We start from the raw sequence: 57671 nt of genomic DNA, 5'->3' as shown, positions 1-57671 counted from the left end.
GTACGCCCGGAACGCGTCCTTGGGGCCACCGCCCCGGCGCAGCGCGGCGAGCACCTTCGCGAACGCCTCGGCGACGAGGTCCTCGGCGTCGGCGGTGTCCCGGACGAGTACCCGGGCGAGCCTGCGGGCGGCTCCCACGTGGCGGCTGTAGAGGTTGCTGTAGGCGGCGGCGTCACCCTTGCGGGCCGCGACGATGAGTTCCGCGTCGCTGACCGGAGTATCGACAGTCATGGTTAACTTTCGGCTCGGGGTCCGACCACACAACGCGACACTGGGACTACGGGATATGCCTCTGTCTAATTAGTCCCAAATGTCGACACGGCCGTCCGGGTGCCCCACCGAACGTCCCCCGAACGGCCACCGCCTACGCTGAGCAGCGATGGACGCGCGAACAGGACTCCCCGTGGTCGGCATGGTGGGCGGTGGCCAGTTGGCCCGCATGACCCACCAGGCGGCGATCGCCCTTGGTCAGTCACTCAAGGTGCTGGCGGCCGCACCCGACGACGGGGCCGCGCTCGTCGCCCCCGACACGGAGATCGGCCAGCACACCGACCTCGACGCCCTGCGCCGGTTCGCCAAGGGCTGCGACGTGGTGACGTTCGACCACGAGCACGTGCCCACGGAGTACATCCGGACGCTGGCCGCCGAGGGCGTGAAGGTCTTCCCCGGGGCCGACGCGCTGATCGCCGCCCAGGACAAGCAGGTGATGCGCGAGCAGCTCACCGCCCTGGGCGCGCCGATCCCGCTGTGGGCACCCGTGGCCACGCTGTCCGACCTGACCGATTTCGCCCAGGGCGAGACCGTGATCGTGAAAACCGCACGAGGGGGGTACGACGGCCGCGGCGTCTTCGTCGTCTCCGACCCCGCCGAGGTCGCCCCCATGATCGAGGCGGGTACCCGGCTGATCGTCGAGGAGAAGGTCGACCTCGTCCGCGAGCTGTCCGCGCTGGTCGCGCGCTCGCCGTTCGGCCAGGTCGCCGCGTACCCCGTCGTGGAGACCGTGCAACGCGACGGCATCTGCGTGGAGGTCATCGCCCCCGCCCCGGACCTGTCCGCCGAACGGGCCCTGGAGGCCCAGCAGCTCGCGATCCGGATCGCCACCGAACTGGGCGTCGTCGGCCTGCTCGCCGTCGAACTCTTCGAGACCCCCACCGGCATCGTCGTCAACGAACTCGCCATGCGACCGCACAACTCCGGGCACTGGACCATCGAGGGCGCCCGGACCTCCCAGTTCGAGCAGCACCTGCGCGCCGTCCTCGACTACCCGATGGGCGACACCACGCTCACCGCGCCGTGGGTCGTGATGGCCAACGTGCTCGGCGGCCCCGACGGCGGGATCTCCGTCGACGAGCGCATCCACCACCTGTTCGCCGAGGACCCGGCCGTCAAGATCCACCTGTACGGCAAGAAGGTCCGGCCCGGCCGCAAGATCGGACACGTGACCGCCCTCGGCTCCGACCTCGCCGACGTACGGGCCAGGGCCCGGCGCGCGGCACAGTGGCTGGAAGAGGGCAGATGAGCCCGGCGACGGCGCGTGGACCACAGGCCTGCCGGGCATCCCGGCCCCTGTCGGCCGCAGCCGTCGCACACCAGAGCGCCCCACGTCTCGCCCCGATGCCGCCCCGCGCGACCGGGACGCGATTCGGCGAGCTCCGGGCCGCGGGCGACGCCGACATGGCCGGCCCGGATCGTGCCGTGGCCGTGCGTGGGGTGCGCGATCGCCGGGCTGACCTGGGCTACGCCTACCCGACCGTCCGGGTCGCAACCGGGTCGGAGTGCTGTGTGGCGGTGCGTGGGGCGCGCGAGCGCTGGCCTGACCTGGGCTACGCCTACCCGACCGCTCGCGTCGCGACCGGGTCGGACCGCGGCGTGGCCGTGCGCTGGGCGCGCGAGCGCCGGGCCGCGCTGGGCGACGCCTACCTGACCGTCCGCATCGCGACCGGGTCGGACCGGGTCGTGGTCCGGGGCGAGACGCACGAGCACCAGGGGGCAGGTGGATCCGCAACGGCGCGGGGTCCGCTGGCTCCCGCGAAACACCACGGCCCTGTCGGGGCATAGGGGGACACAGTGACTTCTGTTGGCGTGATCATGGGCAGCGACTCCGACTGGCCCACGATGAAGGCGGCCGGTGAGGCCCTCGACGAGTTCGGCGTCGGCTACGAGGTCTCCGTAGTGTCCGCGCACCGCACCCCCGACAAGATGCTCAGCTACGCCCGCGAGGCCGCCGACCGGGGCATCCGGGTCATCATCGCCGGGGCGGGCGGCGCGGCCCACCTGCCGGGCATGGTCGCTTCGCTGACCCCGCTGCCGGTGATCGGCGTACCCGTCCCGCTCCGGCACCTCGACGGCATGGACTCCCTGCTCTCGATCGTGCAGATGCCGGCCGGCATCCCGGTGGCCACCGTGTCGATCGGCAACGCGCGCAACGCCGGCCTGCTCGCGGTCCGGATCCTGGCCGTCGCGGATCCGACCCTGCTGAAGAAGATGCAGGACTTCCAGGTCGAGCTGCGCGAACTCGTGGAGCGCAAGGACGCGGCCCTCCGCCAGTCCCTGCTCTAGCGGGTCGGGCGGTCGAGCCCAGCCCGCCGAGGAGGGCTTCCACGCCCAGGCCGGGCGGTCTCGTAGTGGTCGGGGCCGCACGGTGCGGGCTGGATCGCGCATTGCCGTCCGCCGGTGCGGCACCCTCCGAAGAGAGCGCCGCACCCGGGCTCACCGGAACGACGTGTACGTCTCCCGCAGTCTGCGCAGGTCCCGCCGCCGCTTCTCGTACGTCGCCCCGAACGCGATCAGCAGCACCCCGCCCAGCGCGAGCGGGATCCACTTCGGAGCCCAGCCCCAGATCAGGGTCAGCTCGTGCAGCGCGAGGACCAGCAGCGTTCCCGCGCCGATCACCAGCGGCGCGCGCAACCGGGCCCGGGCGCCGAACACGACGACGACCACGGCGGCGGCCCCCAGCGCGACCCGGCGGACCACCGAGGCGTCCGGCGGCAGCGACCAGGCCAGCGAGGGTAGCAGCGCGCCGAGCAGTCCGGGGCCGTACCCGATCCAGCTGCGCAGTTCCGGGCGCTTGCGGGCGGTCCAGACCCCGAGGCCGAGGACGGCCAGCGCGGGCGGCAGCGTGTACGCCTCCGGCGTCCCCACCCGGGCCGCCCCCAGCAGCAGCCACCAGGCGAGGGTCTCGCTGATCACGGCGGCCAGCGCGTACGCCCGGCCCCGGTCCCGGCGGAGCGCCGCCATGCCGAGCGCGGCCCCCCAGACGGCGCACCCGATCGCGGCGGACCGCAGCGTGGGCATGCCGGCCACGGCGATCACCGCCCCGGCCCAGCCGAACGCCTCGGGCAGCACGGCCAGTTCGGGGACCACCGGCCCGGACCGGACGGCACCGACCGACCCCGGGCCGCCGGCCACGCCGATCGGGCTGCCGGCGCTCGCGCCCGGACGGCTCGGCTGTCCACCGGCCACCGCGCCGTGCTCTCCGAACGGCCCCCCGGCCCCCGCACCGGCCAGATCCGCGACCGGCGTGACCACTCCGGTCGCCGACGACAGCCGCGCCGCCAACGCCGCCACCCCGAACAGCACCACAGCGGCCCCGAGCAGCGCATACCCCTGCCACAGCCGCCCGGCGTCGGCGGCCGCGCACGCCACCGGCAGCAGGGCCAGGAACGCCACCGACCCGATCACCCAGCCGGCCGCCCGACCCGCCACGGACCGCCCGCCGAGCACCGCCACGGCGCCGGCCACCAGCAGCGCCCCGAGCGCCGCCAACGTCCCGGCCCGGGTCGCCAGCAGGCTCGCCGCCCCGGCCCCGGTCGCGAGTGCCGCGACGACGACCAGGACCGCCGCCACGCCGTCGAACCTGTCGACCCGCAGCGCGGCGTACAACGCGCACCCGAGGCCCAGCGCGAGGGCGACCACCGCCGCGACCGGCCATGGAGTTTCGAGCGCCACCGGGGCCGTCAGGACCACCAGAGCGCCCAACGGCAGCCCAAGGGCGGTGAGCGCGCGCCTGCCGAGCAGTCCGTACCCGGCCAGGGTCGTCGCCACGGCCACCGCGCCGAGCACGTACAGGTCGCGGGGGCCGACGCCGTTGCCCGGTGACACCGGTCCCTGCCACACCTCGCGCAGCTGGGCCCACGGTCCGAACAGGGTCAGGACCAGCGCGGGCAGGGTGCCGCCCGCCGCCCAGAGCAGCGGGACGGCCGGCCGGAGGAGCAGCCACGGGTTGCGGACCGGCGGGAGCAGGCTCGCGGCGACGCTGAGGACGGCGGCGTAGGCGGCGTACAACGTGGTGGGTTCGTCGGTGAACACCGTGGCGAAGGTGACCGCCGTGCTGCCGACCGCGATGGCGATGGCGGCGGCCCGCACGTAGGAGGTGCCGCGCAGCGCGAACGCCCCGCCGAGTGCCAGGGTCGCGGCGGCCAGGCCCGCGAGGCCCGCCCACCGGTCGGAGCCGCCGGCCGCGTGGGCGGTGACGGCGGCGAACCCGGGCAGGGTGCTCAGGGCGACGCCGCAGGCCAGGGGGCCGACGAGCGGGGTCCTGAAGCCCAGGGCGGCGACGACCGCGGTGGTCACGACGACCCCGGCGAGCCCGGCGGCGGTCGCGGTCGGCGTGCCCAGGCAGACGGCCACGGCGTGCAGGCCCAGCGGTACCGCGCCGAGCAGCCACAGCGGCTGGCGGAGCGCGCGCAGGCCGAGGGCGCCCGCCGCGAGTCCGGTCACGGCCGGCACCGTCCAGTAGGGAGCGCCGAGGACGGCCGGGGCGCACAGGGCCACCAGCGCGCCGCCGACGAGCAGCGTGTCGCGCCATCTGCTGACGACCAGCACGGCCGCCGTGGTCACCGCGAGCGCGGCCGGCAGCTGCCAGTCGAGAGTACCCAGATCAAGGACTCTTGCCTGGTACGAGCCTGGAGCGCCCCGCCACACCGGCCACACCCCGACGATGGCGGCGGCACCGGCGTACAGCGCTGAGGCGACCGTGGCGGCCCCCGCCGCGCCGGCGCCGACCCCGGTCGCGACCAGGGCTCCGGTGCGCGCCGGCCGGGGCAGCCGACTGGCCGCGAGCAGCAGGAGCGCGGCGACGGTGACGACGCCGATCAGCCGGTGGTCGGGCAGCCCGACCCAGACCAGGCGCGCGGCCACGACCACGACGGGCGCGGTGGCCAGCCCGGCGAACACGCCCCGCGCGACCCCCCGCCCGGCGACGGCGGCGGCGGCGAGCACGGCGGCCACGGCGAGCCCGGCACCCGCGCCCCGCAGCGTGCTGGTGGTGTCCCCGAACAGCAGCGGCGGCAGCGCGAACAGGCCGCCCAGGGTGAGCGCGAGCCCACCGAGCCCGGCCGCGAACCAGCGCACCAACACCGGGAACCCACCGGCCCCGGCTCGGGTGCCGACTCCGGCCCCCGTGCCAGCTCCGGCATGCGTGCCGATTCCCGTTCCCGAGGCGGCCTCTGCTCCTGCGCCAACGCGGGCTCCCGCGCCGGTGTCGGCACCGGACTCTCCGCCGGCCCCGGCCCAGGTCCCCGTGCCGACTCCGGTTCCCCTGCCGACTCCGACTCCCGAGCCGGCCCCGGCTCCCGTGCCGGATCTTCGTGCCCCGGTAGAGCCGAACAGTGGCCAGGCCACGGCCAGGTTGATGGCGGCGGTGATCGTGAACGCGAGGGACCAGCCGGCGGCCGGTGCGTGCAGCTGACCGGCGAGGAGCGGCGCGATCGGCTGGACGGCGAGCAGCGTGGCGATGGCGGGCGCGCGGAGCCGGGTGGCCGCCGCGTACGCCCCGGCGGCGCAGGCGGTCAGGGCGAACACCCCGGCCGCGTACCCGGCGGGGGGCCAGGGGGTGAAGCCGGCGATCCGGGCCGCGTACCCGTCGAGGGGTATCAAGAGGAGCCCCACCGAGGCCAGGGTCTCGGCGGTGGCGGTGAGCTGGCGGCGGGCCAGCGGGACCGGCGCGATCAGGAACAGGGCCGTGACCCCGGCGAGCAGCAGCGCCCGCCCGGCCAGCCCGAACGTGCTCCACGCGACGACGACGAACACGATCGCCGCGATGCCGAGCAGGACACCGCCGAGGATGAGCAGCACGTTCTGCGCGGAGACGGCCTTGACGGCACCGGGCGCGACGGGCTGCGCACCGGGCGCGCCGGGCCAACCGGGCTGGCCGAGGTGTCCGGGCTGGCCGGGCCGGCCCGGGTAGGCGGACTGGCCGGGGCCGGCGGGCAGCCCACGCTGGCCGGTCGGCCCGAAGCCGCCGGGCTGGCCGGCGACCGGCCCCTGCCCGGGACCGCCGACGCCGGAGCCGGCATAGCCGCCGGTGCCGAACGCGGGAGCCGTGCCCGGCCCGGTGACCGGAACCTCGCCGAAACCGGTGCCGGCCGCCGTGCCGAGACCTGCGCCGCCGGAAGCGGAATCCGCAGCGGGAACGCTGTCGGGCGCCGTGAACGGACCCTTCCCGGAGCCGGAGCCGGAGCCGGAGCCGGAGCCCGGAACCGAACCCGGAACCAAACCCGGAACCAAACCCTGTCCCGGGACCGGCAGCGCCCCCGGCTGACCGCCCGGCCCAGGAACCGGATACGCCCCGGGCGCCCAGGCCTGCGCCCCCCGCTGCTCCGCCAACTGTCGGATCTTGAGCTGATGCAACAGCCGGGTATGCCGCTCCACCGCCGCGTTCCGCTCGGCCACCGCCCCGCCCAGCCGCCCCTGGAGATCGGCGATGGTCGCCGCGAGCGCCCGGATCCGGCCCGTCAGCTCGGTCAACTCCACGGCGAGCGGGTCGGCGGGTCGGCCGCAACCGGGGCAGCCGGCCACACTGTCGGCCTCGGTGCCGCAACCTGGGCAGGGATAGGTACTCACCGGTTCATCGTCGTCTATCGGCGCAACCATTACGTCCACCATTCGGGCGTGGTGGAGACAACGGGGCCCTTGTTAATTTGAGGCGGTGACTTTGGCCCTCGAACTGCCGTCCGGCGACGTGCTCACCCTTCTGGGGCTTTTGGTCACCATCATCGCCGCCTTCATCGCGTACGTGCAGCTCCGGCGCACGCCCGCCGCGCCGAAATCCGCCGAGCAGGCCGACCTGGTGCACGCGTGGTGGGAGTCCTCCGACGGGGAGGTCGGCGCGCGGGTGTTCGTCGGCAACACGTCCGAGCTGCCGATCTACCTGCCGAACGTCACCGTCAGCCACCGCCTGCACGGCTGGACGGAGAAGCACTCCTGGCCGAGTGTCGCCGGCGGGGCCCGGGTCAGCGCGCCGGTCCGGTCCTCGCTGAACCGGCTGGTGCCCGGCGAGCCCCGGCCCAGGTCCGACGACTACCGGGTCCGGGTGCTGTTCAAGGACGACCGCGACCGGTTCTGGCTGCGGGAGCAGGGCCGGCTGGAGCGGCTGAAGCCGGAGCTGGCGGTGTGGGCGGAGCGGCGCCGGGTGGAGGTGCTCCGGGCGCGGATCGAGCTGGACTTCAGCGGGATGTACGGCATCGAGGTCCGGTTCGGGAGCGGCTCGCCGGGCGGCAGGTTCGACGAGAACGTGGAGCAGTTGGCCGCGCAGTTCGAGGCGGCGGCGAAGGCCGGGAGTACGCCGGACGTGCTGGTCGGGCCGCACGACTGGCTGGGCCGGCTCGCCGGTCGGGGCCTGGTCGAGCCGATCGTGCTGACCGGCGAGCAGCGGAGCAGGTTCTCGACCACGGCGCTGGCGGCGATGACCCACAACGGCGTGCTGTACGGGGTGCCGACCGACTTCGACACCGCCGTCCTGCTCCGCAACACCGACCTCGCCCCGGACGCGCCGGCCACTGTGGAGGAACTCCTCGCGCACGCCCGGAGCATCAACTCGGAGGTGCCCCTGGCGTTGCAGGTCGGCCCGGACGGCGACCCGTACCACGTGTGGCCGTTGGTCTCCAGCGCCGGCGCGGCCCTGTTCGGCCACCACCCGGACGGCTCCTGGGATCCGGCGAAGGTGATGCCGGGCGACTGGCGGGGCGCGCTGTCCCGGCTGCGGGCGCTCGGCGACAAGGGCGAGCAGGTGCTGCGCAACACCGTGGACCGGGACCGGGCGATGCGGATGTTCGTGGAGCGGCGGACGCCGTACCTGGTCTGCGCGTCCCGCAGCCTCAACGACGTGGACGAGGTCAACCGGGAGCTGCCCTCCGACCGGCAGCTCCGGATCGGCGCGTCCCCGGTGCCCGGGTTCGCCAACGGCGCGCCGGCCCGCCCGTTCACCTCGGTGTACGGGGTGTACGTGCCGAAGGCCGCGCCCAACAAGGCACTGGCGGCCGACCTGGTGGGGGAGTACCTGGCCCGGGAGGATGTCGGGCTCACCCTGGCGGCCCTGGAACGCCGCCCACCGGTGCTGCGCTCCGCCCTGGACACCTTCCGGGCGGACGACCCGGTCCGGGTGTACATCGAGGAGTGCCACCGGGGGCTGGTGATGCCGGCGTTCCCGTTCATGAAGGACGTCTGGCTGGCCGTCGGGGAGGCGGAGCGGAAGGCCATCGCCGGGGCCGACCCGGTGAAGCTGGCCGACATCCTCCGGCGCGACGTGACCCGGCTGGCCCGACAGGTCCGGCACACCGGCACCAAGTAGTACCCGTCAAAAAAGGGGTGTCCCCGCGACGGGAACACCCCTTTCCGGGTGAAGACTACGGGCGGCCCATGCCCCGGTAGTCCCAGCCCGCGGCGCGCCACTGGGCGGCGTCGAGGCAGTTCTTCCCGTCGATCACCTTGCGGCTCGCGGCGAGCGCGCCCAGGCTCTCCGGGTCGGCGTTGCGGAACTCGGCCCACTCGGTGAGCACGCACACCAGGTCGGCGTCGGTGACGGCCGCGTGCAGGTTCTCCGCGTACTCCACGTCCGGGAGGGCCTTGCGCGCGTTGTCCATGCCCTGCGGGTCGAACACGACGACCCGCGCGCCGGTCTTGTTCAGCATCGCGGCCACGGCCAGCGACGGCGCGTCGCGGATGTCGTCGGTGTTGGCCTTGAACGTGGCGCCGAGCACCGCGACCTTGAGGCCGGTCAGGTTCGGGCCGGCGGGACCGGCGGGCCGGCCGAGCAGGTCGGCGGCCAGGGCGACGACCCGGGTCCGGCGGCGCAGGTTGATCAGGTCGACCTCGTGCAGGAAGCGCAGCGCCTCGCCGGCCCCCAGCTCCTGGGCCCGGGCCTGGAACGCCCGGATGTCCTTGGGCAGGCAGCCGCCGCCGAAGCCGAGACCGGCCTGGAGGAACTTGTTGCCGATCCGCGGGTCGTGGCCGATCGCGCGGGCCAGGTGGGTCACGTCGGCCCCGGACACCTCGCAGACCTCGGCCATCGCGTTGATGAACGAGATCTTGGTGGCGAGGAACGCGTTGGCGGCGACCTTGACCAGCTCGGCGGTCGCGAAGTCGGTGGTGACCACCGGCACCTCGCGGTCCTCGGTGGCGGCCAGGTCGAAGACGCCCTTGTGCGCCGCGTACAGCATCGCGTCGGCCCACTCGGTCTTCACGCCGACGACGATCCGGTTCGGCCGGAGCACGTCCTCGACGGCGAAGCCCTCCTGGAGGAACTCCGGGCTCCAGGCGACCTCGACCTCGGAGGTCTCCGGCGCGGACCGCGCGACCAGCTCCTCGACCCAGGTGGCCGTGCCGACCGGGACTGTCGACTTACCGACGATCAGTGCCTTGCGGTTCAGGAACGGGGCGATTCCGGTCACGGCCGACTCGATGTACGACAGGTCCGCGCCCAGGCCGCCCGCACGCTGCGGGGTGCCGACGCAGATGAAGTGCACGTCACCGAACTCGGCGGTCTCCTCGTAGCTGGTGGAGAAGCGCAGCCGGCCCGAGGCCAGGTTCTTCCGGAGCAGCTCGTCCAGACCGGGCTCGTGGAACGGCACCTTGCCGTCGCTGAGCTTGGCGATCTTGTCCTCGTCGACGTCGAAGCCGATCACCTCGTAGCCGAGTTCGGCGTAGCAGACGGCGTAGGTCGCGCCGAGGTAACCCGTACCGAGGAAGGTCAGGCGGGGGCGCAGGGCGCCCGAAGGGGGTGTTACCTGGGCCTGCGGCGGAACGCTCGGGCTGCTGAGGTAAGGGACAGTCACGCCTTTTCTCCATTTCGCAGGCTGGCTATCCCGGTGAGAATAGTCGGTGAGGATGGGGAGTCGCCTAGCACTGATGGTTACCCGTCAGTATCCTCACATACGACGGGCCCGATCTGAACGGGCGTTCAGGAGGAGGAGCCGCGGTGGCGGACTTTGACGTGTACCAACTTCCCGAGGAGCACCGGGCGATCCGGGACGCCGTGCGCGAGGTCTGCGCCGCGCGGGTCGCCCCGCACGCCGCCTCGGCCGACGCGAACAGCGAGTTCCCCAAGGCCTCCTACGACGCGCTGCGCGCCAGCGACTTCCACGCCCCGCACATTCCCGTCGAGTTCGGCGGCGCGGGCGCGGACGCCCTGGCCACGGCCATCGTGATCGAGGAGGTCGCCCGGGTCTGCGCGTCCTCCTCGCTGATCCCGGCCGTCAACAAGCTCGGCACCCTGCCGCTGTTGCTGGCGGGTTCGAAGGAGCTCCAGGCGAAGTACCTGACGCCGGTCGCCGCCGGGGACGCCATGTTCTCCTACTGCCTGTCCGAGCCCGAGGCCGGCAGCGACGCCGTCTCCATGAAGACCCGCGCCGTGCGCGACGGGGACCACTGGGTGCTCAACGGGGCGAAGCGGTGGATCACGAACGCCGGCGTGTCGGAGTACTACACCGTGTTCGCCGTGACCGACCCTACCGCCCGTTCGAAGGGCATCTCCGCCTTCGTGGTCGAAAAGGGCGACGAGGGGGTCAGTTTCGGCGCGCCGGAGAAGAAACTCGGCATCAAGGGCTCCCCGACCCGCGAGGTCTACTTCGACAACGTCCGGATCCCGCTCGACCGGATGATCGGCGAGGAGGGCACCGGCTTCGGCACCGCGATGCGCACCCTCGACCACACCCGGGTCACCATCGCGGCCCAGGCCGTGGGGATCGCCCAGGGCGCGCTGGACCACGCGGCGGCGTACGTCAAGGAGCGCAAGCAGTTCGGCAAGGCCATCGCGGAGTTCCAGGGCATCCAGTTCATGCTCGCGGACATGGCGATGAAGCTGACCGCCGCGCGCGAGATGACCTACGTGGCGGCGGCCAAGTCCGAGCGGGGGGACGCGGACCTGACCTTCTTCGGCGCGGCGGCCAAGTGCTTCGCCTCGGACGCGGCCATGGAGATCACGACGGACGCGGTGCAGCTGCTGGGGGGCTACGGCTACACCGTCGACTTCCCGCTCGAGCGGATGATGCGCGACGCCAAGATCACGCAGATCTACGAGGGCACCAACCAGGTCCAGCGGATCGTGATGGCCCGCCAGCTCCTCAAGGACTAGCGGATATCCCGAGCTCCGGGTTGTTCGGCGCCCGGGTCGGCAGGTGGCGAGTCGCCGCCCGCCGGCCCGGGCGTTCGGCGTTCCCCGGAGGTAGCGGCCGCCCCGGCGCCACCAGTATGTGACTTGGGTCACGTAGTCTTCAACGCGGTCGAGCGGTGTGGTTAAGCTCGCACCTCGCCATGGGATTTCTGGCGGGTACACACGGGGGCTCTTTTCGAAGAGCAAAGGTTGGTTGCGCGGGCTCCGTCAGGGGGCCGTCCGGCCAATTTGGCTATGGGGAGAGTTGTATGACAAGTAAATCCATTCCAGATTCATGGGCGCATCCGCCGGGTCCCGGCGCTGTGGTCCCGCTGTCGGCGAATCCTGAATTCGCCGTGCATCTCCCGTCAGGCCGGAGCGCGCTCGCCTGACCTTCCGCCCGCACGGTCACGGTCCGCGCCCGCCGATGAGGCGAGGCTGCGGAACCCGCTGACCCGATAGCGGCTTCTCGCTGGTCCCGACCGCCGTCGACGCCTGCCCGGTGCGCGGTGTCCATGATGGACATCCGTGCCCGGGAACGTCGTGGTGGCCGGATTCCAGCGCCACCCTTGTCGCGTGGCCACCCTGTTCCGGGTTCCGCGCCGCCGTCCCTGGATGCTCGACGTCCGCGGCACCCGACAAGGGACCTCTCTGCCCAAAAGATTGAAGATCATCAATTTAGATGGGTACTGCGCCGCAGTGGGAATCGAGCGAACAACGAAAAGGGGTACGTGACGTGAACTGGTTGGTCCGCAAGGTGTCCACCATGGTGCGCGACATCAGATTCAAACGGAAGATCAGGCGCCTGCGTGGCCGCGACCCGCATCTCTACAAGTGAGGAATCCATGCTGACCTGGGGTATTTCCGCATTGTCCCATGACGCGTCGTTGGCGGTGGTGGACAATGGTGAACTGTTGTTCGCCGCCCATTCGGAGCGCTACTCGCGGACGAAGAACGACATGTTCCTGCACCGCGACCTGATCGCGGAAGCACTCGCCTACGGGGTGCCCGACAACGTCGCGTGGTACGAGCGGCCCTACCTGAAGAAGTTGCGGCACCTCCGCGCCGGGCAGTGGGGGGACGCGGTCGCGACGGACGACATCCCGCGCCGGTACATCAGGTCGCTCGGGCTGCCGGTGCGGCTGGCGGACGTGACGTACGTCGGCCACCACGAGTCGCACGCCATGGCGGGTGTCGCCACCAGCGGGTTCTCCGACGCCGTCGTGCTGGTCGCGGACGCCATCGGCGAGTTCGCCACCTTCACGATCGCCCGGTACGACGCCGCGCGCGGGCTGGAGACGATCTTCGAGCTCCGCTATCCGAACAGCCTCGGCCTGCTCTACAGCGCGTTCACGAAGCGGTGCGGCTTCAAGCCCAACGAGGACGAGTACATCACGATGGGGATGGCGGCCTTCGGCGAGCCGCGGTACGTGGACCAGATCCGCGAGGAGCTCATCGACATCGGCGAGCCCGGCTTCCGGCTGCGGACGAACGTGCACCGGGGGATCGGCGACTGGCTGCCGGGGGCCGAACCGGTGGACCTGGCCGCGAGCGTGCAGGCCGTGACCGAACAGGTGCTGCTCAACGCGGTGCGCTGGGCCCGGGCGAGATCCACCAGCCCCAACCTCGTCTTCATGGGCGGCGTGGCGCTGAACTGCGTGGCCAACGCGAAGATCGCGGAGACCGGCCTGTTCGAGAACATCTGGACCTTCCCGAACCCCGGGGACGGCGGGTCGAGCGTCGGCGCGGCGGCCGCCCTGCAGGGCCGGGCCGTCTCCTGGCCCGGGCCGTACCTGGGAACGGACATCAGCCGGCCCATCGATCCCGACGAGGTGGTCGACACCCTGTGCAGGGACGGCGTGGTGGCGGTCGCCAACGGCCGGGCGGAGTTCGGCCCGAGGGCGCTGGGCAACCGGTCGATCCTGGCCGACCCGCGCACCCTGCGGATGAAGGACCGGGTCAACGAGATCAAGGGGCGGGAGCGGTTCCGGCCCTTCGCTCCGGTGATCACCCAGGAACGGGCGTCCGCCTTCTTCGAGATGCCCGTGGCGGCGACGCCGTACATGCAGTTCGTGGCGAGGTGCCGGCGGCCCGAGGACTTCCAGGCGATCGCGCACGTCGACGGTACGAGCAGGGTACAGACCGTCACACCCGGGCAGCATGCGGTACTCCACGAGATCCTCACGCGGTGGGAGGAGAAGACGGGATGCCCGATGGTGCTCAACACGAGTCTGAACTCGAGGAGCGAACCGTTGGTGAACACGTGGGAACACGCGCTCGCCTTCGGTACCCGGGAGAAAGTGAAGGTGGTGTGACGCGATGACCCCACGACTCATCGTCACCAACGGCTGCAGCCACACCCGCGGCGCGGAACTGGAGCACCCGGAACGGGAGGCCTGGCCGCACGTCCTCGCGGCGGGCATGGGCGTGCCCCTGGTCAACCTCGCGTGTGACGGCGGCTCGAACCGGCGGATCGTCCGGACCACGGTCGGTCACCTGGCGGACGCCGTCAGAGCCCGGGGGGTCGCCCCGGAGGAGACGCTCTTCCTCTGCCAGTGGACCGCGCTCACCCGCGCCGAGCACTTCGTCGAGCGCCGTACGGACCCGCCCAACCGCCCGGACCTGCCCTACGAGGCGAACTGGCACCGGCTCGGCCACTGGCGGGTACCGGAGAAGCACGCCGCCTCGGTGTCGTACTTCCGCGACCTGTGGAGTGACGAGGGTGCGACGGTCGACTTCTTCACGGACTGGCTCACCCTCGACGCCTACCTGTGGCGGGGCGGTTTCCCGCGCGGGTACATCTACGGGTGGGACATCCTGCCCGCCGACATCCCGGCGCAGGCCCGGCCGTTGATGGCGCGGCTGGATCCCGGCCTCGTGTTCGGCGGTTCCCTGGACAGCTCCCACCGGTCGTTCCGCGCGTGCACCGAGGACGACTTCGAGTTCACGGCCTACTACCACCCGAAGGCACCCGCACACGCCCATCTGGCGAAGCTCTGCGCGGAGTGGCTGGCGGGCGGGGCACTGCTGGACGCGGCCCCCGGGGGCGTCCGGCCGCGGTGATCGAGATCATCGGGCGGGGGTGGGGCGGAGGATGCGAGACTCCGGACATGACAGGTGTACCGACGTCCTACTCCCGCGTGACGCTCAGCCGGATCATGGTTCAGACGGACGTGAACCTCTACGGCACGGTGCACGGCGGCGCGATCATGAAGTTCATCGACGACGCCGCCGGGGCGGCCGCGGCCCGGCACGCCGGGGGCAACGCCGTCACCGCCTCGATCGACGAGATCGTGCTGTCCACCCCGGTCCGGGTCGGCGACCTCGTCCACGCCCAGGCGCAGGTCAACTGGGTGGGCCGGACGAGCATGGAAATCGGCGTCCGGGTACTCGCGGAGCGCTGGAACGAGGCGGGCACCGAGCCGCTGACGGTCGCGACGGCATACCTGGTGTTCGTGCACGTGGACACCGACGGCAAGCCCCAGCCGATCCGCCCCGTGCTCCCCGAGACCGCGACGGACAAGCAGCGGCTGCACGAGGCGGAGATCCGCCGGGAGCACCGCCTGGCCCGCCGCCAGGCGATCCTCGCCTCCCGGGACCGCACCTGAACAACGAGTACCGAGGTCCGTGGCGGGTTCGGTTGAGGAGAGTCGAAGGCCCTTCTCTCGTCAACCGGACCCGCCACGGACGCCCCGCCGGGACCACCGCTCAGTAAGCCCCTACAAGGTGCGCGTCACCTTCTCCGACGAGGCCCGCGACTCCAACTTCGCCTCGTCCGCGTCCTTGCACAGCACGATCGACGCCCCCGCCGCCAACGGCGCCAGCAACCAGTCCAACGGCCGGCTCGGCGCCGCGATCAGCACCCGGTCGTCCCCGGTCAACCCCAGCTCCGCGGCCCGCCCCCGGGCCCGTTCGACCAGCCCCGCGTGCGTCACCTCCGCGCCCCCCGGCAGGTGCACCAGCCCCGGCGCGTCGGGATCGGCCGCCGGCCCGCCGTAGAAGTCGCCGAAGTTGCGGACCTCCAGGACGTAGTCGAGGACGCCCTCGGGCGGGTTGCGGAGCGGCATGGCCATCGGGGCCAGCGAGAGCCCGTACACCTCGGGGCTGTTCTGTTCGGAGAACCTGTCCGCCGCGCTGAACGCGATGTCGACCTGCTCGCCCACGTGGTGGCTGACCGACAGGCCGGCCCGCCAGCAGCCGAGCAGCACCGCCGCCGTCTGCCAGTGCGGGGGCAGCGCGACGGCCGCCGTGTCGCCGTGGCCCAGGCCGTGCCCGTCCACCAGCAGGTTCGCCGTCTTGGACACCCAGTTGTCGAGGGTGACCGCCGACAGTTCGGTCCGCTCGCCGGTCGAGTCGTCGTAGAACGTGAGCAGCGGCCGGGCGGGGTCGGCGGCGAGTGCGGCGGCGAGCAGCCCCGCCGGGGTGCGGATCGTCATGCCGCCCAGCCTACGACCAGCCCCGCGGGCCCCCGCCGGCCCGCGCACCGGCCCCGGCTTCCGGGCAACTCCGGCATGTCGGCCGGTGCGCCGGCCCCGGCGGGGGCGGGTTCGGCCGGCCCGACGAGCCCGGCGGGAAGGTGTGGGTCTGACGCACCCCGACACGGGCCGCCGGCTTCTGTAACGTGTGCCCTCGATGCTGCCGTCTCACTGAGGAGAACGCACACCATGGACAAGACTGTCGCCACCGCGGCGGAGGCCGTGGCCGACATCCCGGACGGCGCGTCGATCGCCGTCGGTGGATTCGGCCTGTGTGGCATTCCGAGCGGCCTGATCCGCGCTCTGCTGGACACCGGGGTCTCCGGCCTGCGGACCGTGTCCAACAACTGCGGTGTCGACGACTGGGGCCTCGGGCAGCTGCTCGCCGAGCGCCGGATCGCCCGCACCACCGGTTCGTACGTGGGGGAGAACAAGGAGTTCGCCCGGCAGTACCTGTCCGGGGAGCTGGAGGTCGAGCTGGTTCCGCAGGGCACCCTCGCGGAGCGGCTGCGCGCCGGTGGGGCCGGCATCCCCGGGTTCTACACCCCGGCCGGGGTCGGTACCCAGGTGGCGGACGGCGGGCTGCCGTGGCGGTACAACACCGACGGCTCGGTGGCCGTGGCTTCCCCGCCGAAGGAGGTCCGCGAGTTCGGCGGGCGCGACTACGTCCTGGAAGAGGGCATCGTCACCGACTTCGCGCTGGTCCGGGCCACGAAGGGCGACAAGCACGGGAACCTGGTGTTCCGCTCCAGCACCCGCAACTTCAACCCGCTGTGCGCGATGGCCGGCAAGATCACGATCGCCGAGGTCGAGGAGCTGGTCGAGCCGGGTGAGCTGGACCCGGACGAGGTGCACCTCCCCGGCATCTTCGTCCAGCGCGTCGTCGCCGTCGGCGTCGGCGAGAAGCGCATCGAGCGCGTCACGACCCGGAAGAAGGGCTGATCACCATGGCACTCACCCGTGATGAGATGGCCGCCCGCGCGGCGCGGGAACTGACCGACGGCCAGTACGTCAACCTCGGCATCGGCCTGCCGACCCTGATCCCGAACTACCTTCCCGAGGGTATCCACGTCGTCCTGCACTCGGAGAACGGCATCCTCGGCACCGGCCCCTACCCGTACGAGGGCGAGGAGGACCCGGACCTGATCAACGCCGGCAAGGAGACGGTCACGGTGAACCCCGGGGCCGCGTACTTCGACTCGGCGCTGTCCTTCGGCATGATCCGCGGCGGGCACATCGACGTCGCCGTCCTGGGCGCGATGCAGGTCTCGGCGGCCGGCGACCTGGCCAACTGGACCGTGCCCGGCAAGATGGTCAAGGGCATGGGCGGCGCGATGGACCTCGTGCACGGCGCGCGCAAGGTCATCGTCCTGATGGAGCACGTCGCCAAGGACGGCTCGCACAAGATCGTGGACGAGTGCACCCTGCCGTACACCGGGCTGAAGGTCGTCGACCGGATCATCACCGACCTCGCTGTGGTCGACGTCACTCCGGAGGGCCTGCGGCTCGTGGAGACGGCTCCCGGCGTGTCGGTGGACGACGTGCGGGCCGCGACCGGCCCGGAGCTGCTCGTCTCCTAGGTACCGGAGCTGCGGTTCCGCAGCTGCCCGATGGGGTCGGCGCGCCGACCCCATCGGGCAACCACCGGGCCATAGAGTCGCCAGTCGGTGTCTGATGGGTGTCGACTTGGCGACGGCTGGACCGGCGGTGCCGACACGGGCAATGACGGGCGTAGGCTTCGTGACGAAAGCCACACGCGAAGGAGGGTGTTGCTGTGCCCCGGGTCCTCGTCGACGCGACCAGTGTTCCGGCTGACAGAGGTGGGGTCGGTCGTTACCTTGACGGCCTGCTCGGTGCTCTGTCCAGCCTTCCGGTCGATCTCATGGTGGTGTCACAACGCAGTGACGCCGAGCGGTACGCCCGGCTCCTGCCGCGCGCCGAGGTGATCGCGGCCCCTGGGGCGGTGAACCACCGGCCGACCCGGCTGGCCTGGGAGCAGACCGGCCTGCCGCTGCTCGCCCAGCAGGTCAAGGCGAACGTGCTGCACGCCCCGTTCTACACCTGTCCGCTGCGCGCACCCTGTCCGGTCACCGTGACGGTGCACGACGCGACGTTCTTCACCGAGCCGGAGCACTACGACAAGTCCCGGCGCACCTTCTTCCGCAGCGCGATCAAGACGTCGATGCGGCGCGCCAGCCGGGTGATCGTGCCCAGCAAGGCCACCCGCGACGAGCTGATCCGGCTGCTGGACGCCGACCCGACGAAGATCGACGTGGCGTACCACGGGGTGGACACCCTCGCGTTCTACCCGCCTTCGGAGGACGAGAAGGCCCGGGTGCGGGCGCGGCTCGGGCTCGGCGACACGCCGTACATCGCGTTCCTCGGGGCCAAGGAGCCCCGCAAGAACGTGCCGAACCTGATCCGGGGCTGGGTCGCGGCCGTCTCCGACCGGACCGACCCGCCGGTGCTGGTCATCGCGGGCGGCTCCGGCCACGACGACGACATCGACAAGGCCGCCTCCGAGGTCCCGGGACACCTGCGCCTGCTGCGCCCCGGCTACCTGAGGTACGCGGACCTGCCCGGCTACCTGGGCGGCGCCGTCATCGCGGCGTACCCGTCGCATGGTGAGGGTTTCGGTCTGCCGATCCTGGAGGCCATGGCCTGCGGGGCACCCGTGCTGACCACGCCCCGGCTGTCGCTGCCGGAGGTCGGGGGCGACGCGGTGGCCTACACGGGCGAGGAGTCCGACGTGATCGGGGACGACCTGTCCTCGCTGCTCGACGACGCGCCCCGCCGGGCCCGGCTGTCGGTGGCGGGCCAGACCCGGGCCAAGGAGTTCACCTGGGCGTCCAGCGCCGAGGTGCACGTGGCCGCGTGGAACCGGGCGGCGGGCCTGTGAGCCGCCGGTTGGGGCCAGCACCCTTCTCCCGGGCATAATGCACCAATGCTGTACTCGGTCATTCCCGCTGGCGGCAGCGGCACCCGGCTCTGGCCGCTGTCCCGCGCCGGTCACCCGAAGTTCCTGCACCCGCTGACCGGCTCCGACCGGTCGCTCCTGCAGGCCACGGTCGAACGCCTGGCGCCGCTGTCCCCTGGCGACCGGGTCTACGTGGTGACGGGCGTCTCGCACGCCGTCGCCGTGTCCCGGCAGCTCCCCGACATCCCCGAGGCGAACATCCTCGTGGAGCCCTCGCCGCGCGACTCGTGCGCGGCGATCGGCCTCGCGGCGGCCGTGATCGCCGGGCGCGACCCGGGCGCGATCATGGGCGTGTTCTCCGCCGACCACCTGATCGGCGACGAGCCCCGCTTCGTCGAGGTGATCCGCGAGGCGATGGCCGCGGCCTCCGCCGGGTACCTGGCGACGCTCGGCATCACCCCCACCCGGCCCGAGACCGGCTTCGGCTACCTCAAACTCGGCGCGCCGGTGCACGGCGCCGCGCGGCAGGTCGAGGAGTTCAAGGAGAAGCCGGCCCACGAGCTGGCGGTGCAGTACACGGACTCCGGCGAGTACCTGTGGAACGCCGGCATGTTCGTCTTCCAGGTCGAGACGTTCCTCGCCGAGCTCGCCCGGCAGAAGCCCGAGCTGCACGCGGGCGTCGTGGCCATCGCCGCGGCCTGGGACACCGACGACCGGGACACCGTCCTCGCGGACCGGTGGCCCGGCCTGGAGAAGATCTCCATCGACTACGCGGTGATGGAGGGCGCGGCCGCCGCCGGCCGGGTCGTCACCGTCCCGGGCGACTTCCCGTGGAGCGACGTCGGCGACTTCCACGCCCTCGGCGAGTCGCTGCCCGCCGACGAGGCCGGCAACCTGATCCTCGGCGGGGAGAACGCCACCGTCCTCACCCGCGACGTCAAGGACTCGGTGATCGTCTCCGGCTCCGGGCGGGTCGTGGCGGCGATCGGGGTGGACAACCTGGTCATCGTCGACACCCCCGACGCCCTGATGGTGGTACCGCGCGGGCGGGCGCAGGAGGTCAAGCAGATCGTGGACGAGCTGAAGGCGCGGGGCGAGGACCGGTACGTCTGACGGGTGCCCTGGGCTGACCCGGGCCGGGCTGTCGCTCGGCCGGGTGGCTCGTTCGGCTCGCGCTGCCGGGCGGTCGGCCCGGAGCTGGTGGGCCGCGCAGGGCGGGTGCGCGGCCGGGGGGCTCAGCTCAGGCGCCAGATCCGCCAGTCGCCGGACTCGTCGACCTGGAGCTGGTAGCCGTACGCCGGGTCCAGCGGGAGCGGGCCGTCGCGGGTCGGCAGGGCCGCCAGCGGCCGGTCGTCGTCCACCAGGCGGTAGGTGTGGCCGAACTCCGTCCACACCCCGCCCGAGACGGTCCAGGTGTCGCCGTCGTGGATGACGCCGTACGCGTCGCCGGGGGTCATCCAGTAGCAGTACATGCCGTCGCCGTCGTCGGCTCCGTCGTCGTGCAGCTGGTACCCGACGACCCGGGCCAGGCCCTCGGCCGAACTCGTGTCGAGGGTGCCGAGGATCGTCGCGGTGTGCGGGGTCATGCTGCGCCTCCCAGGAAAGCTCCAGTGGTCCGGATTCGCGTCCAGCCCGACGGGGGATGGGCCCCCGCCGGGTGGATGCGTTCTCTCCTGGTGAGACTTCGGGCGTGTCCGGGCGTGACGCGACTTTTCGCCGCGCTGTGCCCACACGTTCCGCGCGCGGCCGGCACCGGCTCCTCATGGCTCCGCCGTGAGCATCGGGCCGTCACGGGTTGCACTGATCCGGTCGCGGGGCGCAACTGTGGCCGTCGTGTGCGGGCGGCGTCGTGTAGTGCTCAGGCGCGGCGGACGGCCGCCAGGGCCGGGGCGATCAGGCACTCCGTCGCGTCGGCCAGCGGGGACGGCAGCGCGTCCACCGGGAACCAGCCCAGCTCGTCGGACTCCTCGCTCACCGTGAACACCGCGCCCTCGGGGGCCACCGCCACGTAGCGCACGTCGTGGTGCGCCGAGCCGCCGCCGCACGCCACCGGGTGCACGTCGAAGTGGATCGGCTCCGGGTGCAGTACCAGGTCGGCGATGCCGCTCTCCTCGACGGCCTCCCGCAGGGCCGCGTCCGCGAGGGAGGCGTCGCCCGGTTCGAGGTGCCCGCCGAGCTGTACCCATCTGCTGAATTTGGGGTGCAGGGTGAGGAGCACCTCGGCGTGGTCGTGCGAGAGGACCAGGGTCGAGGCGGTGACGTGGCCGGGGAGGTGCGCGCGGGTGAGCGCGACGGGGCCGGCGACGAGGAGGTCGGCGGTGCGGGGGACGTCGCGGAAGACGCGGACGGCGTCGTCGTACAGCGGGTTCATCGGGCCTGTCCGTGGATCGGAGGAGCGGTGGGCGGGTGACGACAGGGTCGGCGGGAACCCGGGGCGGGCGGCGGTCACCGGGTGACCAGGTAGTCGGACGGGTCCCGGGGCGGGCGGGGGCCCGGCGGGTCCAGGGGGTAGCCGATCGCCACCGCGCCCATCGGCTGCCAGTCGGCCGGCAGGTCGAGGGTCGCGCGCACCACGTCGGGACAGAACATCGTGGACGACACCCAGCAGGAGCCGAGGCCGTACGTCCCGAGGCTGACCAGCAGGTTCTGCACCCCGGCACCCATGGCGACGTGGAACATGGTCCGCTCGGCGTCGGAACGGCGCGCGTCGGGGTAGGGGTGCGCGGCGTCGGCGACCAGGCAGGGCACGACGAGCTCGGGGGCGGCGCGCAGCAGGTCACCCCGGCGCAGGCGGCGCTCGATCTGCTCCGCGGTGAACCCGTCCCCGCGCAGGTCGGCGGCCCACGCGTCGCGCATCGCGTCGAGCAGGGCGGTCCGGGCCGCGCGGACGTGCACGAACCGCCACGGCACGCTGTGGTGCGGGGCCGGCGCGGTCAGCGCGTCCGCCACCGCCGCCCGGATCAGCTCGTCGGGGACCGGCTCCTTGTCGAAGGCCCGCGTGGAGCGCCGCCCGGACACGGCCGTCCGCCGCGCTTCGGCGGTCCCGAGGCTGAACAGGTCGGACGCGGCATCCCGGACCAGCGTCTCCGCCACCCCGGGCCCGTCCGCGAGGCCGGACCCTCCGGGCTGTCGCGAAGCCCCGTCGTCGGGCCCACCCGAACCGTCGGCCGGGCGGCCGGTCGGGACGAGGCCGCGGACCACGGCGACGGGTACCTGGTCGATCTTGCCCTTGACCAGCTCACCGGCCGCCGCCAGCTCGTCCACCACGGCCATCCGCGTGACGAACAGGTCGTTGCCGTACGCGTCCGTCTCGCCCCGGTGGTCGCGCAGCGGGTGCACGCCGGCCGCGCCGATCGCGAAGTCGACCAGCCCGTCCCGCCACGGCCGGCCCATGGTGTCCGTGACGACCACGCCGACGTCGAGTCCCCGGTCCGCGAGGGCCGCCCGGAGCGCGCGGGCCGAGGCGTCGGGGTCGACCGGCAACAGCACCATCCGGGTCGGGTCGACGTTGGACTCGTCGATACCGGCGTTGTTCATGACGTACCCGTGATGCGTCTGGACGATCTTGACCTTGCCCCGGACGGCCACCGTGCGCGCGGTCTCGGCGGCCAGGATCGCGGCCTTGGCCTCCTCGCGGGCCGGGCCCTCGGCGGGCACGTCGACCAGCCGACCCTCCGCCTTCGACACGATCTTGCTGGTCACGATGAGGATGTCGCCGTCGGCCAGCCAGGGGGCGGCCCCCGCGATCAGCGCCGCGAGGTCGTCGCCGGGGGCCACGTCGCCGATCCCGGCCACCGGGAGAACGGTCAGCACCCCCTGCCGGGGCGCGGCGGGCCCGGCCGGATCCTGGCTCAACATGCCAGCGCCGCCTCGACCATCGCGACCGTCGCGGCCTCGTCCGTCATCCACAGCGGCGTCCGCACCACCTCGACCCCGTCGATGACCGCCGTGTCCGCGCTGTCGACCAGCCAGCCGGTGAGGAAGTCCGCGTAGAGCGCGCCGACGGCCTCGGCGGTCACCGGCACCCCGAGCACCGCCAGGCACCGGTCGGCCATGCCCCGGACCGGCGCGCCGCCGATGATCGGGGAGATGCCGACGACCCGGCGCCCGACCAGCGCGGCCCGGAGCCCCGGAACCGCCAGAATCGGGGCGATCGAGACGACCGGGTTGGAAGGTGCGACCAGGATCACATCTGCATTTTCCAGTGCTTCCAGGACGCCTGGCGCGGGGGTGGACTCGGCCGCGCCCAGGAAGACGAAGGTCTCCGTGGGGATGTCCGCGCGGTACCGGATCCACCACTCCTGGAAGTGCACGGCCCCCTGGTCGGTGACCGCGTGCGTCTCCAGCTTGTGGTCGGTCGCCGGCAGCACGGTGATGCCCGGCTGCCAGCGTTCGCACAGGTTGAGGGTGATCTGGGACAGCGGGAGGCCGGCCGACAGCTGCCGGGTCCGGACCAGGTGGGTGGCGATGTCCTTGTCGCCGAGCCCGAACCAGGTCGGCTCGGCCCCGTACCGGGCCAGCTCCTCCTTCACCGTCCAGCTCTCGCCGGCCCGACCCCAACCCCGCTCCGTGTCGGAGCCGCCACCCAACGTGTACATGATGGAGTCGAGGTCCGGGCAGATCCGCAGTCCGTGCAGGGTCACGTCGTCGCCCACGTTGACGATCGCGGTGACCTCGGCGTCGTGGGCGCGGGCCCAGGCCCGTACCCCGAGGAGGAACCGCGCGCCGCCGATGCCACCGGCCAGTACCGCAATACGCATCCGAGCATCCTCGCATCGGGTACCCGCCGGGTGGCGCGAGCCCACTAGGGTGCGGCTGAAACTCCCACGGACGGGGTAGGAAACGGGAGTGCGCATCGGTTCGTGCCGACCCGTACGGACTATGGTGATCGGCAACAAAGCTTCAAGGAGGCGCTGTGTCCACCCCGACAAAGGCCGATGAGAAGTCGGCGGCCGACTTCACCACGCCCTACCGGCCCCTGGCTGCCCTCGCGCTGGTCGCGGTGGCCGGCCTGCTGCTCGTCATCAACGTGTTCCAACTCCTACTGGTCACGGAGAACTGGGCCGAGGGCTTCACGTCCCGGGCCAACGCGAACTTCAGCGGCTTCGTCGGCCTCCAGGCCGCGATCCTCCCGCTGCTCGCGGTGCTGATCGTCACCCACATCAAGCCGGTCGCCCAGAACGCGAAGACGATCACGCTGATCGCCCTCGTGGAGTACGGGGTCGGGGCGCTCTTCGGCCTGATCACGCTCATCGCCGGCACGCTGTCGAAGTTCGACTCGGTCGAGGTCTCCAGCGGCTCGTACAGCACGCTCGACGTCGTCTACGACATCTTCGTCGACATCGGCACGTTCGCGCTCTTCGGCCTGGCGGCGTTCCTGGTGTTCCGGGTGTTCGCCGGCGTCTACGTCACCCCCCGGCCGCCGAAGCCGGTCGCCCAGCCGTACCCGGCCCCCCAGCAGGGCTACCCCCAGCAGGGTTACCAGCCCCAGCAGGGCGGCCAGCCGCAGCCCGGCTACGGCCAGCCGCAGCAGCAGGGCTACCCGGCCCAGCAGTCGCAGCAGCAGTACGGGCAGCCGGCGTACGGCCAGCAGCAGCAGCCCTACGGCCAGCCCGGGTACGCGCAGGGTGCCGCCCCCGCGTCGGCCCCGCCGGCGTACGGGCAGCAGCCGCAGTACGGTCAGCCGGCCACGCCGCCGTACGGCCAGCAGCCGCAGTACGGTCAGCAGCCGCAGCAGCAGTACGGGGAGCAGACCCAGGTCGTCGGTCAGCAGCCGCCGCAGGCGCAGACCTCCACGCCGCCCGCCAGCTCGCCGTTCCCGAGCTACGCGGCCCCGACGTCGGCCCCGCCGGCCCAGCCCGCCCAGAGCCCGCAGCAGGGCTCTGACCGGACCTGGCCGCCGACCAACGCGCCGGGCCAGCCCGCCGCGCCGACGGTTCCGCCCGGTGGGGTGTTCCCGGCCCAGGAAGAGGCCCAGCGCACCCAGCTGATCCAGCCGGGCCAGATCCCGCCAGCTCAGCAGTAGTAACGATCCCGAAGGAGGGGCCCCGCCACTGGCGGGGCCCTTTCCCATTCCCTACTTCGGAGTAGGGTGGCCGGGTGAATGACGGGATGCGCAGAGCCCTGCGGCGGGCCCGGGACGGCCGGACCGTGGACCGGGCCGAGGCGGCGGTGCTGCTCGGCGCGCGCGGCGAGGCCCTCGACGAGCTGATCGCCGTGGCCGGCGCGGTGCGGGACGCGGGACTGCTGGAGGCCGGGCGGCCGGGCGTGGTCACGTACTCGAAAAAGGTCTTCATTCCCCTCACCCGGCTCTGTCGGGACCGCTGCCACTACTGCACCTTCGCGACCGTCCCGCACCGCCTGGAGTCCCTCTTCCTGGAGAAGGACGAGGTGCTGGCCATCGCCCGGCAGGGCGCGGCGCTGGGCTGCAAGGAAGCGCTGTTCACCCTGGGCGACGCCCCGGAGGACCGCTGGCCGCAGGCCAAGACGTGGCTGGACGAGCGCGGCTACGACTCCACCCTCGACTATGTCCGGGCGTGCGCGATCGCCGTCCTGGAGGAGACCGGGCTCCTCCCGCACCTCAATCCGGGGGTACTGACCTGGGCCGACCTCCAGCGCCTCAAGCCCGTCGCGCCGAGCATGGGCATGATGCTGGAGACCACGGCGACCCGGCTGTGGTCGGAGCCCGGCGGCCCGCACTACGGCTCCCCGGACAAGGAGCCCGCGGTCCGGCTGCGGGTGCTGGAGGACGCGGGCCGGGTCGGGGTGCCGTTCACCACGGGCGTGCTGATCGGGATCGGCGAGGACCTGGCCGAGCGGGCCGACGCGCTGTTCGAGATCCGGCGCATCTCTCGGGAGTACGGGCACATCCAGGAGGTCATCGTCCAGAACTTCCGCGCCAAGCCGGACACCGCGATGCGCGCGATGCCGGACGCGGAGCTGGGCGAGCTGGCCGCCACGATCGCCGTCGCCCGCCTGGTGCTCGGCCCGAACGCGCGGATCCAGGCCCCGCCGAACCTGGTGGACGGCGAGTTCGCGCTGCTCCTGCGCGCCGGGATCGACGACTGGGGCGGGGTCTCGCCGCTGACCCCGGATCACGTGAACCCCGAGCGCCCGTGGCCGCACCTGGACGAGTTGGCCGCCCGGTCCCGGGAGGCCGGGTTCACGCTGACGGAACGCCTGACGATCTACCCGCCGTACCTGTCGGGGAGCTGGCTCGACCCCCGGCTGGCCGGGCACGTCGCGGCCCTGGCCGACCCGGAGTCCGGGCTGGCCGACCCGGACGCGCTCCCGGTGGGCCGGACCTGGCAGGAGCCGGACGGCGGCTGGGAGTCCTCGGGGCGCACGGACCTGCACGTGGCCGTCGACACCACGGGCCGCACCGCCGACCGCCGCACGGACTTCGACGAGATCTACGGGGACTGGGCGGCGGTGGGGGCTTCGGCCCGCGAGGGCATGGCGGCCAATGCGGGCGCGGCCCCCGAGGCAGGCACGGTCCCCGCCGCGGGCACCGACGGCGCCGGCACCGTCCCCGCCGCGGGCACCGTCCCCGGGCCCCGGCCCGGCAACGCCCGGATCGGGGCCCCCGCCACCCGCCTGGGCGACCTCAGCGCCGCCCTGGCCCTCGCCGCCACCGACCCCGCCGCCCTCCTGACCCGCGACGACCTGGCCCTCGCCCTGTTCACGGCGGACGGCCCGGCCCTCGACGAGCTGTGCCGCACCGCCGACGCCGTCCGCCGCGACACCGTCGGCGACGACGTCACCTACGTGGTCAACCGCAACATCAACTTCTCGAACGTCTGCTACGTCGGCTGCCGGTTCTGCGCCTTCGCCCAGCGCGAGCGGGACGCCGACGCGTTCCGGCTCAGCGTGGCCGAGGTGGCGGCCCGCGCGGCGGAGGCGGCGGCGGACGGGGCGACCGAGGTCTGCGTCCAGGGCGGTATCGACCCGAAGTTGCCGGTATCGGTCTACGCTGACCTGGTCCGGGGCATCAAGGCCGCGGTACCGGGGATGCACGTGCACGCGTTCAGTCCGATGGAGATCGTGACGGGAGCGTCGAAGGCCGGCGTGCCGGTCCGGGACTGGCTGACCGGGTTGCGGGAGGCCGGGCTGGACACGATCCCGGGTACGGCGGCGGAGATCCTCGACGACGAGGTGCGCTGGGTGCTGACGAAGGGCAAGCTGCCGGCGTCCGCGTGGGTCGACGTGGTTTCGACCGCGCACGAACTGGGCATCAGGAGTTCGTGCACGATGATGTACGGGCATGTCGACCACCCGGGCCACTGGCTCGGGCATTTTCGTGTCCTCGCGGGCATCCAGGACCGCACGGGCGGCTTCACCGAGTTCGTCGCTCTCCCTTTCGTGCACCAGAACGCGCCGCTCTATCTCGCGGGCATCTCCCGACCGGGTCCGACGATGCGCGACAACCGCGCCGTGCACGCGATGGCACGCCTACTCCTGCACGGCCGCATTCCGAACATCCAGACGTCGTGGGTGAAGCTCGGGGACGCCGGAACAGTGGCCATGTTGAATGGCGGCTGCAACGATCTCGGGGGCACGCTGATGGAGGAGACGATCAGTCGGATGGCGGGTTCGGCGCACGGTTCGGCCAGGACGGTTGCCCAGTTGAGAGCGGTCGCGGAGCTCGCCGGACGCCCGGCGCGGCAAAGGACAACTTTTTACGGTTCCCCCGTAACCCCCTGACGACTGTCTCGTTTCCTACAGTGACGCCGGCCCGCCGGTCTGTTCGCCGTGCCCACTGGTGGTTTGCCCCTTTTCTTGGTACCCCGAAGTTGCGCCTATTTATCAGGTTCGGCTTGACGACGCACGCATTACACGCGTGTAATTTCACGGGGGACACACAATCGTGATGCGGGCCAGGCCTGGCAATTAGGATCAACTACACAAAGACCTTCCGCGTGGGGGGTACGCACCGACCGAAACGTCGGCAGCGAGGAAGGGGGCACGCTGATGGAGGACCAAGAGGTTGTCGCAGACCTCCTGGGGGACGCACCGGAGTGGCAGGAGCACGCACTCTGTGCCCAGACCGACCCGGAGGCGTTCTTTCCAGAAAAGGGTGGCTCGACCAGGGAGGCGAAGCGCATCTGTGGGCGCTGCGAGGTCAAGTCCGACTGCTTGGAGTACGCGTTGTCGAAGGACGAACGTTTCGGGATCTGGGGGGGTCTGTCGGAACGGGAGCGCCGGAAGCTGAAGCGTCAGGCCGTCTAGAACACCGGCGGGCGCGCGGGGATGTCCCGGCGCCCGGGACCGTACACCTATGAGAGTTCTTCGGGGTCAATCCCGAGCAGGTTCGCCAACTGCTCGATCACCACGTTGTTGATCAGGTCGGCGAGGTCGTCCCGGTCCACGGCGCGGAACTCGAGCGGGCGGCGGTAGAGGACGATCCGGGGCGGCACGGCCTGTCGCCCCGGGCGGCCCGGCAGCAGGCGCGCCAGCGGCACCTCGCCGTCCTCCAGGACGTCGGTGTCGTACACGTTGAGGTCCGGGGGGACGTCCTCCACGGCGAACTCGACACCGGCCAGCTCGTCGGCCCAGCGCCGCTCCAGCCCCTCGACCGCGTCGAGGATCAGGTCGTCGAAAATGTCCCGCCGGGTCCGGAACAGTGGGACCGAGGCCGGCACCAGCCGACCTCGGAGTCCGCGTCCTCTTCGGTCCCGATGGTGCCGGGGTGCGCGGGGTGTCTCGTTACTCGGCGGGGGACTACTCACGCCGCCCACACTAGCCCTCCGGAGGCCCGGGGCGGCCCCCTGCCGGCGTGTCGTGGGGGTATCGAGATGACGGGAGCCTGAGAGAGGGGTACCGTGCCGCCGTGAGGTCACCACGGCTGTGTTCCCGTAACGGCTGCCGCGTTCAGGCGGTGGCCACGCTGACCTACGTGTACGCCGATTCGACGGCCGTCGTCGGCCCGCTCGCAGGTGCGGCTGAGCCCCATTCGTACGACCTGTGTGAGCAGCACGCCCGGAGCCTCACCGCGCCCCGGGGCTGGGACCTGGTCCGGCACGAGGGCGACTTCGACCTGCCGCCGCCCACCCCCGACGACCTGGTGGCGCTGGCGGACGCGGTGCGCGAGGCCGGCCGCTCCGACCCCACCCCGCCCCGACCGGACCCGCCGCGCGAGGCCGCGGGCCGCGGCGTCGGCAGGCGCGGTCACCTGAGAGTCATCCCGCCGTCCTGAGCCCCGCCACAGTGGAGCGGCGGTAACGTGACCGGATGCGCATCCTCGCCGTCTCCGGCCCGCATCCCCTGCTCGCCGAGTTCCACGCCGACGTCCTGACCCCCTCGTTCCCGCCGTCGGAGCTGGGCCCGCTCGACGAGCTGGACGGCGCGCACGTCCGGCTCGCGCTCGACGACGACGGCCGGGTGCTGGGCGGCGCGGTCGGCGACTGGGACCCGGAGCTGCGGGTGATGCTCCTGGGCTACCTGGCGCTGCGGCCCGGGATCCGGGGCGGCGGGATCGGCGGCGCGCTGCTGGACGACACCCTGGCCGCCTGGCGGACCGAGCACGACCCGTGCCTGGTGCTCGCCGAGGTGGAGGACCCGGCGGCGCACGCGGGCGCGGTCGCCGAGCACGGCGACCCGGCGGCCCGGCTGCGGTTCTACCGCAAGCGCGGCGCGCGGGCCCTGGACATCCCCTACTTCCAGCCGGCCCTGAGCCCCGAGACCGGCCGGGTGCCGGGGCTGTTCCTGATGGTGCTGCACGCGGCGGCGGAGTTCCGGGCGGGGGAGGACGCGGTGACGGCGGCCCCGGTCCGGTCCTTCATGGAGGGCTACTTCCTGGAGACCGAGGGCGTGGTCCCGACCGACCCCGAGGCGCGGGCCCTGTGGGACGCCCTCGCCGGCCCCACGGTCGCGCTCCGCTAGAAAACCGCGGATCAACACCACTTCCTGGTTACGAGTGGGGGTCCGACCCGCCGCGCATCGGCTCGGCCCCGCCCGGTCGGCCCGGGTCACCCGGCGGCGTGGGCCCGCGCGGCCGACTACGGTATGGGGCGTGGACGCTTACTGTTTCGTCGCCGGCACCCGGGAGAGCACCGCCGAGGCCCTGGAGGTGCGCGCCCCGGGCGACGGCCGCCTGGTCGGCGTGGCCGGCGTACCCGACGAGGGCCAGGTCGAACGGGCGGTCAGCGCGGCGGCAGCGGCGGCCGGCGCCTGCGCGGACCTGCCCGCCCACGCCCGGGCGGCGGCGCTGGACCACGTGTCCCGCCGGCTCGCCGAGCGCGCGGCGGAGATCGCGGCCCTGATCAGCGCCGAGAACGGCAAGCCGGTCAAGTGGGCGACCGTCGAGGTGGCCCGGGCGGTGTCCACGTTCCGGTGGGCGGCCGAGGAGGCCCGGCGGTTCGGCGGCGACCTGCAACGCCTCGACACGGACCCGGCGGCGACGGGCCGTGCGGCGCTCGTCCGGCGGTTCCCGCGCGGCCCCGTACTGGGGATCGCGCCGTTCAACTTCCCGCTCAACCTGGTCGCGCACAAGGTCGCCCCGGCGATCGCGGTGGGCGCGCCGATCCTCGTGAAGCCGGCCCCCGGTACCCCTCTGACGGCTCTGCTGCTCGGTGAGCTGCTCGCGGAGACCGACCTGCCGGCCGGGGCGTGGTCGGTGCTGCCGGTGCCGAACGACCGGATGCCGGCCCTGGTCGCCGACCCCCGGCTGCCCGTGGTGAGCTTCACCGGCTCCGGGCCGGTCGGCTGGGGGATCGCCGACGCGGTGCCCCGCAAGCACGTCACCCTCGAACTCGGCGGCAACGCGGCGGCCGTGGTCTGCGCGGACTGGCCCGACCTGGCCCAGGCCGCAAGTCGGGTCGCGCTGTTCGGCAACTACCAGGCCGGCCAGAGCTGCATCGCCGTCCAGCGGGTGTTCGTCGACCACTCCGTGTTCGACACCTTTTGCTCGCTGTTGGTCGACGCCGTCGGCGCCCTGGACTTCGACACCGAGGTCGGCCCCGTGATCAACGACGCGGCGGCCGACCGGATCGAGTCCTGGATCGGCTCCTCCGGCGGCCGGGTGCTCGTCGGCGGCGGGCGGGACGGCCGGCGGGTGCAACCCACCGTGATCGTCGACGCGGACCCGAAGGCCGAGGTGAACAGCGAGGAAATCTTCGGCCCCGTGCTCGTGGTCGCGCCGTTCCAGACGGTGGAGGAGGCGTTCGCGCTGGTCAACGACTCGCAGTACGGGTTGCAGGCCGGGGTGTTCACCCGGGACCTGCCCACGGCGTTCGCGGCGCACCGGGCCCTGGCGGTCGGGGGCGTGATCGTCGGGGACGTGCCCAGTTTCCGGGCCGACCAGATGCCCTACGGCGGGTCGAAGGGCTCCGGGGTGGGCCGGGAAGGGGTGCGCAGCGCGATGGAGGACTACACGGAGCAGCGGGTCCTCGTCCTGGCCGCGTTGTAGGCACCTCAGGCCTTCGGCTGGCGCCTCAGTCCTTCGGATGGTGTCTCGGGTAGGCTGCCCTTTCGGTACTTTCAGCACCCGTTAGGAGCGCAGCCGGTGGCTGACCTGGCCAGCATCGTCAAGGCGTACGACGTCCGGGGCACGGTCCCGGACCAGCTCAACCCGGAGGTGGCCCGCGCGATCGGCGCGGCGTTCGTCCAGGTTCTGTCCGCCGACGGCCCCGTCGAGAGAATCGTCGTCGGGTACGACATGCGCCCGTCGTCGCCCGAGCTGGCCGCCGCGTTCGCCGCCGGGGCCACGGCGCTCGGCGCGGACGTCGTCGACGCGGGCCTGTGCTCGACCGACCAGCTGTACTTCGCCTCCGGTTCGCTGGACATCCCGGGCGTGATGCTGACCGCGAGCCACAACCCGGCGCAGTACAACGGGCTGAAGATGTGCCGCAAGGGCGCCAAGCCGATCGGGCAGGACACCGGCCTGACCGCCATCCGCGACGCCGCCCAGGCGATCCTCGACGGCGCGGACATCGTCCCCGTCGAGCGGCCCGGCGTCGTGGCGAAGCAGGACCTGCTGACTCAGTACGCGGGCTACCTCAACGCCCTGGTCGACCTGTCCGGCAGCCGGCCGCTGAAGGTCGTCGTGGACGCTGGCAACGGCATGGCCGGGCACACCATCCCGGCCGTGTTCGGCAAGGACCTGCCCCTCGACGTCGTCCCGATGTACTTCGAGCTCGACGGCACCTTCCCGAACCACGAGGCCAACCCGTTGGAGCCGGCCAACCTGGTCGACCTGCAGAAGCGGGTCGTCGCGGAGGGTGCCGACATCGGCCTCGCGTTCGACGGCGACGCCGACCGGTGCTTCTTCGTCGACGCGGCCGGCGCCCCGGTGTCCCCGAGCGCGGTCACCGCCCTCGTCGCGGTCCGCGAGCTGGCCAAGGCCCCGGGCGCCACGATCATCCACAACCTGATCACCTCGCGCGCCGTGCCGGAGATCGTGGCCGAGAACGGCGGCGTCCCGGTCCGGACCCGGGTCGGGCACTCCTTCATCAAGGAGGAGATGGCGAAGACGGGTGCCGTGTTCGGCGGCGAACACTCGGCGCACTACTACTTCAAGGACTTCTGGGGCGCCGACACCGGCCTGCTCGCCGCCCTGCACGTGCTCGCCGCGCTCGGCGAGACGGACGCCCCGCTGTCGGAGCTCGGCGCCCGCTACGAGCGCTACGCCGCCTCCGGCGAGATCAACTCCACTGTGGCCGACCAGGCCGCGAAGGTCGCCGAGATCGCCGCGACGTACGCCGAGGCGGAGACCGACACCCTCGACGGCCTGACGGTGTCGCTGCCCGACGGCGCGTGGTTCAACGTCCGGGCCTCGAACACCGAGCCCCTGCTCCGCCTGAACGTCGAGGCCCCCACCGCCGAGCGGATGGCCCAGGTGCGGGACGAGGCTCTCGCAATCATCCGCCGCTGACAAGGAGTCTGAGGAACACCATGGCGCTTGACCCCGCACTGCTCGACATCCTCGCGTGCCCGGACACCCACCACGCCCCGCTGACCCTCGACGAGGCGGCGGCCACCCTGACCTGCACCGAGTGCGGGCTGGTCTTCCCGATCCGGGACGGCATCCCCGTCCTGCTGCTGGACGAGGCCGCCCGCCCGGCCGGTGACGGGCAGTGAACCCGCTCGACGGTTCGGCCGGGGTCAAGGGCCACCGGCACATCGACGAGGCGCTGCTCGACGACGCCGACGGCCTGGCCGCCGCCGACTCCGGCAAGATGCTGCTCGCCGTCGCGGGCGCGGGCGCGCAGCTCCGTGAGGTCGCGGCGCTGGCCAGCGAGATCAACCTGTCCGGGCTCGCCGACGAGGGCCGCCCCCGGGCGGTCGTGATCGCCGGTCTCGGTACGGCCGGGCGGACCGGGGACGTGCTGTCCACCGTCGCCGGGCCGCGCTGCCCCGTGCCGATCATCCAGCACGGCGGCGCACCCGGTTGGCTCAGCGCCAGCGACGTGGTCATCGCGATCTCCGCGTCCGGCCGCAGCCCCGAGGCCCTCGCCGCCGCCGACTCCGCCGCCAAGCGGGGCGCACGGCTGGTCGCCATCGGCGCGCCCGACAGCGAACTGCAGGCGATGGCCGAGCGGGCCCGCGCGCCGTTCATCCCGGTGCCCCGGCGCGGTCCGGCCATGGTCAGCCTCTGGGCCCTGACCGTGCCCGTGCTGCTCGCCGGCCGGGCGCTGGGCCTGGTCCGGATCGCCGAGGCCGACTTCGCCGAGACCGCCGCGCGGCTGGACGCGGAGGCCGAGCGCTGCCGGCCGGCCGCCGAGTCGTTCACCAACCCGGCCAAGTCGCTGGCGTTGGACCTGGCGAACTCCGTACCCATCGTCTGGGGTTCCTCCGCTCTGGCCGCCGCCGGGGCCCGCCGGGTCGCCGACGTGCTCTCCGCCAACGCCCGCTACCCCGCGATGGCGGACTCCCTGATGGAGGCCAACCGGGGCCGGGTCGGCCTGCTCGACGGCGTGTTCGGCGGCCTCGCCGAGGGCCAGCGCGACATCTTCGCCGACCCGTCCGACGAGCCCGACCCGACCCGGCTGCGGATCCTGCTGCTCCGCGACGGCGGCCTCGACACCGAGGACGGCGCGTCGGAGACCCCCGCGATCGACGAGCGCCGGGCGCACGCGGTCGAACGGCTCGCCGAGCGGCGCGGTGTGCGCTGCACGGTGCTGCGCGCCGAGGGCGGCTCGCCCCTGGAGCGGCTGGCGTCGCTGGTCGCCGTCCCCGATTTCGCATCGATCTACCTGGCGCTGGCGCACGGGCTCGACCCGCTGGCCGTCCCCGCCGTGTCGGAAATGAAGGAGCTTTCGGCCACATGAGTTCTGAAGGCGGCACCAAGGCCGTCGTCGCCGCGCTGTTCGCGAACCTGGGTATCGCGGTCACGAAGTTCGTCGCCTACGGACTGACCATGTCCTCCTCGATGCTCGCGGAGGCCATCCACTCGGTGGCCGACTCGGGCAACCAGGTGCTGCTGCTGGTCGGGGGCAAGCGCGCGCAGCGGGCCGCGACCCCCCAACACCCGTTCGGGTACGGCCGGCAGCGCTACATCTACGCGTTCATCGTGTCGATCGTGCTGTTCAGCGTCGGTGGCCTGTTCGCGCTGTACGAGGCGTACCACAAGTTCCACGACCCCCAGCCGATCACGGCGTGGAAGTGGGTGCCGGTCACGGTGCTGGTGGTCGCGATCGTCCTGGAGAGCCTGTCGTTCCGGACGGCGATCCGGGAGTCGCGCGGGCCGAAGGGCAACGCCACCTGGGCGCAGTTCGTCCGCCGGGCCCGGGTGCCGGAGCTGCCGGTCATCCTGCTCGAAGACCTCGCGGCCCTCGTCGGCCTCGTGCTCGCGCTGTTCGGCGTGAGCATGACCCTGATCACCGGGGAGGGGATCTGGGACGCGATCGGTACCGGCCTGATCGGTGTGCTGCTCGTCATCGTGGCGATCGTGCTCGCCATCGAGATGAACAGCCTGCTGATCGGCGAGTCCGCCACCGAGGAGGACCAGGCCCGGATCGTCACGGCGATCACGACCGGTGATGAGGTGGAGCGGGTCATCCACATGAAGACCCTGCACCTGGGGCCGGAGGAGTTGCTGGTCGCGGCGAAGGTCGGGATCCGGCACGACAGCACGGCCGACCAGATCGCCAAGGGCATCAACGCCGTCGAGGCCAGGATCCGGGAGGCCGTCCCGACCGCCAGGGTGATCTACATCGAACCGGACATCTACCACGCGGAGCGGTGATGGAACGCCTGACGGGCGTGATCCGCCCCTACGCCTGGGGCTCCCGGCACGCGCTGGCCACCCTCCAGGGCCGGCCGGTGCCGAGTGAGGGGCCCGAGGCGGAGTTCTGGCTCGGGGCGCATCCGGGGGACCCGTCGGCGTTGGACCGGGGCCGGCTCGACGAGCTGATCGCGGCGGACCCGGTCGGGGTGCTGGGGGAGGAGTCGGCGGCCGAGTTCGGCCCCCGGCTGCCGTTCCTGTTCAAGGTGCTGGCGGCCGAGGAGCCGTTGTCGTTGCAGGCGCACCCGGACGCCGCGCACGCCGCGGCCCGGTACGCCGAGGGCAACGTCAACTATGTGGACGACCAGCACAAGCCCGAGATCCTGGTGGCGCTGGCCCCGTTCGAGACGCTGTGCGGCTTCCGGGAGCCGGGCGTGACCGCCGACCTGCTCGCGGGGGTGCCCGCCCTGGCGAAGGCCGTGGAGCTGCTCCGGGCCGGGGACCTGCGCGGGGCGGTGGAGTTCCTGCTGACCTCCCCGCCGGGGCTGGTCGCCGAGGTGCTGGCCGGCGGGCTGCCGGCGGAGCAGCGGGCGTTGGTGGGGCACCTGGCGGACCGGTACCCGGGGGATCTGGGCGCGCTGGTCGCCCTGCTGCTCAACCACGTGGTGCTGGAGCCCGGCCAGGCGATCTTCATGCCGGCGGGGAACCTGCACGCCTACATCCGGGGGATGGGCGTGGAGCTGATGGCCGCGAGCGACAACGTGCTGCGCGGCGGGCTGACCCCGAAGCGGGTGGACGTGCCGGAGCTGCTGGACGTGCTGCGTTTCGAGGCGCTGGCCGATCCGGTGGTCCGCTCGGTGCCGGTGTCGCCGGGGCTCGAGGCGTGGCCGGTGCCGGTCCGCGAGTTCGCGCTGTACAGGGCGACGGTGTCCGACACGCCGGTGGAGCTCGACGCGCCGGGGCCGCGAATTATTTTGTGCACCTCCGGACGGGTCACCGCGAACGGGCTCGAACTGGCCCGGGGCGAGGCCGGTTTCGCGACCGCGACCGAGGGTCCGATTGTCATGACCGGTCATGGTGAGGCATACCTCGCGGCAGTCGCTCGATAGGGCTTTTTTGCCCATGACAAGAGTGTTATTTCCGGATTGCGCTTGACCTCACCTCACCCGTGTGTGACGATCGAAATACGCAACGTCACGACTGAGGGGTTCGCGACGTGCGGGGAATGCAAACCGGGGGGAAGTGGGGGACGGCCACCAAGCGGCGGCCGTTCCGCACGTTGTGCGCCCGATCAGTGACGCAGATGACAGGGCGCACGGGTGTGCGAAGGCGGAAACGCCCCTCAGCGAGCTACGGTCTACCAGTGCGTGATGGCTTCTGGATCGAGCCCGGTGTCCCCCTGCCCGACCTGAGGCAGGGCACCACCCGGCCTCTGCTCGTCGGCGTCGTGGCGATCTCCGCAGGGAGAGCGTTCCTACAGCGCAGACTCGGCGACCACCCCGCGTTCCCCGGCGCTCTGGACGTGATCACGGGCTTCCCGCACCCCGGCGAGTCCATGGTCGGCGCCATCGCCCGGCTCGTCGCCGAGGAGACCGGCTGGCAGATCCGCCGGGTCGTGTCCTGCGCGGGCTTCACCACGTGGCGTACCCCGGCGGGCGAGCTCGTCGAGACGGAGTACGCGGTGGAGGTCGCCGGCGCCCTCCGCCAGCCGAAGTCGGACTGGCCGGTCCGCGACTACTTCACCTGGGCCGGATGTGACGAACTCGACGTCTTCGCCGGACTGGGCGATCGTGGGGCATATCTGCGCAGCGTCGCCGACCGCGCGTTGCGTGACGTGGCCAACGCCCCGGACCGCCCTATCCCGTTTCCCGGGGATCCCCTCCACAACAGCTACCGCTAGTGTTGATGGCTGATGCGTAGCCGCGCGATGAAAGGGAATCCATGACGCTCGCCTCCGGGGACTACAAGGTCGCCGATCTGAAGCTCGCAGCCTTCGGCCGCAAGGAAATCCAGCTCGCCGAGCACGAGATGCCGGGCCTGATGGCGATCCGCGAGGAATTCGCCGCCACCCAGCCGCTCGCCGGCGCCCGGATCGCCGGGTCGCTGCACATGACGATCCAGACCGCGGTGCTGATCGAGACCCTGACCGCCCTCGGCGCGGACGTCCGCTGGGTCAGCTGCAACATCTTCTCGACCCAGGACCACGCGGCCGCGGCGATCGTCGTCGGCCCGAACGGCACGGTCGACGCCCCCGCCGGCGTCCCGGTCTTCGCCTGGAAGGGCGAGACCCTGGAGGAGTACTGGTGGTGCACGGAGCAGCTCTTCAACTTCGCTGACGGCCAGGGCCCGAACATGATCCTGGACGACGGCGGCGACGCCACCCTCCTCGTGCACAAGGGTCGCGAGTTCGAGCTGGCCGGCGCCGTGCCGGCGACCACGGACGCCGACTCCGAGGAGTACACGGTCATCCTCGACACCCTGCGCCGCTCGCTCGCCGAGAGCCCGGACCGGTGGACGAAGATCGCCGCCGGCATCAAGGGCGTCACCGAGGAGACCACGACCGGCGTGCACCGCCTGTACGAGATGCAGCGGAACGGCGAGCTGCTCTTCCCGGCGATCAACGTCAACGACGCGGTCACCAAGTCGAAGTTCGACAACAAGTACGGCTGCCGGCATTCGCTGATCGACGGCATCAACCGCGCCACCGACGTGCTGATCGGCGGCAAGGTCGCGGTCGTGGCCGGCTACGGCGACGTCGGCAAGGGCTCCGCGGAGTCGCTGCGCGGCCAGGGCGCCCGGGTCATCGTGACCGAGGTCGACCCGATCTGCGCGCTGCAGGCGGCGATGGACGGCTACCAGGTCACCACCCTGGAGGACGTCGTCGCGACCGCCGACATCTTCATCACCACGACCGGCTGCTACGACGTCATCACCGCCGAGCACATGTCGCAGATGAAGCACCAGGCGATCGTCGGCAACATCGGCCACTTCGACAACGAGATCGACATGGCCGGCCTGGCCAAGATCCCGGGCATCGTCAAGGAGGAGGTCAAGCCCCAGGTGCACACCTGGACCTTCCCCGACGGCAAGTCGATCATCGTGCTCTCCGAGGGCCGGCTGCTCAACCTGGGCAACGCCACCGGGCACCCGAGCTTCGTCATGTCCAACTCGTTCAGCGGCCAGACGATGGCGCAGATCGAGCTGTTCACGAAGCTCGACCAGTACCCGATCGGCGTCTACACCCTGTCGAAGGCGCTGGACGAGAAGATCGCCCGGCTGCACCTCGGCGCGCTCGGCGTCAAGCTGACCGAGCTGCGCAAGGACCAGGCCGAGTACCTGGGCGTGCCGGTCGAGGGCCCGTACAAGGCGGACCACTACCGCTACTAGGCATTCGGGTGCCGAAATCGGGCGCCGAATAAGAAGACGGTAAATACCCGAGAGAGCCGCGCCACATCGGCGCGGCTCTCTTTGCCTGCCCTCACGCTGGGCGTTAAGGTGTGCCTGCCCTTAGTAAGGACTGCCTAGCCCACCGTGGAGTCCGCCGCGTGAACGCGATCCTGCCCAGCTTCCTGATCGGCCTCCGCGAGGGGCTGGAAGGCACGCTCGTGGTCAGCATCCTCATCGCGTACCTGGTGAAGGCGAAGCGCTCCGACCGGCTGCCGCACGTGTGGGCCGGGGTGGTCGCGGCCCTGCTGCTGTCGGTCGGCGCGGGCGCGCTCCTGGAGTACACGGGGACGGCGCTCGGCTCGAAGCGCGAACTGTACGAGGCGGTCACCTCCGTCGTCGCCGTCGGCTTCGTCACCTGGATGATCTTCTGGATGCGCCGGACCGCGCGCAGCCTCAAGGGCGAGCTCACCGGCAAACTCGACGAGGCCCTGAAGATGGGTACGTTCGCCGTCGTCGCGATGGCGTTCCTCGCGGTCGTCCGGGAGGGCCTGGAGACCGCGCTGTTCTTCATCGCCGCCGCGCGCGGGGCCGGCGAGCAGGCCGGGCCGCTGATCGGCATCGCCGCCGGGGTCGCGACGTCGGTGGTGCTCGGCGCGCTGCTGTACCGGGCGGCGCTGCGGATCAACCTGACCCGGTTCTTCTTCTGGACCGGGCTCGCGCTCATCTTCGTCGCGGCCGGCATCTTCAAGTACGGCTTCCACGACTTCCAGGAGGCCGGGGTCCTCGGCGGGCTGAACACCTACGCCTTCGACATCACCGGCTGGTACGACCCGACCGCCTGGTACGCGGCCCTGCTCTCCGGGCTGGTCAACTTCACCCCGCAGCCGACGGTCGTGGAGACGGTCGCGTGGCTCGCGTACCTCGTACCCGTGTTGACTGTTTTTCTCTGGCCCGCCCCCGTCGCGGCCCCGTCCACCAAGAACGAAGGAGCACGTCTGTGACGCGCGTCAACCGGATCACCGCACTGGCCGCGGCCAGCCTCGTCGTCGGGGCCGGTCTCGCCGGCTGCTCGTCGGACGACAAGAAGGACGCCAAGGCCGGCGGCCCGATCGCGGTCACCGCCACGGACAAGGAGTGCAAGGTCGCGAAGACCGAACTCGCCTCCGGTACCCACACCTTCGCCATCCAGAACAGCGGCAGCAAGGTCACCGAGTTCTACGTGTACGCCACGGGCGACCGGGTGATCGGCGAGGTCGAGAACATCGCGCCCGGCCTGAAGCGCGAACTGATCGTCGAGCTGGCCGCCGGCAGCTACGAGGCGGCGTGCAAGCCCGGCATGATCGGCTCCGGGGTGCGCAGCACGCTCAAGGTGACCGGCGAGAACAAGCCGCTGACCGACGACGCCGCGCTGGCCGCCGCGACCGCGAGCTACCAGAAGTACATCCAGAGCCAGACCGGCGCGCTGATCACCAAGACCGGCGAGTTCGTCGACGCGGTCAAGGCCGGCGACGCGGAGAAGGCCAAGGCGCTGTTCCCGATCGCCCGGACCTACTGGGAGCGGATCGAGCCCGTCGCGGAGATCTTCGGCGACCTCGACCCGGCGATCGACGGCCGCGAGGACGCGCTGGAGCCCGGCCAGGAGTGGACCGGCTTCCACAAGCTCGAAAAGGACCTCTGGGACACCAAGGACATCTCCAAGTCCGGCCCGGTCGCCGACAAGCTGCTCGCCGACGTGAAGCTGATCGTGGAGAAGGCCAACAGCGAGGTGCTGTCCCCGGTCCAGCTCGCCAACGGCGCGAAGGAGCTCCTCGACGAGGTCGCGACTGGCAAAATCACGGGTGAGGAGGACCGCTACTCGCACACCGACCTGTGGGACTTCGCGGCCAACCTCGAGGGCTCCAAGGCCGCCATCGCGGCGCTGCGCCCGGTGCTCGAGAAGAAGGACGCAGCCCTGGTCAAGACGCTGGACGAGCAGTTCGCCGCCGCCGAGGCCGCGCTGAACAAGCACCGCGACGGCGATGGCTGGAAGTTCCACGACAAGCTGTCCAAGGACGACCTGAAGACGCTCTCCGACGCGATCAACGCGCTCGCGGAGCCGATCAGCAAGGTCGCCGCCGTGGTCGTGAAGAAGTAGTACGGGAGGCCTGCGATGACCAAACGGCGCACGGTACTCGGCGCGGCCAGCCTCGGGATCGCCGGCGTGGCGATCGGCGCGGTGGCCGGTGACATGGCCTCCGACTCGCCGTCGGTAGCCGCGGCCTCCACGTCGGACCCGGTGGCGTTCCACGGCGAGCACCAGGCCGGGATCGTCACCCCGGCCCAGGACCGGCTGCACTTCGCGTCCTTCGACGTGATCACCAAGAAGCGCTCCGACCTGATCGAGCTCATGAAGGACTGGACGAAGGCCGCCCGGCGGATGACCGCCGGGCGCGACGCCGGCCAGTACGGGGCGACCGGCGGGCCCGGCGAGGCTCCGCCGGACGACACCGGCGAGGCCCTCGGGCTGCCCCCGGCCGGGCTCACCCTGACCATCGGGTTCGGCGGCACGCTGTTCCGGACCTCCGACGGGGTCGACCGGTTCGGGCTGGCCGACCGGCGACCGGCCGCGCTCGCGGACATCCCGCGGCTGCCGGGCGACGCGCTCGAAGCCGCCATCTCCGGCGGGGACATCTGCGTGCAGGCCTGCTCGTACGACCCGCAGGTCGCGGTGCACGCCATCCGCAACCTGGCCCGGATCGGGTTCGGCAAGGTCACCATCCGCTGGTCGCAGCTCGGCTTCGGCCGCACGTCGTCCACCAGCACCACGCAGGCCACGCCCCGCAACCTGATGGGCTTCAAGGACGGCACCCGCAACCTCAAGGCCGAGGACGGCAAGGTCCTCGCCGAACAGCTGTGGGTGCAGCCCGGCGACGGTACGGCATGGATGACCGGCGGCAGCTACGTGGTCACCCGCAGGATCCGGATGCACATCGAGACCTGGGACCGCACCTCGCTCGACGAGCAGGAACAGATCATCGGCCGGCACAAGGGCAACGGGGCGCCGCTCGGCAAGCGGGCCGAGTTCGACGAGCCGGACCTGGCCGCCAAGGACATGGCCGAGGACGCGCACGTCCGGCTCGCGCACCCCGACAGTCACGGCGGGGCGCAGCTGCTGCGGCGCGGGTACAACTTCGTGGACGGGTCCGACGGGCTCGGCCGGCTCAACGCGGGGCTGTTCTTCATCGCGTACCAGCGGGACGCGCACAAGCAGTTCGTGCCGGTGCAGCGGTTGCTGGCGCAGAAGGACACGCTGAACGAGTACATCAAGCACACGTCGAGCGCCTTGTTCGCGTGCCCGCCCGGGGTGCGCGACGAGAACGACTACTGGGGTTCCGCGCTGTTCGCGTGACCTGTGGTGTGCGGAGCCGGGGCCCGGGTGGTCCCGGCTCCGGCGTGTCCGGGCCGGGGAGCTGGCGCGGGGCCCGGGCTCAGACCGTCGGCGCGTACTCCTCGCGCGACTCCCGCACGATGTCCCCCGTCTCGCCCCGGGCCGCCGCGCGCGAACCGAGCGCGAACACGTACACCAGGAAACCGCCCCAGACTCCCGCGCCGATCAGGATCCGGGCGACGGTCGGCAGCCCCGACGGGGTCACGAACGCCTCCACCCCGGCGCTGACCAGCAGCACCACGACCAGGCCGACGGCGACGGTCATCGCGGCCCGGGTGGTCTCCGCCAACGACCGGGACCGGGTCAGCCCCGGGCCGGGCGCGATCCACGACCAGCCGATCCGCAGGCCCACCCCGGCGGCCACGAACACGGCGGTCAGCTCCAGCAGGCCGTGCGGGGCGAGCAGGCCGAAGAAGAGTTCGCCCCGGTCGTGGCTGATCATCACCCCGCCGGAGACGGCCAGGTTGAGCAGGTTCGTCCAGAGCATGTAGAAGACCGGGACGACGAGTACGCCCGAGGCCAGGCACAGGGCGGCCACCCACGCGTTGTTCGTCCACACCTGGAACGCGAAGTCCTGGGCGGGGTGCTCGGAGTAGTAGTTCTCGAAGTCGTGGTCGACCAGGCTGCTGATCTGCCCCTCGGACATCAGTGCCCGCTGGGTCTCCGGGTGCCCGGCGACGTAGGCCATCAGGAGCAGCCACACCCCGGTGAACGCCAGGCCCACGGTGATCCACCAGGCGCGGGCCCGGTAGACGGTCACCGGGAAGGACACCGTGAAGAACCGGCCCACCTCCGACCAGCGGAACCGGTGCGAGCCGGTGATCGCGGCCCGGGCGGCCAGGACCAGCTGGGACAGCCGGGCGAGCAGCACCGGGTCGGGGGTGCGGCTGCGGACGACGGAGAGGTGGGTCGTGGCCCGCTGGTACAGCGCGATCAGCTCGTCGGCCTCCTCGGCGGACAGCTTCCGCCGCCGGGTCAGGTACTCCAGCCGCTGCCACTGACCACGGTGTTCGGCCACGTAGGCATCGAGATCCACCGCGACAGGGTAGCGTGCACCCCGTGCCGGAGAATGCCCCTCGCCTCGTCAGCGGCGAGGCCGTGGAGCTGGATGTCCGGATTGCTCGGATTGGTTCGCGTGCCCTCGCGCTCATGCTCGACGTACTCGTCCAGGCGGTGTTCGCGGGCTTCCTCGCCATCGTCGCGATCCCGGCCCTGTCCGCCGGAGAGGCGGCCGCCGCCGGGGCCTACATCCTCGGCTTCGTGCTGGTCTTCGTCGTCCTGCCGGTCACCGTCACCCTGCTGACCCGGGGCCGTTCCGTGGGCAAGCTCGCCCTCGGCCTCCGGGTGGTCCGCGACGACGGCGGCCCGATCACGTTCCGGCACGCGCTCACCCGCACCCTGGTGGGCGTCGCGGTCGAGTGGCCCGGGATCGCCCTGCCGGCCGGCCTGTGGGTGATGCTCGTGCACCCGCAGGGCAAGCGGATCGGGGACCTGGCGGCCGGCACGTTCGTCATCCACGACCGGGCCCCGGCGCAGTGGGGCTGGGTGCCGCCGATGCCGCCCGCCCTCTCCGGCTGGGCCCGCAACCTCGACCTGTCCGGCCTGCCCGACGACCTCGCGCTGGCCGTGCGGCACTACCTGGCCCGGAACCGGAGCCTGCGGATCGACGCGCGCCAGCGGCTCGGGTTCGCGCTGGCCGCCGAGGTGACGGCCTGCACGACGCCGCCCCCGCCGCCGAACACCCCCGGGTGGGCGTACCTGGCGGCGGTGCTGGCGGAGCGGAACCGGCGGGCGGCGGGGCGGCTGGTGGCGGCGCGGGCGGCTTCGGCGCAGGTGTGGCCGGATCTGGCGCGGCAGTCGGCGGCGTGGGGTCGGCGGGCGTCGGCTCCGCTGCCGGCGGTGCGGACTGCGCTGGTGCGGCCGAGCGCGCCCGGGGCCTGACCCCGCACTCCGGGTACGTCGTCCGGCCTACAGCCTGCCCTGGGCCTTCAACGTCAGATACAGATCCGCCACGGCCGGCGCGTACCGGTCCGCCGGCGCGTCCACCACGTGCACCCCGTGCTTGCGCAGCACCGCCACGACCCGCCGCCGCTCCGCGAGGGTCCGCTCGGCGGCCGCCGCCGCGTACAGCGCCTCGGCCGACCCGCGCCCGGCGGCCATCTCGTCCACGACGGGATCGTGCACGGCGGCCAGGACGACGGTGTGCCGGGCGGTGAGCCGGGACAGTACGGGCATCAGGCCCTCGCCGAGCGCGCCCGGTTCCAACGCGGTGAACAGCACGACCAGGGCGCGCTTGCGTTCCCGGCGGAGGATCTCGGCCACGACCAGCCCGAAGTCCGTCTCGACCAGGGCCGGTTCGAGCGGGGCCATGGCCTGCACCATCTTCGGCAGCAGGGTGGCCTTGTTGGCGCCCTCGACGGCGGCCCGCACGGCGGTGTCGACGGCGAGCAGGTCGACCCGGTCGTCGGCCCGGACGGCGAGCGCGGCGAGCAGCAGGCACGCGTCGAGGGCGGCGTCGAGGCGGGGCGCGTCGCCGATCCGGGCGGCGGAGGTGCGGCCGGTGTCCAGGACGCACAGCACCCGGCGGTCGCGCTCGGGCCGCCAGGTCCGGACGACCACGGACTCGCGCCGCGCGGTGGCCCGCCAGTCGATGGAGCGGACGTCGTCGCCGACCACGTACTCGCGGAGGGCGTCGAACTCGGTGCCCTGGCCCCGGCCCCGGGTGACCACGTTGCCGTCGAACACCCGCAGCCGGGACAGCCGTTCGGGCAGGTGGCGGCGGGACGTGAACGGCGGGAGCACCCGCACGGTCCACGGGGCGGCGAGGGTGCGGGACTGGAGGTAGGCGAACCGGAGCGGCCCGTAGGACCGCAGGGTCACCCGGGCGGCGGACCGGTCCCCGCGCCGGGTGGGCCGCAGGTCGAGTTCGATCCGGCAGCTCTCGCCGGGCGGCAGCACGAACTCGTACGGCCGGTCGGGGGTGGCCCCGGCGGACGGCGGCCACGCGTCGCGGAGTTCGGCGCGCAGGTCGGCGACGCCGTTGTTGGTGACGGTCAGGCCCACCGCGCCGGACTCGCCGAGCCGCAGCTGCCGGACGCCGTCGCGGTCGAGCGCGACCCGGGACAGCCGGACCGCGCCGAGCAGGTCGAGGCCGGCCGCGGCGAGGACGAGACCGGTGTAGACGGCGAGGCCGAGCCACGGCGCGGGCCACAGCGGCAGGGACAGGGTGGCCAGCGCCAGCAGAGCCGCCGGGCGCCAGGTGATCATCGCGGGGTGGGGACCGTGGCCAGTACCGCGTCGAGCACGCCGTCCGGGGTGACGCCCTCGAGCTCGACCTCGGGGCGGACCCGGATCCGGTGCCGCAGGGTCGGCCGGGCGAGCGCCTTGACGTCGTCGGGGGTCACGTAGTCGCGGCCGGACAGCCAGGCCCACGCCTTGGACGTGTTGAGCAGGGCCGTGCCGCCCCGGGGCGAGGCGCCCAGTTCCAGCGACGGGGACTGCCGGGTGGCCCGGCACAGGTCGAGGATGTAGCCGAGCACCCCGTCGCTGACCTGGACGGCGCGGACGGCGGCCCGGGCGGCGTCGAGGTCCGCGACGGTGGCCACGGGCTTCACCGAGGACAGGTCGCGCGGGTCGAAGCCCAGGTGGTGGGCCCGGAGCACGGCGAGTTCGGCCTCGCGCCCGGGCAGGGACACGTTGAGCTTGAGCAGGAACCGGTCGAGCTGGGCCTCGGGGAGGGGGTAGGTGCCCTCGTACTCGATGGGGTTCTGGGTCGCGCAGACCACGAACGGGTCCGGCAGCGGCCGTGCGACCCCGTCGACGGAGACCTGGCGCTCCTCCATGGCCTCCAGCAGCGAGGACTGGGTCTTCGGCGGGGTCCGGTTGATCTCGTCGGCGAGCATCAGGTTGGTGAAGACGGGTCCCTCGCGGAACTCGAACTTCGAGCTGTGCGCGTCGTAGATCAGCGAGCCGGTGACGTCGCCGGGCATCAGGTCGGGGGTGAACTGCACCCGCTTGGTGTCGATGGCCATCGCGGCCGCCAGGGTGCGCACCATGAGCGTCTTGGCGACGCCGGGGACGCCTTCGAGCAGCACGTGGCCCCGGCAGAGCAGGGCGATGAGCAGCCCGGTGACGACGGCGTCCTGGCCGAGGACGACCTTGCCGACCTCGGCCTGGAGGTTGGCGAGCGCCTCGCGGGCACCGGGGGCCGAGGGGCCCTCCGGAGCCACGGTGGCCTGCTGGTGGTCAGTCACTGCGTGTCTCCCTGGTGGTGTCTTCCACGAGCTGGTCGATGGCGTCGGCCAGGGTGGTCAGTTCGGCGTCGGATTCGGGGACCGCCCCGTAGAGCAGGTCGTGCACGGCGTCGCCGGCCAGTCCGGTGCGCGCGGCCACGGCGTCGACGATCTCGCCGGACCGGGCCCCGGCGGGCAGGCCGAGGGCGGGCACGAGGCGCAGCCGGGCCTGGGCGCGGACCGCGTCTAGGGCGGGTCCCCGGGCGTGGGCGCGGGCGTAGAGCCGGCCCCGCCCGGTGATGGTCTCGGTGCTGCGCACGACGACGGGCAGCCGTTCGGCGACGGGCGGGCCGAGCCGGCGGGCCCGGGCGAGGACGAGCAGCAGCCCGGCGACGGCGAGCCCGACGAGGGCGGCCCAGAACCAGGGCGGGAACGCGGCCCACAGCGGGTTGGGCGGCTCCTCGGCCTCGGGTTGCGGCGTGCTCTCGGGCCGGGGGCTCGACTTGCCGCCCCCGCCGCCGCCCCCGCCGCCCCGGGTGTCGGGGCCGACGATGTAGCAGGTGTAGGTGGGCTGCGGGGTCCCGGTGCGGGTCGGCGGGACGCTGCACCGCTCCGTGGGGCCGGGCGAGCCGGGCGGCAGGGTCACGCACACGACGCCGGGCACGCCCGGGGTGCCGCAGAGCTGGGGCCGGGGCGGTTCCGGGGGGAGCGTGGGGTCCGGGCTGCGGGACGGCTCGGCGAGGCTGTGCAGGTCGAGCCAGACGATTTTCGGGTACCGGCTGAGCAGCCCCACGGCGAGCCGCGCGTTGTCGTACTCGCCGATCCGCTCGTCGGTGAACGGGTCGGGCGCCCCGACGATGACGAGGTCGCCGCCGAGGTTGCCGGCGATGAGGACGTGGCCGTCGTAGCAGCTCCGGGCCCCGTCGAGCACGTACCGGCTGCGCCCGACCGCCGCCCGGCCGGCCCCGCCGAGGTCGCAGCCCCCGGGCCCGACGACCTCGGTGGCCCAGCGTTCGCCGACGAGCCGGGGCGTGCCCTCGACGGTCTCGGCGGCGACAGCGTCGAGAACGCCCTGGCCGGGCTGGACGAACACGACCCGGGTACTGGACGGCAGGAACGCCATCAGCCGGTAGAAGTCGGGTTCGAGGTACTCGGGCGCGGGCACGAACAGCGTCGCGTCCCCGGCCATGGCGTCGGTGAGGGCGGCCTGCGCGGTGGCGTGCCGGACGACCCGCCGGCCGTCGGCGGTGAGCCGCCGTTGGAGTTCGGATCCGGAGAACCGGTCGGCGCCCTGGGGGGACAGGAACGCGTCGTCGCTGGTGGAGGGCGTGTCGACGGCGTGGAACACGAGAGTGGCCACGACGAGGAGGACGGCGACGATCAGCGGGGCGAACGTCCTCAGTCGGGCCTTCACAGCTTCTCCCCGAGGGTGCGCATCCGGGCGTCCATCTCGGCGGTGGCGGCCCGGTCGCCGTACCAGATGTCGGAGAAGATCCGGGTCGCCTCCCGCAGCGGCGCGTCGGCCGTGGGCAGCGCGGCGCCGGCGGCGGTGGCGAGTTCGGTCACGGTGGAGCCGGGCTGGGGGCTGATCACGCCCCGGTCGGCGAGCCGGCGGATCATGCCCCGGAGCCGCTCGCGCACGGCCTCCCCGTACCGCCCGGCGGCGGCGTACTGGTCGGCGAGGGACAGCAGTACCTCGACGGGGAGTTCGGGCAGCGCGTCGTCGGGGCCCTGGGCGACGTCCTCGATGGTGGGGACCTTCGCGACCTTCGCGGGCTTGGGCCGCCGTCTCCAGGGCCAGCGCGGCCGGGGCCGCCACCGGGCGAGCCGCCGGAACCCGCGCACGACCGCCGCGCCGATCCGCCGGGCGGTGGCCAGCCACTGCCGCCACCAGCGCAGGGCCGCGATCAGGACCAGCGAGCCGAGGATCAGGGCCGCGCACAGGCCGGCGACGCCGCCGGGGAACCAGTCGGCGATGTCCGCGACCAGCGCGGTCCACCACCGGGCGAGCGCGCTCACCGCTTTCGTCCGAGCGGGGTGTGCGACTGGTCCGGGTAGTCCGCGTCCGACGGCATGCGGGTGGGCGGGCGGTAGGAGGCCGGCGGCGGACCGTAGGCCGGGTTCGCGGGGGGCGGCGGGAGGCGGCCGGGGCCGGCCGGGGTCGGGGTCAGCACGTCGTCCACGGACCGCCCCGTCGCCCGGGCCCGGCCGAGTTCGATGTCGAGGCCCTCGACCCGGATCCGGTTCTCCAGGTGCAGGACGACGTCGAGGCAGGCCAGCGCGGGGTACGCGATCCCGTTGACGAGCACCCAGATCCCGGCGGTGACGATCGGGTCGGAGACATCGAACAGCCGGTCGAGCACCGTCTGGGTGGCCGCGGCGACCACGATCCGGATGCCGAGCCACGCGCCGTAGCCGAGGAGCCGGATCATGCCCGCGCGCAGGCTGCCCGCCGTGACCAGCCGGAACGACCGGCCGATCGAGGCGGCGGCGTTGTCGACGGCGGCTACGGGCACCGCGAGGCCGAACAGGGCGTAGACCACGAACCACGGCGCGCCGAGCAGGAAGGCGCCGACCAGGGCGACGAGCGCGACCGCCACGGCGGTGAGCACGGGGCCGACGAGCCTGCCCGGAGTGCCGCCGAGCGCGGTGCGGGCGGCCCGGCCCGCGTACACCGTGAGCAGGCCGATCGCGAGGCTCTCGAAGCCGAGTCCGCAGGCCAGCCAGGGCAGGTAGCTCAGCGGCGCGTCCCAGAACGGCTGGCGGGCGGCCCACAGCGGGGCGAGGGCGCACTGTTCGACGAGGGCGAGGAGCAGGCCGAGGGCGAGCAGGGGCTTCGCCCGGTTGCGGAGGAGGTCGGCGGCGGCGTCGAGGAGCTCACCGACGGCGAGGGGCCGGTCGGGCAGCGCGACGGACCCCACGGCTACCCCCGTTCACCAGAATTGAGCGGCCCTCATCTTGGCACGGGCACGCGAATCGCGCCGTCCCCCGTCCGGGCGGGCGCTCCGGCTCTCCCGAGGTGGACGAGGGGAGGTCTGCGGCCTCAGTTCTCCTTGAGGAAGCACTGCGCCTCGAACGCGGCCGCCTCCTCGTCCCCGGCGCGGATGGCCTCGACGAGCCGGCCGTGGTCCACGTACCCCTCCGGTGTGAGTTCTTCGCCGATCACCCGGTGCAGGCTGGCGCGCAGGGCGGTGCCGAAGTCGGCGTAGAGGTCGGCGAGCACCTTGTTGTGCGCGGTGGCGACGACGATCTCGTGCAGCGCGGAGTCGGCCTCGACGAACGCGGTGGCGTCGCCGGTCGCCCAGATCTCCTCGCGCCGGGCCAGAGCCAGATCCAGAGCTTCGAGATCCTCGGGGGTACGCCGCCGCGCCGCCAACCGCGCCGCCTCCACCTCGAAGGCCCGGCGCACCTCGAGCACGTCGCGGAACTCGGCGTCGGCGATCCGGCGCGCGACGGCCGAGGACAGCTCGCTGGCCGCCCGGACGTAGGTCCCGGAGCCCTGCCGGCAGTCGAGGAGCCCGGCGTGCGAGAGCGCCTTGACGGCCTCGCGGAGTGTGTTGCGGCCCACTCCGAGCTGGGCGGCGAGCTCCGGTTCGGGCGGGATCCGCGCGCCGACGGGCCATTCCCCCTTGGTGATCTGCTCACGGAGCTGGTTGATGACCTGGCCGACCAGCGGAGATCGTGCCGTCGTCTCCAGTGGCATCACACACACTCCCTATCCCAAGTCATCCCATGATTCTACGATTAGCCGTATGACCACGGTAACCGTAGAGCCCAGCAACCGACGCTTCGCGATCGAGGGCACCGGGCTGGTACTCCTCGGGATCGTGCTCGTCGCCCTCAATCTTCGCCCGGCGGTGACCAGTCTGGGAGCGCTGCTCGACGAGGTGCGCGCCGGGCTGCACCTCTCGGGCACCATGGCCGGCCTGATCACCACCCTCCCGGTGCTGTCCTTCGCGGCCTTCGGGTCGATCACGCCCCGGCTGGCCCGCCGGTTCGGGCCGCACCGGATCCTGTCCTCGGCCGTCGCCCTGCTCTCCCTGGGCCTGCTCGCCCGGGCGCTCACCGACTCCGCCTGGGTCTTCTTCGGCACCAGCGCGCTGGCCCTGGCCGGGATCGCCTCGGCCAACGTCCTGCTCCCGGGCCTGGTCAAGCGGCACTTCCCGAACAAGGTCGGCCTGGTCACCGGCGTCTACACCATGACCCTGACCCTCGGCACCGCCATCGCCGCGGCCACCACCGTGCCGATGGCCAACGCGCTCGGCGGCTGGCACTGGGGGCTCGCGGTCTGGGCCGCCGTCGCCGCCGTCGCCGTCCTGCCCTGGCTGCTCCTCCGCCGGCACGACCGGGCCGGCCTGGCCACCACGGTCGCCGCGTCCCCGGTGAAGCCGGCCCGCACGAGGATCGGTTGGGCGCTCGCCGTGTTCTTCGGCGCCCAGTCGCTCAGCGCCTACGTCGTGATGGGCTGGCTGCCCCAGCTCTACCGGGACGCCGGCTTCTCGGCCCAGACCGCCGGTCTGCTGGTCGCCGGGCTGATGGCGATCGGCGTGCCGCTCGCGTTGTTCATGCCCGCGCTCGCCGCGCGCCGGCCCGACCAGCGCCCGGTCGTGCTCGTGCTCGTGACCGCCACCGCCCTCGGCTACCTCGGACTGATCTTCGCCCCGCACGCCGGCGCGCTGCTGTGGACCGTGCTCCTGGCGGTCGGGCAGAGCGCGTTCCCGCTGACCCTGGCGATGATCGGACTGCGCAGCCGGACCCCCGAGGGCACCGTGGCGCTGTCGGCGTTCGCCCAGAGCGCCGGGTACCTTATGGCGGCCGCCGGCCCCATGCTGGTCGGCGCGCTGTACACATCGACGCACAGCTGGTTGCTCCCGCTGGTCTTCCTTCTCGGTATCGTGGTCCTCCAGGGCGCTGTCGGAATGGTGGCCGGCCGGCCCCAGTACCTGGAAGATGCCCGTTTGCGGGATTGATGATCTCAAGGTGATCACTGATCCTTGCCCGGGTACCCTTGGCCGCCCCGAGTAGATGGAAATATGTAACCCATGAGAGCTCGCGTACTGGTGGTCGACGACGACCCGGCACTGGCCGAAATGTTGGGCATCGTGCTGAGGAGTGAGGGTTTCGCGCCCTCCTTCGTCGCCGACGGCGAACGTGCCCTACCGGCATTCCGGGAGGCGCGCCCCGACATCGTGCTCCTCGACCTGATGCTGCCCGGCATGAGCGGCATCGACGTGTGCCGGCTGATCCGCGCCGAGTCCGGCGTGCCGATCGTCATGCTGACCGCGAAGAGCGACACCGTGGACATCGTCCTGGGCCTGGAGTCGGGCGCGGACGACTACGTGGTGAAGCCGTTCAAACCCAAGGAACTGGTCGCCCGGGTCCGGGCCCGGCTGCGGCAGGGCGGGGACAACACGCCCGAGGTGCTCACCGTCGGACCGGTCGGATCCCAGGTGATCATCGACGTGCCCGCGCACACCGTCATCCGGGAGGGCGAGGAGGTCAAGCTCACCCCGCTGGAGTTCGACCTGCTGGTGGCCCTCGCGCGCAAGCCGCGCCAGGTGTTCACCCGCGAGGTCCTGCTCGAGCAGGTCTGGGGCTACCGGCACGCCGCCGACACCCGGCTCGTCAACGTGCACGTCCAGCGGCTCCGCGCCAAGATCGAGCGCGACCCGGAGCGGCCGGAGATCATCCTGACCGTCCGCGGTGTGGGGTACAAGGCCGGCGTCGCATGACATGCGCGTCCTGACAGTCCTGTACGACAGGGGCGCCGCCCAGCTCATCCGGGCCTGGCGGCGCTCCCTGCACTTCCGCGTCGTCTCCGTGACCCTGGTGTCCTCGACGCTGCTCGTCGTGACCTTCAGCTGGCTGCTCGCCTCGCAGATCACCGCCGCGCAGGTCGGCTCCCGGCTCACCGAGGCGCAGAAGCAGCTCGAACAGGGCCGGGCGTACCTGGAGCCGCAGTTCCGGGACCGCAGCGACGCGACCGACCCGGGGCTCAACGGCTTCCTGCGGTACGCGACGGCCCTGCTCGTCCCGGCCGATCCCACCGCGTACTACGTGCTCCTGGAGCCGACCGACAAGAACTTCCTCAAGGCCGTCAAGCCGCAGTCCCCGCAGATCGAGGACACGAAGGCGGCGGAGAACGCGGTGCCCGACGACCTGCGCCGGACGGTCCGGGATTCGAAGAAGAGCGCCTACCAGTACGTGCGGGCCGACCCCGACGGGCGGGGCGAGCGGCCGTTCATCGTGGTGGGTACCAAGATCTACTCGGTGATGGGCGAGTACTCGCTGTTCTACCTCTACCCCCTCGACGAACAGGTGGACTCCGCCGCCTCGGTGCGGACCACGGTCTTCGTCGCGGGGCTGGCCCTCGTGCTGCTCCTCGCGCTGCTGTCCGCCCTGATCACCCACCTCGTGGTCGGCCCGGTCCGGATCGCCGCGCGCACCGCCCAGCGGCTGTCCGCCGGGCTGCTGGACCAGCGGATGGAAGTGCGCGGCGAGGACGACCTTGCGGCGCTCGCCACCAGCTTCAACCAGATGGCCGCCAACCTCCAGCGCCAGATCAACCGGCTGGAGGAGATGTCGCGGCTGCAACGCCGGTTCACCTCCGACGTGTCCCACGAGCTGCGCACGCCGCTGACCACGGTGCGGATGGCCGCCGACATGCTCTTCGCGAACCGCGAGGACTTCGACCCGCTCGCCGCCCGCAGCGCCGAACTCCTCCAGGCCGAACTGGACCGCTTCGAGGACCTGCTCACCGACCTGCTGGAGATCAGCCGGTACGACGCCGGGTTCGCGGTCCTCGACACCGAGGCCGTCGACCTGGTCCCCATCGTGAACCGGGTCGTGGAGCGCCTGCGCCCGCTGGCCGACCGCGCCGACGTCGAACTGCGCACCGTCGTCCCCGACGAGCCCGTCATCGCCGAGGTCGACCCGCGCCGGATCGAACGCGTCCTGCGCAACCTCGTCGGCAACGCCGTCGAGCACGGCGAGGCCCGGCCGGTCGTCGTGACCCTCGCCGACGGCGACGGCGCGGCGGCCGTCACGGTCCGCGACCACGGCATCGGGCTCAACACCGGCGAGGACAAACTCGTGTTCAACCGGTTCTGGCGGGCCGACCCGTCCCGCGCCCGGCAGACCGGCGGCACCGGCCTGGGCCTGTCCATCAGCCTGGAGGACGCCCGGCTGCACGGCGGCTGGCTGGAGGCCTGGGGCGCGCCGCAGCTGGGCGCGCAGTTCCGGCTCACCGTGCCGCTGCGGGCCGGCGACCGGCTGCTGTCCTCCCCGCTGCCCCTCGTCCCCGAGGACGCCGAACCGCGGCTCGGGCCGATCCCGCCCGACGAACCCTCCCGGGGAGTGCGCCATGCGTCGTAGGTTGCTGGCCGTCACCGTGGCCGCCGCGTGCCTGCTGTCCGGCTGCGGGGTGCCGGACTCGGGCCCGGCCGTCTCGTACGGCACGGAGCGCACCAACACCGGGGTCGACACCCGGCAGCCGTACAAGGTCGCCGTGCCCGAGGGCCTGCAGACCGCCGACCAGACCGTCTCCGGCTACCTCCGCGCGGCCAACGGCACGCCCGAGCGGATGAAGGAGCAGGTCAGGGCGTTCCTGTCCCAGCAGGCGCAGAACACCTGGCAGGCGGGCTCCGGGGGCCTGCTCGTCGTCCGGGGCAGGGTGCACCCGCCGACCCAGGTGATCGGCGTCGGCGCCGGGCCGTACGACGCCCGGGTCCAGGTCACCGGCGACGTGCTCGGGGTGCTCAACAACGGCTGGCTGGACCAGAGCCAGGCCCGGACCGGCTACTCGTACACGTACAACCTGATCAGCGCGGGCGCCGGCAAGGGCTGGCTGATCGACAACCCGCCGCAGGGCATGATGCTCAGCATCGAGGCGTTGCAGAACGACTACGACCAGCGCCCGGTGTACTACCCGCCGAACGGCGAGGAGCGCAGCCTGGTACCCGACCTGCGCTACGTCCCCCGCAGCGTCTCCGTCTCCGCGTCCGCCCGCAACCAGCTCCTGATGGGCTGGCTCCTCGCCGGCCCGTCCTCGTACGTCGCCGGGGCGGTCAACTCGGCCGTACCCACCAACACCGAACTCGTCGGCCTGCCCGTCGAGGACAACGCCAGCTCCACGATCATCGTGGACCTGTCCGCGCGCGCCGACGTCACCGAGCGGCTGGAGGCGATGGTCGCGCAGATCGCGGTGACCCTGCAGGCCAAGTACCTGGAGATCCGGATCAACGGCCGGACCAAGATCAGACCGCACGACCGCGACGCGTACTTCTACGACGCCTGGAACCCGGCGATCGGCCGCACGCCCCGCCCCCTGATGGTCGAAGGCGGCATGGTCCGCACCGTGAAGATCCCCGACCGGCCCGAGGAACAGGTGCCCGCGCTGCTCCGGGGCCGGACCAACGTACGGTGGGCGGCCGGGCTCAACGCCACCGCCGCGTACGTGGCCAACGACGACGCGCTGTGGGTCGGCCGGGCCAACCAGTCCGACGACACGCGCTACAACCAGCCGATCCGGATCGCGGGCCAGGCGTTCACCAGCCCGCCCGCGATGTACAAGACGCCCGGCGGGCCGAAGGTGCTGATCGGCGCCGGCCCGCGCGTCTACACCGTCGACCAGGCCGACCCCAGACCCGAACCGGACCAGGTCACCATCAGCGGGGTACCCGGCGAGGGCGACGTCACCAGCCTGTCCGTCGCCCCGGGCGGCAAGCGGGTGGCGTTCGTCCGCGGCGGCCGGGCCTACGCGGGCATCTTCACCGACGCGACGCAGATCCGGGCCTGGCAGGTCGCCTCGCAGCTCACCGGGGTCACGTCGGTGTCCTGGTCGTCCGAGGTCGGCTTCCTGGTCTCCGGGATCGGCCAGCCGGTCACCGCCGGCGGCGCGAACTCGGCGCTGTCCCAGGTCACGTTCGACGGGGCGATCGTCGAGCCCCAGTTCCCGGCGCAGACCACCCGCACCGGGCCCGTGGCGGCCTATGTCGGGCCCCCGCGCGGCGCGACGCTCGTGATGGAACCCCTGGTCGAGATCGAGGGCAGGATCCATCTGGTACGCCATCCCGGCGTCCCCGCCATCACCGGCACGTCCCCCCTCTACTACGAGGACTAGCACCCGGCTGGCCCGGCCGGACCTGGATGGTGTCCCCGGCTGGCCCGGCTGGGCCTGTGGGATGCGTGCGGAGCCGCCGGGGCGGCAACCGGGCCCGGCCTGAGCGAGGTGGTCGGAGCGTTGCGCCCTCGTGCGTGCGACCGGGCGAGCCGACGCGTTCACCTCTACGGCGCCCACCGCCGGTGCCGTCGTGCGCGACCGGACCGCGCGTCGCTCCCGGGAATCACCGCAGCCGCCCGGCGGGTTGGGCTGCCGGTGGTTATCCACAGGCGGGGGAGTTATCCACAGGCCCGCCCGCCGTACCGCGCTGACCGGGGACGCTCGGCGGGTGCTGCGTGACCTCATCGACCTCGTCCTCCCCGCCGACTGCCCCTGCGGCGGCCAGGGCCCGCTCTGCCCCGCCTGCCGGGCCGAACTCGCCGGCCCGCCCCTACCCACCGCACCCACCCCGGCCCCGCCCGGCCTGCCCCCGTGCCTCGCCTTCGGCCCCTACGACGGTCCCCTGCACGACGTCCTGCTCGCCTACAAGGAGCGCGGCCGGCGCGACCTCGCCGCCCCGCTCGGCGACCGGCTCGCCGCTGGGGTGTCGCACCTGTTGGCCAACGGGCCTGCCGTCCTGGTGCCCGTGCCCACCACGGCGACGGCCGTCCGGGCCCGGCGCGGCGACCACATGGAGCGCCTGGCCCGCCGCGCGGTCGGTGCCCTCCGCCGGGGCGGCCGGCGGGCGACGCTCCTCCGCGCGCTGGTCGCGCTGCCCAAACCCGATTCGGCGGGCCTGAGCGCCGCCGAGCGCGCCGTCGCGGCCCAGGGCGCCTTCCGGGTCAGGGCGGGGTGTTCGGGGCCGCTGAGGGCGGGCCTGGCGGTGGTGTTGGTCGACGACATTCTCACCACCGGGTCCACCCTCGCGGCGGCCGCGAATCAGCTACGGTCTGTAGATATACCGGTACGTGGAGCGGTGGTGATCGCGGCGACCCGACGCAGAGGTTCTCTCGACAATCGCGTGTCGCAGGCCGAAACGCCAACACTTGTCGGTAGTTAACTCAAACAGGGGGTGACGAACGGCTGAACACGCGTTAGCGTCGAGGGCCAGAGCACTCTTCACCGAGAGGAGGTCACCGGGTTCCGCAACACCGGCTGACGCTCCGGGGGGAGTGCGTCGAGCCGGCTCCCACCTGGGCAAACGTCCAGGTTACCCCAGATCGTGAAAGTGGGGGAGGTCTGCCGTGGAAATTGTCGTCAAAGGACGTAACGTCGAAGTTCCGGAACACTACCGAGTTCATGTGGCCGACAAGCTGGCGAAGATCGAGAAGTACGACCACAAACTCATCCAGGCCACTGTTGAATTGCTCCACGAGCCCAATCGGCGGCAGCGTGAGAGCAGTCAGCGCGTGGAGATCACGATCGCATCACGAGGGCCCGTCATCCGCTCCGAGGCCTGCGGTAAGGACTTCTACACCGCACTCGACCTCGCGGTGACCAAGCTCGACGCCAGGTTGCGGCGTTCAGCCGACCGGCGTCGCGTCCACCGAGGACACAGCACCCCGATCTCGGTGGCCCAGGCGACCGCCGCGCTGACCGCGAAGCAGATCGAGACCATGTTCGACAAGCCCGACTTCGCGAAGTCGCAGGAGTCCGACGGCTACGAGCACGAGGAACACCTGCCCGGCCAGGTCGTGCGCGAGAAGACGCACTCGGCCGAGCCCGTCACCATCGATGACGCTCTGTCCCAGATGGAACTCGTGGGCCACGACTTCTACCTGTTCACCGACAAGGAAACCGGCTTCCCCAGCGTCGTCTACCGACGGCGCGCCTACGACTACGGCGTGATCCGCCTGTCGTAACCGCCGGCCGACGTACAGACGTACGCGAGGGGCACCCCACCCGGGGTGCCCCTCCCCGTCGCCCCGCCCCACACCCATAGCGCCCCACCCCACCCCGCCTCGGGGTGCCCCGCTTCGCCTCGCCTCGGGCTGCCCCACCCGGCCTCGTCTCAAGGTGCCTCGCCTCGCCTCGGGCAACCCCACCCCAGCCTGCCTCGGGCTGCCTCGCCCGACCTCGCACCGCACAGCCTTGCCCAGGGCTGCCCGCTCGCCTCGCCCCGGTCCCCAACCCGGGCTACCCTGGGCCGAGCTGCATCTCTGGGCCGAGTCACCCTGCCCAGGGCCGAGTTGCCCGGCCCGGCCCAGAGTCGCCAAGCCCCGCCCAGAGCCGAGCCGTTCGGCCCGGCCCAGGGCCGAGCTGCTTCCCTGGGCAGAGTCGCCCGCCCAACGGCCGAGCCGCCCCACCCGGCCCGGAGTCGCCCCGCCAGAGCCGTGCCGCCCGGCCCTGGGCCGAGCCGCCGCCCTGATCCGAATTGCCCCGCCCCGAGCCGGGCCCCGCCCCCTCCCGCTCCACCCAACTTTCCAGAACGACCAGTACAGGTCCGTGGCGGTTCGTTGGAAGAGAGTCAAAGGCTCTTCTCTCTTCCAACGAACCGCCACGGACCGCCCCACCCGGTGTGCCCCCCCCCGCCCCCCCCCCCCCCCCCCCCCCCCCCCCCCCCCCCCCCCCCCCCCCCCCCCCCCCCCCCCCCCCCCCCCCCC

Annotated in this window: 51 protein-coding genes (1 of these 51 running past the window's edge); 35 read left to right on the top strand and 16 right to left on the bottom strand. The window is 72.5% G+C overall.

All coding sequences use genetic code 11. From position 1 onward, the window contains the following. Window positions 1-231 carry the 5' end (the start) of a sigma-70 family RNA polymerase sigma factor gene (locus PT931_RS22780; protein WP_456247790.1) on the bottom strand. The gene continues 2232 nt to the left of window position 1, outside the view, so 231 of the gene's 2463 nt are visible here — the first part of the coding sequence; the start codon lies at window positions 229-231; the stop codon falls past the left edge of the window. Window positions 232-379: 148 nt separating this feature from the next. Between PT931_RS22780 and PT931_RS22775 the strand changes: the two genes are divergently transcribed. The 3 genes from PT931_RS22775 (at window position 380) to purE (ending at window position 2559) form a co-directional block, all read left to right on the top strand. Further along, window positions 380-1519, top strand: a complete 1140-nt coding sequence (locus tag PT931_RS22775) for a 5-(carboxyamino)imidazole ribonucleotide synthase (RefSeq protein ID WP_456247789.1) — start codon at window positions 380-382, stop codon at window positions 1517-1519. A gap of 263 nt (window positions 1520-1782) precedes the next feature. After that, the gene (locus tag PT931_RS22770) at window positions 1783-2058 is read left to right on the top strand and encodes a hypothetical protein (protein WP_456247788.1); all 276 of its coding nucleotides are present in this window, start codon (window positions 1783-1785) and stop codon (window positions 2056-2058) included. A 9-nt stretch (window positions 2059-2067) separates the two neighbouring features. Continuing rightward, window positions 2068-2559, top strand: a complete 492-nt coding sequence (gene purE / locus PT931_RS22765) for a 5-(carboxyamino)imidazole ribonucleotide mutase (RefSeq protein ID WP_363730862.1) — start codon at window positions 2068-2070, stop codon at window positions 2557-2559. A 150-nt stretch (window positions 2560-2709) separates the two neighbouring features. On the opposite strand, the gene PT931_RS22760 is transcribed toward purE, so the two are convergent. Further along, window positions 2710-6843 carry an SCO7613 C-terminal domain-containing membrane protein gene (locus tag PT931_RS22760; protein ID WP_456247787.1) on the bottom strand — a complete coding sequence of 1378 codons (4134 nt, stop codon included), beginning with the start codon at window positions 6841-6843 and terminating at the stop codon, window positions 2710-2712. Window positions 6844-6928: 85 nt separating this feature from the next. On the opposite strand from PT931_RS22760, the gene PT931_RS22755 reads away from it, so the two are divergent. Beyond that, the gene (locus PT931_RS22755) at window positions 6929-8569 is read left to right on the top strand and encodes a sugar ABC transporter substrate-binding protein (protein WP_456247786.1); all 1641 of its coding nucleotides are present in this window, start codon (window positions 6929-6931) and stop codon (window positions 8567-8569) included. A gap of 55 nt (window positions 8570-8624) precedes the next feature. Here the strand turns inward: PT931_RS22755 and PT931_RS22750 are convergent, their stop codons facing one another. Beyond that, window positions 8625-9971, bottom strand: coding sequence for a UDP-glucose dehydrogenase family protein (locus PT931_RS22750; RefSeq protein WP_456248188.1), 1347 nt, complete (start codon window positions 9969-9971; stop codon window positions 8625-8627). 224 nt (window positions 9972-10195) lie between these two features. Between PT931_RS22750 and PT931_RS22745 the strand changes: the two genes are divergently transcribed. From PT931_RS22745 to PT931_RS22730, 4 genes are all read left to right on the top strand, one after another. Then, window positions 10196-11350: an acyl-CoA dehydrogenase family protein gene (locus PT931_RS22745; RefSeq protein ID WP_456247785.1), complete on the top strand. Its 1155-nt coding sequence runs from the start codon at window positions 10196-10198 to the stop codon at window positions 11348-11350. 932 nt (window positions 11351-12282) lie between these two features. After that, on the top strand, window positions 12283-13683 hold the full coding sequence (locus PT931_RS22740; RefSeq protein WP_456247784.1) for a carbamoyltransferase family protein: 1401 nt from the start codon (window positions 12283-12285) through the stop codon (window positions 13681-13683). Between the two features lie 4 nt (window positions 13684-13687). Next, window positions 13688-14431: a DUF6071 family protein gene (locus PT931_RS22735; RefSeq protein WP_456247783.1), complete on the top strand. Its 744-nt coding sequence runs from the start codon at window positions 13688-13690 to the stop codon at window positions 14429-14431. A 47-nt stretch (window positions 14432-14478) separates the two neighbouring features. Then, window positions 14479-14976: an acyl-CoA thioesterase gene (locus PT931_RS22730; protein WP_456247782.1), complete on the top strand. Its 498-nt coding sequence runs from the start codon at window positions 14479-14481 to the stop codon at window positions 14974-14976. Between the two features lie 111 nt (window positions 14977-15087). On the opposite strand, the gene PT931_RS22725 is transcribed toward PT931_RS22730, so the two are convergent. After that, complete coding sequence (locus PT931_RS22725) at window positions 15088-15804, bottom strand: TIGR03089 family protein (RefSeq protein ID WP_456247781.1); 717 nt, start codon at window positions 15802-15804, stop codon at window positions 15088-15090. A 228-nt stretch (window positions 15805-16032) separates the two neighbouring features. Here PT931_RS22725 and PT931_RS22720 point away from each other — a divergent pair, with 228 nt between their 5' ends. From PT931_RS22720 to PT931_RS22705, 4 genes are all read left to right on the top strand, one after another. Next, window positions 16033-16785, top strand: a complete 753-nt coding sequence (locus tag PT931_RS22720; protein WP_456247780.1) for a CoA transferase subunit A — start codon at window positions 16033-16035, stop codon at window positions 16783-16785. A gap of 5 nt (window positions 16786-16790) precedes the next feature. Continuing rightward, window positions 16791-17423, top strand: coding sequence for a CoA transferase subunit B (locus PT931_RS22715; RefSeq protein ID WP_456247779.1), 633 nt, complete (start codon window positions 16791-16793; stop codon window positions 17421-17423). A gap of 194 nt (window positions 17424-17617) precedes the next feature. Next, window positions 17618-18742 (top strand): glycosyltransferase family 4 protein, encoded by a 1125-nt coding sequence (locus tag PT931_RS22710; protein ID WP_456247778.1) that lies wholly within the window; start codon window positions 17618-17620, stop codon window positions 18740-18742. A gap of 45 nt (window positions 18743-18787) precedes the next feature. Then, window positions 18788-19873, top strand: a complete 1086-nt coding sequence (locus PT931_RS22705; protein WP_456247777.1) for a mannose-1-phosphate guanylyltransferase — start codon at window positions 18788-18790, stop codon at window positions 19871-19873. Window positions 19874-19995: 122 nt separating this feature from the next. Here PT931_RS22705 and PT931_RS22700 read toward each other — a convergent pair whose 3' ends face one another. From PT931_RS22700 to cofD, 4 genes are all read right to left on the bottom strand, one after another. Continuing rightward, window positions 19996-20346 carry a hypothetical protein gene (locus PT931_RS22700; protein WP_456247776.1) on the bottom strand — a complete coding sequence of 117 codons (351 nt, stop codon included), beginning with the start codon at window positions 20344-20346 and terminating at the stop codon, window positions 19996-19998. A gap of 272 nt (window positions 20347-20618) precedes the next feature. Next, entirely contained in the window at window positions 20619-21131 is a 513-nt protein-coding gene (locus tag PT931_RS22695; RefSeq protein WP_456247775.1) for an NUDIX hydrolase, read from the bottom strand. Window positions 21132-21205: 74 nt separating this feature from the next. After that, window positions 21206-22618: a coenzyme F420-0:L-glutamate ligase gene (locus PT931_RS22690; protein ID WP_456247774.1), complete on the bottom strand. Its 1413-nt coding sequence runs from the start codon at window positions 22616-22618 to the stop codon at window positions 21206-21208. After that, entirely contained in the window at window positions 22612-23520 is a 909-nt protein-coding gene (cofD, locus tag PT931_RS22685) for a 2-phospho-L-lactate transferase (RefSeq protein ID WP_456247773.1), read from the bottom strand. The genes PT931_RS22690 and cofD overlap by 7 nt, the downstream gene beginning before the upstream one ends. 155 nt (window positions 23521-23675) lie before the next feature. Between cofD and PT931_RS22680 the strand changes: the two genes are divergently transcribed. The 3 genes from PT931_RS22680 (at window position 23676) to PT931_RS22670 (ending at window position 27988) form a co-directional block, all read left to right on the top strand. Further along, entirely contained in the window at window positions 23676-24785 is a 1110-nt protein-coding gene (locus tag PT931_RS22680) for a hypothetical protein (protein WP_456247772.1), read from the top strand. Between the two features lie 86 nt (window positions 24786-24871). After that, complete coding sequence (locus tag PT931_RS22675) at window positions 24872-27463, top strand: bifunctional FO biosynthesis protein CofGH (protein WP_456248187.1); 2592 nt, start codon at window positions 24872-24874, stop codon at window positions 27461-27463. 267 nt (window positions 27464-27730) lie between these two features. Beyond that, window positions 27731-27988 (top strand): WhiB family transcriptional regulator, encoded by a 258-nt coding sequence (locus tag PT931_RS22670; protein ID WP_197006922.1) that lies wholly within the window; start codon window positions 27731-27733, stop codon window positions 27986-27988. Between the two features lie 47 nt (window positions 27989-28035). On the opposite strand, the gene PT931_RS22665 is transcribed toward PT931_RS22670, so the two are convergent. Next, entirely contained in the window at window positions 28036-28401 is a 366-nt protein-coding gene (locus tag PT931_RS22665) for a metallopeptidase family protein (RefSeq protein WP_233472728.1), read from the bottom strand. Window positions 28402-28589: 188 nt separating this feature from the next. Between PT931_RS22665 and PT931_RS22660 the strand changes: the two genes are divergently transcribed. The 13 genes from PT931_RS22660 to efeB all read left to right on the top strand — a co-directional run bounded on the left by PT931_RS22660 (window position 28590) and on the right by efeB (window position 41697). Next, window positions 28590-28955 (top strand): DUF3499 domain-containing protein, encoded by a 366-nt coding sequence (locus tag PT931_RS22660; RefSeq protein WP_412541718.1) that lies wholly within the window; start codon window positions 28590-28592, stop codon window positions 28953-28955. A 35-nt stretch (window positions 28956-28990) separates the two neighbouring features. Then, window positions 28991-29641 (top strand): GNAT family N-acetyltransferase, encoded by a 651-nt coding sequence (locus PT931_RS22655; protein ID WP_456247771.1) that lies wholly within the window; start codon window positions 28991-28993, stop codon window positions 29639-29641. Between the two features lie 130 nt (window positions 29642-29771). Then, entirely contained in the window at window positions 29772-31166 is a 1395-nt protein-coding gene (locus tag PT931_RS22650; protein WP_456247770.1) for an aldehyde dehydrogenase family protein, read from the top strand. Window positions 31167-31262: 96 nt separating this feature from the next. Next, a complete protein-coding gene (locus PT931_RS22645) occupies window positions 31263-32630 on the top strand; it encodes a phosphomannomutase/phosphoglucomutase (RefSeq protein ID WP_456247769.1) in 1368 nt (455 codons plus the stop codon). A 20-nt stretch (window positions 32631-32650) separates the two neighbouring features. Next, window positions 32651-32836, top strand: a complete 186-nt coding sequence (locus PT931_RS22640) for a Trm112 family protein (protein WP_363731095.1) — start codon at window positions 32651-32653, stop codon at window positions 32834-32836. Beyond that, window positions 32833-34026, top strand: coding sequence for an SIS domain-containing protein (locus PT931_RS22635; RefSeq protein ID WP_363731097.1), 1194 nt, complete (start codon window positions 32833-32835; stop codon window positions 34024-34026). The genes PT931_RS22640 and PT931_RS22635 overlap by 4 nt, the downstream gene beginning before the upstream one ends. Then, entirely contained in the window at window positions 34023-34943 is a 921-nt protein-coding gene (locus PT931_RS22630) for a cation diffusion facilitator family transporter (RefSeq protein ID WP_456247768.1), read from the top strand. Before PT931_RS22635 ends, PT931_RS22630 begins: the two co-directional genes overlap by 4 nt. Further along, on the top strand, window positions 34943-36031 hold the full coding sequence (manA, locus tag PT931_RS22625) for a mannose-6-phosphate isomerase, class I (protein WP_456247767.1): 1089 nt from the start codon (window positions 34943-34945) through the stop codon (window positions 36029-36031). Before PT931_RS22630 ends, manA begins: the two co-directional genes overlap by 1 nt. A 254-nt stretch (window positions 36032-36285) precedes the next feature. Beyond that, the gene (locus PT931_RS22620) at window positions 36286-36822 is read left to right on the top strand and encodes an NUDIX domain-containing protein (RefSeq protein WP_412541727.1); all 537 of its coding nucleotides are present in this window, start codon (window positions 36286-36288) and stop codon (window positions 36820-36822) included. A 41-nt stretch (window positions 36823-36863) separates the two neighbouring features. Further along, window positions 36864-38309 (top strand): adenosylhomocysteinase, encoded by a 1446-nt coding sequence (gene ahcY / locus PT931_RS22615; RefSeq protein WP_456247766.1) that lies wholly within the window; start codon window positions 36864-36866, stop codon window positions 38307-38309. A 158-nt stretch (window positions 38310-38467) separates the two neighbouring features. Then, complete coding sequence (gene efeU / locus PT931_RS22610; RefSeq protein WP_456247765.1) at window positions 38468-39310, top strand: iron uptake transporter permease EfeU; 843 nt, start codon at window positions 38468-38470, stop codon at window positions 39308-39310. Further along, window positions 39307-40443 carry an iron uptake system protein EfeO gene (efeO, locus tag PT931_RS22605; protein WP_456247764.1) on the top strand — a complete coding sequence of 379 codons (1137 nt, stop codon included), beginning with the start codon at window positions 39307-39309 and terminating at the stop codon, window positions 40441-40443. Before efeU ends, efeO begins: the two co-directional genes overlap by 4 nt. 15 nt (window positions 40444-40458) lie before the next feature. Continuing rightward, window positions 40459-41697, top strand: coding sequence for an iron uptake transporter deferrochelatase/peroxidase subunit (gene efeB, locus PT931_RS22600; protein WP_456247763.1), 1239 nt, complete (start codon window positions 40459-40461; stop codon window positions 41695-41697). 79 nt (window positions 41698-41776) lie between these two features. Here efeB and PT931_RS22595 read toward each other — a convergent pair whose 3' ends face one another. Then, window positions 41777-42772 carry a stage II sporulation protein M gene (locus PT931_RS22595; protein WP_456247762.1) on the bottom strand — a complete coding sequence of 332 codons (996 nt, stop codon included), beginning with the start codon at window positions 42770-42772 and terminating at the stop codon, window positions 41777-41779. Window positions 42773-42786: 14 nt separating this feature from the next. On the opposite strand from PT931_RS22595, the gene PT931_RS22590 reads away from it, so the two are divergent. Further along, window positions 42787-43677, top strand: coding sequence for an RDD family protein (locus PT931_RS22590; RefSeq protein ID WP_456247761.1), 891 nt, complete (start codon window positions 42787-42789; stop codon window positions 43675-43677). 27 nt (window positions 43678-43704) lie between these two features. Here the strand turns inward: PT931_RS22590 and PT931_RS22585 are convergent, their stop codons facing one another. The 6 genes from PT931_RS22585 to PT931_RS22560 all read right to left on the bottom strand — a co-directional run bounded on the left by PT931_RS22585 (window position 43705) and on the right by PT931_RS22560 (window position 49671). Continuing rightward, window positions 43705-45003 (bottom strand): DUF58 domain-containing protein, encoded by a 1299-nt coding sequence (locus tag PT931_RS22585; RefSeq protein WP_456247760.1) that lies wholly within the window; start codon window positions 45001-45003, stop codon window positions 43705-43707. Then, window positions 45000-45989: an AAA family ATPase gene (locus PT931_RS22580; protein ID WP_456247759.1), complete on the bottom strand. Its 990-nt coding sequence runs from the start codon at window positions 45987-45989 to the stop codon at window positions 45000-45002. Before PT931_RS22580 ends, PT931_RS22585 begins: the two co-directional genes overlap by 4 nt. Beyond that, on the bottom strand, window positions 45982-47382 hold the full coding sequence (locus PT931_RS22575) for a DUF4350 domain-containing protein (RefSeq protein WP_456247758.1): 1401 nt from the start codon (window positions 47380-47382) through the stop codon (window positions 45982-45984). Before PT931_RS22575 ends, PT931_RS22580 begins: the two co-directional genes overlap by 8 nt. Beyond that, entirely contained in the window at window positions 47379-47987 is a 609-nt protein-coding gene (locus tag PT931_RS22570) for a DUF4129 domain-containing protein (RefSeq protein WP_456247757.1), read from the bottom strand. Before PT931_RS22570 ends, PT931_RS22575 begins: the two co-directional genes overlap by 4 nt. Then, window positions 47984-48889, bottom strand: a complete 906-nt coding sequence (locus tag PT931_RS22565; RefSeq protein ID WP_456247756.1) for a hypothetical protein — start codon at window positions 48887-48889, stop codon at window positions 47984-47986. Before PT931_RS22565 ends, PT931_RS22570 begins: the two co-directional genes overlap by 4 nt. 122 nt (window positions 48890-49011) lie before the next feature. Beyond that, complete coding sequence (locus tag PT931_RS22560; RefSeq protein WP_456248186.1) at window positions 49012-49671, bottom strand: FadR/GntR family transcriptional regulator; 660 nt, start codon at window positions 49669-49671, stop codon at window positions 49012-49014. A 49-nt stretch (window positions 49672-49720) separates the two neighbouring features. Here PT931_RS22560 and PT931_RS22555 point away from each other — a divergent pair, with 49 nt between their 5' ends. The 6 genes from PT931_RS22555 (at window position 49721) to hpf (ending at window position 56930) form a co-directional block, all read left to right on the top strand. Continuing rightward, on the top strand, window positions 49721-50938 hold the full coding sequence (locus PT931_RS22555) for a CynX/NimT family MFS transporter (protein WP_456247755.1): 1218 nt from the start codon (window positions 49721-49723) through the stop codon (window positions 50936-50938). A 72-nt stretch (window positions 50939-51010) separates the two neighbouring features. After that, a complete protein-coding gene (mtrA, locus tag PT931_RS22550; RefSeq protein WP_197006945.1) occupies window positions 51011-51700 on the top strand; it encodes an MtrAB system response regulator MtrA in 690 nt (229 codons plus the stop codon). Window position 51701: 1 nt separating this feature from the next. After that, on the top strand, window positions 51702-53342 hold the full coding sequence (gene mtrB / locus PT931_RS22545) for an MtrAB system histidine kinase MtrB (RefSeq protein WP_456247754.1): 1641 nt from the start codon (window positions 51702-51704) through the stop codon (window positions 53340-53342). Further along, window positions 53332-55089 carry a hypothetical protein gene (locus PT931_RS22540; protein WP_456247753.1) on the top strand — a complete coding sequence of 586 codons (1758 nt, stop codon included), beginning with the start codon at window positions 53332-53334 and terminating at the stop codon, window positions 55087-55089. Before mtrB ends, PT931_RS22540 begins: the two co-directional genes overlap by 11 nt. A gap of 328 nt (window positions 55090-55417) precedes the next feature. Then, on the top strand, window positions 55418-56128 hold the full coding sequence (locus PT931_RS22535) for a ComF family protein (protein ID WP_456247752.1): 711 nt from the start codon (window positions 55418-55420) through the stop codon (window positions 56126-56128). 184 nt (window positions 56129-56312) lie between these two features. Continuing rightward, a complete protein-coding gene (gene hpf, locus PT931_RS22530; RefSeq protein ID WP_363731140.1) occupies window positions 56313-56930 on the top strand; it encodes a ribosome hibernation-promoting factor, HPF/YfiA family in 618 nt (205 codons plus the stop codon). Window positions 56931-57671: the final 741 nt, after the last annotated feature.

It is taken from the genome of Longispora urticae, assembly GCF_053902585.1.
Note: the sequence above shows the minus strand (reverse complement) of the source record. Positions and strands in the feature narration are given on the sequence as shown.

What these genes read in the sequence shown, in the direction of transcription:
- PT931_RS22775 (WP_456247789.1), top strand. Translation starts at nt 380, where the DNA reads ATGGACGCGCGAACAGGACTCCCCGTGGTCGGCATGGTGGGCGGTGGC.
- PT931_RS22735 (WP_456247783.1), top strand. Translation starts at nt 13,688, where the DNA reads ATGACCCCACGACTCATCGTCACCAACGGCTGCAGCCACACCCGCGGC.
- PT931_RS22730 (WP_456247782.1), top strand. Translation starts at nt 14,479, where the DNA reads ATGACAGGTGTACCGACGTCCTACTCCCGCGTGACGCTCAGCCGGATC.
- PT931_RS22725 (WP_456247781.1), bottom strand. Translation starts at nt 15,804, where the DNA reads ATGACGATCCGCACCCCGGCGGGGCTGCTCGCCGCCGCACTCGCCGCC.
- PT931_RS22720 (WP_456247780.1), top strand. Translation starts at nt 16,033, where the DNA reads ATGGACAAGACTGTCGCCACCGCGGCGGAGGCCGTGGCCGACATCCCG.
- PT931_RS22715 (WP_456247779.1), top strand. Translation starts at nt 16,791, where the DNA reads ATGGCACTCACCCGTGATGAGATGGCCGCCCGCGCGGCGCGGGAACTG.
- PT931_RS22705 (WP_456247777.1), top strand. Translation starts at nt 18,788, where the DNA reads ATGCTGTACTCGGTCATTCCCGCTGGCGGCAGCGGCACCCGGCTCTGG.
- PT931_RS22700 (WP_456247776.1), bottom strand. Translation starts at nt 20,346, where the DNA reads ATGACCCCGCACACCGCGACGATCCTCGGCACCCTCGACACGAGTTCG.
- PT931_RS22695 (WP_456247775.1), bottom strand. Translation starts at nt 21,131, where the DNA reads ATGAACCCGCTGTACGACGACGCCGTCCGCGTCTTCCGCGACGTCCCC.
- PT931_RS22690 (WP_456247774.1), bottom strand. Translation starts at nt 22,618, where the DNA reads ATGTTGAGCCAGGATCCGGCCGGGCCCGCCGCGCCCCGGCAGGGGGTG.
- cofD (WP_456247773.1), bottom strand. Translation starts at nt 23,520, where the DNA reads ATGCGTATTGCGGTACTGGCCGGTGGCATCGGCGGCGCGCGGTTCCTC.
- PT931_RS22675 (WP_456248187.1), top strand. Translation starts at nt 24,872, where the DNA reads ATGCGCAGAGCCCTGCGGCGGGCCCGGGACGGCCGGACCGTGGACCGG.
- PT931_RS22670 (WP_197006922.1), top strand. Translation starts at nt 27,731, where the DNA reads ATGGAGGACCAAGAGGTTGTCGCAGACCTCCTGGGGGACGCACCGGAG.
- PT931_RS22655 (WP_456247771.1), top strand. Translation starts at nt 28,991, where the DNA reads ATGCGCATCCTCGCCGTCTCCGGCCCGCATCCCCTGCTCGCCGAGTTC.
- PT931_RS22640 (WP_363731095.1), top strand. Translation starts at nt 32,651, where the DNA reads ATGGCGCTTGACCCCGCACTGCTCGACATCCTCGCGTGCCCGGACACC.
- PT931_RS22630 (WP_456247768.1), top strand. Translation starts at nt 34,023, where the DNA reads ATGAGTTCTGAAGGCGGCACCAAGGCCGTCGTCGCCGCGCTGTTCGCG.
- manA (WP_456247767.1), top strand. Translation starts at nt 34,943, where the DNA reads ATGGAACGCCTGACGGGCGTGATCCGCCCCTACGCCTGGGGCTCCCGG.
- ahcY (WP_456247766.1), top strand. Translation starts at nt 36,864, where the DNA reads ATGACGCTCGCCTCCGGGGACTACAAGGTCGCCGATCTGAAGCTCGCA.
- efeB (WP_456247763.1), top strand. Translation starts at nt 40,459, where the DNA reads ATGACCAAACGGCGCACGGTACTCGGCGCGGCCAGCCTCGGGATCGCC.
- PT931_RS22585 (WP_456247760.1), bottom strand. Translation starts at nt 45,003, where the DNA reads ATGATCACCTGGCGCCCGGCGGCTCTGCTGGCGCTGGCCACCCTGTCC.
- PT931_RS22560 (WP_456248186.1), bottom strand. Translation starts at nt 49,671, where the DNA reads ATGCCACTGGAGACGACGGCACGATCTCCGCTGGTCGGCCAGGTCATC.
- PT931_RS22555 (WP_456247755.1), top strand. Translation starts at nt 49,721, where the DNA reads ATGACCACGGTAACCGTAGAGCCCAGCAACCGACGCTTCGCGATCGAG.
- mtrA (WP_197006945.1), top strand. Translation starts at nt 51,011, where the DNA reads ATGAGAGCTCGCGTACTGGTGGTCGACGACGACCCGGCACTGGCCGAA.
- mtrB (WP_456247754.1), top strand. Translation starts at nt 51,702, where the DNA reads ATGCGCGTCCTGACAGTCCTGTACGACAGGGGCGCCGCCCAGCTCATC.
- PT931_RS22540 (WP_456247753.1), top strand. Translation starts at nt 53,332, where the DNA reads ATGCGTCGTAGGTTGCTGGCCGTCACCGTGGCCGCCGCGTGCCTGCTG.